42 protein-coding genes (1 of these 42 cut by a window edge) are annotated in these 43,439 nt (G+C 73.5%); 15 read left to right on the forward strand and 27 right to left on the reverse strand.

The window, feature by feature from the left end:
* The 3 genes from CKY47_RS07660 to CKY47_RS07670 all read right to left on the reverse strand — a co-directional run.
* Window positions 1–164, reverse strand: partial view of an aldo/keto reductase gene (locus CKY47_RS07660; protein WP_306744956.1) — the 5' end (the start) only. It extends 757 nt beyond the left edge of the window; 164 of the gene's 921 nt are visible here — the first part of the coding sequence; the start codon lies at window positions 162–164; its stop codon lies beyond the left edge, outside the window.
* Window positions 165–280: 116 nt separating this feature from the next.
* The gene (locus CKY47_RS07665) at window positions 281–1,048 is read right to left on the reverse strand and encodes an ABC transporter permease (RefSeq protein ID WP_306744957.1); all 768 of its coding nucleotides are present in this window, start codon (window positions 1,046–1,048) and stop codon (window positions 281–283) included.
* Complete coding sequence (locus tag CKY47_RS07670; protein ID WP_306744958.1) at window positions 1,045–1,956, reverse strand: ABC transporter ATP-binding protein; 912 nt, start codon at window positions 1,954–1,956, stop codon at window positions 1,045–1,047. Before CKY47_RS07670 ends, CKY47_RS07665 begins: the two co-directional genes overlap by 4 nt.
* Before the next feature lie 112 nt (window positions 1,957–2,068).
* Between CKY47_RS07670 and CKY47_RS07675 the strand changes: the two genes are divergently transcribed.
* Complete coding sequence (locus CKY47_RS07675) at window positions 2,069–3,169, forward strand: sensor histidine kinase (RefSeq protein ID WP_306744959.1); 1,101 nt, start codon at window positions 2,069–2,071, stop codon at window positions 3,167–3,169.
* The gene (locus CKY47_RS07680; RefSeq protein WP_306744960.1) at window positions 3,166–3,810 is read left to right on the forward strand and encodes a response regulator; all 645 of its coding nucleotides are present in this window, start codon (window positions 3,166–3,168) and stop codon (window positions 3,808–3,810) included. The genes CKY47_RS07675 and CKY47_RS07680 overlap by 4 nt, the downstream gene beginning before the upstream one ends.
* Before the next feature lie 81 nt (window positions 3,811–3,891).
* Here the strand turns inward: CKY47_RS07680 and arc are convergent, their stop codons facing one another.
* Entirely contained in the window at window positions 3,892–5,691 is a 1,800-nt protein-coding gene (gene arc, locus CKY47_RS07685) for a proteasome ATPase (RefSeq protein ID WP_306744961.1), read from the reverse strand.
* Window positions 5,692–5,931: 240 nt separating this feature from the next.
* Between arc and CKY47_RS07690 the strand changes: the two genes are divergently transcribed.
* Complete coding sequence (locus CKY47_RS07690) at window positions 5,932–6,771, forward strand: Rv0361 family membrane protein (RefSeq protein ID WP_306744962.1); 840 nt, start codon at window positions 5,932–5,934, stop codon at window positions 6,769–6,771.
* A 57-nt stretch (window positions 6,772–6,828) separates the two neighbouring features.
* Here the strand turns inward: CKY47_RS07690 and CKY47_RS07695 are convergent, their stop codons facing one another.
* Both CKY47_RS07695 and CKY47_RS07700 read right to left on the reverse strand, forming a co-directional pair.
* Complete coding sequence (locus CKY47_RS07695; RefSeq protein ID WP_306744963.1) at window positions 6,829–7,656, reverse strand: tRNA (adenine-N1)-methyltransferase; 828 nt, start codon at window positions 7,654–7,656, stop codon at window positions 6,829–6,831.
* 263 nt (window positions 7,657–7,919) lie between these two features.
* The gene (locus CKY47_RS07700; RefSeq protein ID WP_306744964.1) at window positions 7,920–8,462 is read right to left on the reverse strand and encodes a hypothetical protein; all 543 of its coding nucleotides are present in this window, start codon (window positions 8,460–8,462) and stop codon (window positions 7,920–7,922) included.
* Window positions 8,463–8,569: 107 nt separating this feature from the next.
* Between CKY47_RS07700 and CKY47_RS07705 the strand changes: the two genes are divergently transcribed.
* Together CKY47_RS07705 and CKY47_RS07710 are read left to right on the forward strand one after the other, a co-directional pair.
* Window positions 8,570–9,682 (forward strand): sensor histidine kinase, encoded by a 1,113-nt coding sequence (locus CKY47_RS07705; RefSeq protein WP_306744965.1) that lies wholly within the window; start codon window positions 8,570–8,572, stop codon window positions 9,680–9,682.
* Between the two features lie 50 nt (window positions 9,683–9,732).
* Complete coding sequence (locus tag CKY47_RS07710; RefSeq protein ID WP_371320632.1) at window positions 9,733–10,356, forward strand: LuxR C-terminal-related transcriptional regulator; 624 nt, start codon at window positions 9,733–9,735, stop codon at window positions 10,354–10,356.
* Here CKY47_RS07710 and CKY47_RS07715 read toward each other — a convergent pair.
* Window positions 10,331–11,458: a site-2 protease family protein gene (locus CKY47_RS07715; RefSeq protein WP_306744967.1), complete on the reverse strand. Its 1,128-nt coding sequence runs from the start codon at window positions 11,456–11,458 to the stop codon at window positions 10,331–10,333. The genes CKY47_RS07710 and CKY47_RS07715 overlap by 26 nt on opposite strands.
* Window positions 11,459–11,553: 95 nt before the next feature.
* On the opposite strand from CKY47_RS07715, the gene CKY47_RS07720 reads away from it, so the two are divergent.
* Window positions 11,554–12,417, forward strand: a complete 864-nt coding sequence (locus CKY47_RS07720) for a RecB family exonuclease (protein WP_306744968.1) — start codon at window positions 11,554–11,556, stop codon at window positions 12,415–12,417.
* Window positions 12,417–13,187 carry a thioesterase family protein gene (locus tag CKY47_RS07725; RefSeq protein ID WP_306744969.1) on the forward strand — a complete coding sequence of 257 codons (771 nt, stop codon included), beginning with the start codon at window positions 12,417–12,419 and terminating at the stop codon, window positions 13,185–13,187. Before CKY47_RS07720 ends, CKY47_RS07725 begins: the two co-directional genes overlap by 1 nt.
* On the opposite strand, the gene CKY47_RS07730 is transcribed toward CKY47_RS07725, so the two are convergent.
* From CKY47_RS07730 to CKY47_RS07745, 4 genes are read right to left on the reverse strand one after another with little or no spacing between them, the layout of a single operon-like run.
* Window positions 13,184–13,471: an antibiotic biosynthesis monooxygenase family protein gene (locus tag CKY47_RS07730; RefSeq protein WP_306744970.1), complete on the reverse strand. Its 288-nt coding sequence runs from the start codon at window positions 13,469–13,471 to the stop codon at window positions 13,184–13,186. The genes CKY47_RS07725 and CKY47_RS07730 overlap by 4 nt on opposite strands.
* Window positions 13,468–13,731, reverse strand: a complete 264-nt coding sequence (locus tag CKY47_RS07735) for a phosphoribosyl-ATP diphosphatase (RefSeq protein WP_033434999.1) — start codon at window positions 13,729–13,731, stop codon at window positions 13,468–13,470. Before CKY47_RS07735 ends, CKY47_RS07730 begins: the two co-directional genes overlap by 4 nt.
* Window positions 13,732–13,785: 54 nt before the next feature.
* Entirely contained in the window at window positions 13,786–14,196 is a 411-nt protein-coding gene (locus CKY47_RS07740) for a hypothetical protein (RefSeq protein ID WP_306744971.1), read from the reverse strand.
* Window positions 14,197–14,206: 10 nt separating this feature from the next.
* Window positions 14,207–14,644 carry a GNAT family N-acetyltransferase gene (locus CKY47_RS07745; protein WP_306744972.1) on the reverse strand — a complete coding sequence of 146 codons (438 nt, stop codon included), beginning with the start codon at window positions 14,642–14,644 and terminating at the stop codon, window positions 14,207–14,209.
* Window positions 14,645–14,727: 83 nt separating this feature from the next.
* Between CKY47_RS07745 and CKY47_RS07750 the strand changes: the two genes are divergently transcribed.
* On the forward strand, window positions 14,728–15,915 hold the full coding sequence (locus CKY47_RS07750; protein ID WP_306744973.1) for a GNAT family N-acetyltransferase: 1,188 nt from the start codon (window positions 14,728–14,730) through the stop codon (window positions 15,913–15,915).
* Window positions 15,916–15,918: 3 nt separating this feature from the next.
* Here CKY47_RS07750 and CKY47_RS07755 read toward each other — a convergent pair whose 3' ends face one another.
* Window positions 15,919–16,521 carry a LysE family translocator gene (locus CKY47_RS07755; RefSeq protein ID WP_306744974.1) on the reverse strand — a complete coding sequence of 201 codons (603 nt, stop codon included), beginning with the start codon at window positions 16,519–16,521 and terminating at the stop codon, window positions 15,919–15,921.
* Window positions 16,522–16,540: 19 nt separating this feature from the next.
* On the opposite strand from CKY47_RS07755, the gene CKY47_RS07760 reads away from it, so the two are divergent.
* Complete coding sequence (locus CKY47_RS07760; protein ID WP_306744975.1) at window positions 16,541–17,233, forward strand: (2Fe-2S)-binding protein; 693 nt, start codon at window positions 16,541–16,543, stop codon at window positions 17,231–17,233.
* A 10-nt stretch (window positions 17,234–17,243) separates the two neighbouring features.
* Here the strand turns inward: CKY47_RS07760 and CKY47_RS07765 are convergent, their stop codons facing one another.
* Window positions 17,244–17,903 (reverse strand): HAD family hydrolase, encoded by a 660-nt coding sequence (locus CKY47_RS07765; RefSeq protein WP_306744976.1) that lies wholly within the window; start codon window positions 17,901–17,903, stop codon window positions 17,244–17,246.
* A 211-nt stretch (window positions 17,904–18,114) separates the two neighbouring features.
* On the opposite strand from CKY47_RS07765, the gene CKY47_RS07770 reads away from it, so the two are divergent.
* Window positions 18,115–19,011, forward strand: a complete 897-nt coding sequence (locus CKY47_RS07770) for a PAC2 family protein (protein WP_306744977.1) — start codon at window positions 18,115–18,117, stop codon at window positions 19,009–19,011.
* A gap of 677 nt (window positions 19,012–19,688) precedes the next feature.
* Here the strand turns inward: CKY47_RS07770 and CKY47_RS07775 are convergent.
* From CKY47_RS07775 to CKY47_RS07785, 3 genes are all read right to left on the reverse strand, one after another.
* The gene (locus CKY47_RS07775) at window positions 19,689–20,108 is read right to left on the reverse strand and encodes a TasA family protein (RefSeq protein WP_306744978.1); all 420 of its coding nucleotides are present in this window, start codon (window positions 20,106–20,108) and stop codon (window positions 19,689–19,691) included.
* A gap of 401 nt (window positions 20,109–20,509) precedes the next feature.
* Window positions 20,510–22,159: an ABC transporter permease gene (locus CKY47_RS07780; protein ID WP_306744979.1), complete on the reverse strand. Its 1,650-nt coding sequence runs from the start codon at window positions 22,157–22,159 to the stop codon at window positions 20,510–20,512.
* Entirely contained in the window at window positions 22,156–23,055 is a 900-nt protein-coding gene (locus tag CKY47_RS07785) for an ABC transporter ATP-binding protein (RefSeq protein ID WP_306744980.1), read from the reverse strand. The genes CKY47_RS07780 and CKY47_RS07785 overlap by 4 nt, the downstream gene beginning before the upstream one ends.
* A 93-nt stretch (window positions 23,056–23,148) precedes the next feature.
* Between CKY47_RS07785 and CKY47_RS07790 the strand changes: the two genes are divergently transcribed.
* Window positions 23,149–23,640 (forward strand): GbsR/MarR family transcriptional regulator, encoded by a 492-nt coding sequence (locus CKY47_RS07790; RefSeq protein ID WP_306744981.1) that lies wholly within the window; start codon window positions 23,149–23,151, stop codon window positions 23,638–23,640.
* 179 nt (window positions 23,641–23,819) lie between these two features.
* Window positions 23,820–25,622 (forward strand): S8 family peptidase, encoded by a 1,803-nt coding sequence (locus CKY47_RS07795; protein WP_306744982.1) that lies wholly within the window; start codon window positions 23,820–23,822, stop codon window positions 25,620–25,622.
* Window positions 25,623–25,670: 48 nt separating this feature from the next.
* Here CKY47_RS07795 and mshC read toward each other — a convergent pair whose 3' ends face one another.
* The 3 genes from mshC to CKY47_RS07810 all read right to left on the reverse strand — a co-directional run bounded on the left by mshC (window position 25,671) and on the right by CKY47_RS07810 (window position 30,405).
* Complete coding sequence (mshC, locus tag CKY47_RS07800) at window positions 25,671–26,909, reverse strand: cysteine--1-D-myo-inosityl 2-amino-2-deoxy-alpha-D-glucopyranoside ligase (protein ID WP_306744983.1); 1,239 nt, start codon at window positions 26,907–26,909, stop codon at window positions 25,671–25,673.
* Window positions 26,910–27,088: 179 nt separating this feature from the next.
* Entirely contained in the window at window positions 27,089–29,023 is a 1,935-nt protein-coding gene (locus CKY47_RS07805; RefSeq protein ID WP_306744984.1) for a VWA domain-containing protein, read from the reverse strand.
* Window positions 29,020–30,405 (reverse strand): sigma 54-interacting transcriptional regulator, encoded by a 1,386-nt coding sequence (locus CKY47_RS07810; RefSeq protein ID WP_306744985.1) that lies wholly within the window; start codon window positions 30,403–30,405, stop codon window positions 29,020–29,022. Before CKY47_RS07810 ends, CKY47_RS07805 begins: the two co-directional genes overlap by 4 nt.
* A gap of 186 nt (window positions 30,406–30,591) precedes the next feature.
* Between CKY47_RS07810 and CKY47_RS07815 the strand changes: the two genes are divergently transcribed.
* Window positions 30,592–31,365 carry a hypothetical protein gene (locus tag CKY47_RS07815; protein ID WP_306744986.1) on the forward strand — a complete coding sequence of 258 codons (774 nt, stop codon included), beginning with the start codon at window positions 30,592–30,594 and terminating at the stop codon, window positions 31,363–31,365.
* Here the strand turns inward: CKY47_RS07815 and CKY47_RS07820 are convergent.
* The 7 genes from CKY47_RS07820 to fabG all read right to left on the reverse strand — a co-directional run bounded on the left by CKY47_RS07820 (window position 31,349) and on the right by fabG (window position 38,474).
* Window positions 31,349–32,203, reverse strand: coding sequence for an aminoglycoside phosphotransferase family protein (locus CKY47_RS07820; RefSeq protein ID WP_306744987.1), 855 nt, complete (start codon window positions 32,201–32,203; stop codon window positions 31,349–31,351). The genes CKY47_RS07815 and CKY47_RS07820 overlap by 17 nt on opposite strands.
* Window positions 32,204–32,291: 88 nt before the next feature.
* Window positions 32,292–34,109: a glycoside hydrolase family 6 protein gene (locus CKY47_RS07825; protein WP_306744988.1), complete on the reverse strand. Its 1,818-nt coding sequence runs from the start codon at window positions 34,107–34,109 to the stop codon at window positions 32,292–32,294.
* Between the two features lie 428 nt (window positions 34,110–34,537).
* Window positions 34,538–35,335: an Rv1486c family protein gene (locus tag CKY47_RS07830; protein WP_306745011.1), complete on the reverse strand. Its 798-nt coding sequence runs from the start codon at window positions 35,333–35,335 to the stop codon at window positions 34,538–34,540.
* 41 nt (window positions 35,336–35,376) lie between these two features.
* Window positions 35,377–35,844: a YcxB family protein gene (locus CKY47_RS07835; RefSeq protein ID WP_306744989.1), complete on the reverse strand. Its 468-nt coding sequence runs from the start codon at window positions 35,842–35,844 to the stop codon at window positions 35,377–35,379.
* 20 nt (window positions 35,845–35,864) lie between these two features.
* On the reverse strand, window positions 35,865–36,881 hold the full coding sequence (locus CKY47_RS07840; RefSeq protein ID WP_306744990.1) for a ferrochelatase: 1,017 nt from the start codon (window positions 36,879–36,881) through the stop codon (window positions 35,865–35,867).
* An 85-nt stretch (window positions 36,882–36,966) separates the two neighbouring features.
* Window positions 36,967–37,734 carry an enoyl-ACP reductase FabI gene (gene fabI / locus CKY47_RS07845; protein WP_306744991.1) on the reverse strand — a complete coding sequence of 256 codons (768 nt, stop codon included), beginning with the start codon at window positions 37,732–37,734 and terminating at the stop codon, window positions 36,967–36,969.
* 35 nt (window positions 37,735–37,769) lie between these two features.
* Window positions 37,770–38,474, reverse strand: coding sequence for a beta-ketoacyl-ACP reductase (gene fabG / locus CKY47_RS07850; protein ID WP_306744992.1), 705 nt, complete (start codon window positions 38,472–38,474; stop codon window positions 37,770–37,772).
* A gap of 94 nt (window positions 38,475–38,568) precedes the next feature.
* Here fabG and CKY47_RS07855 point away from each other — a divergent pair, with 94 nt between their 5' ends.
* Together CKY47_RS07855 and CKY47_RS07860 are read left to right on the forward strand one after the other, a co-directional pair.
* The gene (locus CKY47_RS07855) at window positions 38,569–41,211 is read left to right on the forward strand and encodes an FAD-binding and (Fe-S)-binding domain-containing protein (protein ID WP_306744993.1); all 2,643 of its coding nucleotides are present in this window, start codon (window positions 38,569–38,571) and stop codon (window positions 41,209–41,211) included.
* Between the two features lie 102 nt (window positions 41,212–41,313).
* On the forward strand, window positions 41,314–42,861 hold the full coding sequence (locus CKY47_RS07860; protein ID WP_306744994.1) for an alanine/glycine:cation symporter family protein: 1,548 nt from the start codon (window positions 41,314–41,316) through the stop codon (window positions 42,859–42,861).
* 82 nt (window positions 42,862–42,943) lie between these two features.
* On the opposite strand, the gene cutA is transcribed toward CKY47_RS07860, so the two are convergent.
* Window positions 42,944–43,267, reverse strand: coding sequence for a divalent-cation tolerance protein CutA (gene cutA, locus CKY47_RS07865; protein WP_306744995.1), 324 nt, complete (start codon window positions 43,265–43,267; stop codon window positions 42,944–42,946).
* Window positions 43,268–43,439 lie beyond the last annotated feature (172 nt).

Below are 43,439 nucleotides of genomic sequence, written 5' to 3' on the forward strand. Positions count from 1 at the left end.
GCGTCGACCCGCCGCACGCCGGCCTCGTACGCCGCGTCCAGCACCGCGTGGCACTGGGCGCGCATCGCGTCCACGTCGCGGTCGGCCGGGAGCGCGCCCTCCCGGCCGAGGTTGATGTAGGCGGGGCGGCCGAGGGCGGCGAGTCCTAGCGCGAAATCGGGCACGCCGACACGGTAACCGGCGATCCCCGACGACCGCCGGTCACGCGCACCCGCCCCGAGGGCTTGGCACCCCGTCGACCGCCATCGGCGACCGACGGCTCCCCCGTCGTCCCGCTGCCTCAGGCGTCTCTTCGCAGCAGGGCCACCGCGCCCGCGCCCAGGGTCACGACCAGGTAGGCCAGCATCACCAGGGCCGCGCCCGGTGGGGAGAGGGGTGCTTCCGACACCGCACCCGACAGTTGTGGCGCCAGGTTCGGGAGCATCACCGAATAGGCCCGTTCATTCCACGGCGGCGGGAGCATGAGGGTTACCACAGGCAGGACGAACAGGAGGGCGCACAGGGTCACCAGGGCGCCCGCGGTCGAACGGAGCAGGAAGCCCAGGCCCAGGCCGACCAGGGCCAGCAGGACCATCGAGGCCGTGTCGGACAGGAGGGTCGGCAGGGCCTCGCCCACCGAGTCGTAGGCCGAGATGGGCTTCGGGCGGTCCCCGGTGATCAGCTCGCCCGCCGCGTAGGACCCCGCCACCGCGAGGGCCGCCACGACGAGCGAGACCGCGCCGACCACGACGATCTTGGCCAGGAGGAACGTGCCGCGCCTCGGCACCGAGACCAGGGCCGTCCGGATCATGCCGCTGCCGTACTCGGACGTGACGGCCAGCGCGCCGAGCGCACCCAGGCAGAACTGGCCGAACGGGACCACCACCACGCCCGGGTCGGCCCGGTCGAACCGCTGTTGTCGATCGGGCGACGCGACGTCCCAGTCCGCGGTCATCAGGTAGGACACGACGGCACCCGTCAGCAGCATCAGCGCGAGGGCCAGCAGCACGTAGGTCGTCGAGCGGACCGACCTGATCTTCAGCAGCTCCGAGCTCAACACGCCGGTCATCGCGCGCCCTCCTTCGTGCGGAACTCCACGCTGTCCTCGGTGAGCTCGAGGTAGGCGTCCTCCAGCGACGCGCTGCGCGGGGTCAGTTCGTGGACGGGGATCTGCCGCCGGGCGGCGAGGCCGGCGATGTCGGGCGCGTCGAGCCCCTGCACGAGCAGCGCGCCGTCGTGGTCCGCGGTGACCGAGGCGCCCGCCTCGACGAGGACCCGGGACAGGGCGCCCGGTGACGGCGACCGCACCAGGACGTCCTTCTTGAACTTCTCCCGGAGGTCCTCCATGGACGCTTCGAGGATCAGCCTGCCGCGCCCGACCACCACCACCCGGTCGGCGGTCAGCGCCATCTCGCTCATCAGGTGGCTGGACACCAGCACGGTGCGCCCCTCCTTGGCCAGGTCGCGCATGAGGTGCCTGATCCACCGGATGCCCTCCGGGTCGAGGCCGTTGACCGGTTCGTCGAACATCAGCACGCCCGGGTCGCCGAGCAGCGCCGCCGCCACGCCGAGGCGCTGCCTCATGCCCAGCGACAGGGTGCCGACCCGGCGCTTCGCGGCGCCCGCGAGGCCCACCTGCTCCAGGGTCTCGGCGGCCCGGCGGTCCGGGATGCCGTTGCTCCGGGCCAGCACGCGCAGGTGGTCGTAGGCGGTGCGGCCGCCGTGGACCGCCGCCGCGTCGAGCAGCGCGCCCACCTCGTGCGCCGGTCTTCGCAGCGCGGCGTAGGGCCGGCCGTTGACCAGCGTCTCGCCGCCGGTGGGCCGGTCCAGGCCGAGGATCGCCCGCATGGTGGTCGACTTGCCCGCGCCGTTGGGGCCGAGGAACCCGGCGACGTAGCCGGGCTCCACCTCGAAGCTGAGGTCGTCGACGGCCCTCGTGCTGCCGTAGCGCTTGGTCAGGTGCCGGACTTGGATCATGTGGTCGAGCGTGCCGGTGCGGCGGCGTGGACGGATCGGACGAGGGGCCGGAGTTCCGGATCGGACCGTGGTCCGATGCCCCGCACCGCGCACCCCGGTTACGGTTCGCCGCGTGAAGTCCCACGTCCTGCGGCTGCTGCCGACCGCCTACCCGTACGCGCTGGACACGGCCGTCGCGGTGCTCTTCGTCGTGACCTACCTCGGCTTCGCCGAGATGAGCGCCACGCCGCTGTGGCTGGGCTACCCGCTCGCCGTGCTCGTGGGCGCGCCGCTGGCCATGCGGCGCGGCCGGCCGCTGCTCACCCTGGGCGTCGTGCTGGTGGCGCAGACCGCCGCCACGGTCGCCCACATCACGCTGGAGCCGTTCGGGGCGACGGCGTTCGCCGCGTACGCGGTGGCCTCGCTCCGCCCGCACCGGGTCGCGGTGCGGGCCCTGGTCGCCACCCTGGTCGTCATCGCCGCGACCATCGCGGTCGCCGAGCCGTGGCCGGACGACATCGGGCTGGTCCTGTTCGCCGCGCTGTGCGTGGGCACCGCGTGGGCGCTGGGCCGGGTGACGCGCGTCCGGCGGGACTACGAGGCCCGCCGGGCGGCCCAGGCGGCGTCGGCGGCCGTCACCGAGGAGCGCATGCGGATCGCCCGCGAGCTGCACGACGTGGTCGCGCACGGCCTGAGCCTCATCGCGGTCCAGGCGGGCACCGCGGCCCACGTGCGCGACGCGTCGGTGTCCGAGGAGGCGCTGCGGGTCATCGAGACGACCTCGCGCGGCACCCTGGTGGAGATGCGCAGGCTGCTCGGCGTGCTGCGCTCGGAGGACGCGGCGGCGGAGCTGGCGCCCATGCCGAGCATGGCGGACCTGCCGGAGCTGGTGTCGCGGGCCTCGCTGGCCGGGGTGGGCGTCGACCTGTCGGTGACGGGCACCGTGCCCGAGGCGCTGGGCCTCACGGTGTACCGGCTCGTGCAGGAGTCCGTCACGAACGTGGTCAAGCACGCCGCGCCGGCGACCTGCACCGCCGCGATCGAGGTGTCCGGTTCGTCCGTGTCGGTGACGGTGGTCGACGACGGCCCCGGCGAGCGGCTGTCGACCGGCCGGACCGGCGGCCACGGGCTGATCGGGATGCGGGAGCGGGTGGCGGTGTACGGCGGGACGTTCTCGGCGGGGCCGCGGGCGGAGGGCGGGTTCGCGGTGCGGGCGGAGGTGCCCCTGCCGTGATCGACGTGGTGGTCGTGGACGACCAGGCGCTGCTGCGCGGCAGCTTCCGGGTGCTCGTGGACTCCGCCCCCGACCTGCGGGTCGTCGGCGAGGCGGGTGACGGCGCGACGGCCGTGTCGGTGGTGCGGGAGACCTCGCCGGACGTGGTGCTGATGGACATCCGCATGCCGGGCGTCGACGGCATCGCGGCCACCCGCGAGATCGGCGCGTCGACCGGGGCCAGGGTGCTGATCCTGACCACGTTCGACCTGGACGAGTACGTCTACTCGGCGCTGCGGGCCGGCGCGAGCGGCTTCCTGCTCAAGGACACTCCCCCGGCCGAGCTGCTGGCCGCGATCCGGGTGGTGGCGGCGGGCGACTCGCTGCTGTCGCCCTCGGTGACCAGGCGTCTGGTGGCCGAGTTCGCCCGCACCCCGGAGCAGCGCGAGGTCCGGCTGGACGGCGTCACCGAGCGCGAGCGGGAGGTGCTCACCCTCATCGCACGGGGTCGCTCCAACGCCGAGATCACGGCCGAGCTGCACATGGCCCCCGGCACGCTGAAGACCCACATCGGGCGGCTGCTGCACAAGCTCCAGGCCCGTGACCGGGCCCAGCTCGTCATCGCGGCCTACGAGTCGGGACTGGTCACCGCCCGGTCCTAGCCGGTCACCCCGCAATGGCGGGAGCCCGCCCGGCGCGGTGGCTGGGCGGGCTCCTCGTCGGCACTGCCGGCGACGCGGCTGCTACAGGTACTGACCGGTATTGGTGGCGGTGTCGATCGCCCGACCCGACTCCTGGTTCTTGCCGGTCACGAGCGTGCGGATGTAGACGATCCGCTCGCCCTTCTTGCCCGAGATCCGTGCCCAGTCGTCCGGGTTGGTCGTGTTGGGCAGGTCCTCGTTCTCGGCGAACTCGTCGACGATCGCGTCGAGCAGGTGGCGCACCGACAGGCCCGGCTGCTTGGTGTCCAGCAGGCTCTTGATGGCCGCCTTCTTGGCGCGGTCGACGATGTTCTGGATCATGGCGCCGGAGTTGAAGTCCCGGAAGTACAGGACCTCCTTGTCACCGTTGGCGTAGGTGACCTCCAGGAACCGGTTCTCCTCGGACTCCTCGTACATCCGCTCGACGGTGTGCTGCACCATGCCGTCGATGCACGCCGCCGGGTCGCCGCCGAACTCGGCGAGGTCGTCGGCGTGGATCGGCAGGTCGGGCGTGAGGTACTTGTTGAAGATGTCCTTCGCGCCCTCGGCGTCCGGACGCTCGATCTTGATCTTCACGTCGAGCCGGCCGGGACGCAGGATGGCCGGGTCGATCATGTCCTCGCGGTTGGAGGCGCCGATCACGATCACGTTCTCCAGGCCCTCGACGCCGTCGATCTCGCTGAGGAGCTGGGGCACGATCGTGGTCTCGACGTCGGACGACACGCCCGAGCCGCGGGTCCGGAAGATCGAGTCCATCTCGTCGAAGAACACGATCACCGGGGTGCCCTCGGACGCCTTCTCACGGGCCCGCTGGAAGATCAGGCGGATGTGCCGCTCGGTCTCGCCGACGAACTTGTTGAGCAGCTCGGGGCCCTTGATGTTGAGGAAGTAGCTCTTGGCCTCGCGGTGGTCGTCGCCGCGCGCGCGGCTGACCTGCTTGGCCAGGGAGTTCGCCACCGCCTTGGCGATGAGCGTCTTGCCGCACCCGGGAGGGCCGTAGAGCAGCACGCCCTTGGGCGGGCGCAGCTTGTACTCGCGGAAGAGGTCGGCGTGCAGGAAGGGCAGCTCCACGGCGTCGCGGATCTGCTCGATCTGCCGGAACAGGCCGCCGATGTCCTCGTACTTGACGTCCGGCACCTCCTCCAGCACCAGGTCCTCGACCTCGGCCTTGGGGACCCGCTCGTAGGCGAACCCGGCTTTGGAGTCGACCAGCAGCGAGTCGCCCGCCTTGAGCGGCGAGTCCATCAGCGGCTGGGCGAGCCAGACGACCCGCTCCTCGTCGGCGTGGCCCACGACCAGTGCCCGGCCGATCGTGGTGTCGGCCTCCTCGGACTCGAGGACCTCGCGCAGCGTGCAGACCTCGCCGGTCCGCTCGAAGCCGCCGCCCTCGACCACCGTCAGCGCCTCGTTGAGGCGCACCGACTGGCCCAGGACCAGCGACGACGTCTCGACCGCGGGCGACACCGACACCCGCATGCGACGGCCGGAGGTGAACACGTCCACCGTGCCGTCCTCGAACCGCGCCAGGAACACGCCGTAGCCGCTGGGCGGCTGGGCGAGCCGGTCCACTTCCTCGCGCAGCGCGAGGAGCTGGCTCCGTGCTTCTCGAAGGGTGTCGATGAGCTTCGTGTTGCGCTCGGTCAGTTGGCTGACGCGCTCCGTCGCCTCCGCCAACCGCTGCTCCAGCAGGCGGACGTGTCGTGGGGATTCCGTCAACTTGCGGCGCAGCAACGCGATCTCGTCCTCGAGGAACCGGATCTGCGCAGTCAGCTCACCAGAGTTGTTGCCCTTGTTCAGCTCGCCACCCTCATCGGGCTGGCTGCCGGGATGACCGTGCTGCATGTCGGCACCCTCCTCCCGTGTACGTACGACAACGGTACCGGCGATCACCGACAAAAGCCGCCACCCTGCGAGTTTCCGGGCGTCGCGTGATCACGCATACCGCCCGCTCGGAGGGACGAACTGCTCCATACCGGTGTCAACCGGAACCTCCTACCCGCTACCGTGCGTCTCTAACACGAGTCCCACGTGCGTGGTCCGGGCAGTGTCACTGCCACCAGCGGAAAGTTCTAGGAGAACGTGATGTCCGTCCCGCCGCAGCAGCCGGAACCCCACGGGCAGCAGCCGGGCCCGTCCGGCCGGCAACCAGGCCAATTCGGCCAGCAGCCGGGGTACGGGCAGCAGCCCGGCGGGTACCCCCCTCCCCAGGGTTTCCCACAGGGTGGGCAGCAGCCCGCCTACGGAACCCCACCGGGTGGCCGGCCGCAGCCCGACTACGGCCCCCCGCCCGGCGGCTACGGGCCGCCCCAGCAGCCCGGCGGGCCCGGTTACGGCCAGCAGCCGTACGGGCAGCAAGGCCAGTTCAACCAGGCCGGTTACGGCCAACCGGGTGGTTTCGGCGCCCCCTACGGCACGCCGCCCAAGAAGAGCCCGCTGCCGTGGATCCTCGGCGGCGTCGGCGCGCTCGTCGTGATCGGCGTGGTGGTCGCCCTGGTGATGACGCTGGGCGGGGGGAGCAACGGCACGGCCAAGGACGCGGCGGACGGCTTCGCCTCGGCGATCTCGAACCGCGACTACGACAAGCTCCGCTCGCTGACCTGCGCCGAGGACCAGAAGGAGATCGACGACCTCAAGAAGGCGTTCGACCCGGACGCCATGGGCGCCGAGCTCGACAAGCAGCTGGAGGGCCTGCCCGCCGAGGCGAAGGAGCAGGCCCGGAAGATGCAGGAGGCGCTCAAGGACATCAAGGTCGTCGCCTCCGTCGACAAGGTCGAGGAGAAGAGCGACACCCAGGCCGAGGCCACCCTGACCATCAAGCTGGAGGGCGTCCCCAGCGAGATGCGGGAGCTGATGAAGGACACGCAGACCGACACGGTGCCGTTCAAGAAGACCGACGACGGCTGGGTCGCCTGCGAGAAGTGACCCCGGCACGTGCGACGGCCCCGCTCACCGATCGGTGAGCGGGGCCGTTCCACCTGGTCAGCCCTTGGACGGGCGGCGCTGCGGGCGGGGCGGGGTGACGCCGTCGGCGAGCCTGCGGGTGGTCAGCAGGAACGCGGTGTGCGCGATCATCCGGTGCTCCGGCCGCACGGCCAGGCCCACCGAGTGCCACGGCCGCACGAGGGTCTCCCACGACTGGGGCTCGGTCCAGTGCTGCTGCTCCCGGATGGCCTCCGTGACCTTGGACAACTGGGTCGTGGTGGCCACGTACACGACGAGCACGCCGCCCGGGATGAGGCTCTTCGACACGGTCGGCAGCACGTCCCACGGGGCGAGCATGTCGAGGATCACCCGGTCGACCTCGCCCTCGTGCTCGACGAGGTCGCTCACGGTGAGCGACCAGTTGCCGGGTCGCTCGCCGAAGAACTGCTCGACGTTGCGGATGGCGTGGTCGGCGTGGTCCTGGCGCACCTCGTAGGAGATGACGCTGCCCTTCTCGCCGACCGCGCGCAGCAACGAGCAGGTCAGGGCGCCGGAGCCGGCCCCGGCCTCCAGGACCCGCGCGCCGGGGAAGATGTCGCCGTACATGACGATCTGGGCGGCGTCCTTGGGGTAGATCACCTGGGCGCCGCGCGGCATCGACAGCACGTAGTCCGCCAGCAGCGGCCTCAGCGCCAGGAACGACGTGCCGCCGACGGACACGACCACCGACCCCTCGGGCTGCCCGATCAGCTTGTCGTGCGGCAGGGCGCCGCGGTGGGTGTGGTACTCCTTGCCCGGTTCGAGCACGATCGTGTAGTGCCGTCCCTTCGGGTCGGTCAACTGCACCCGGTCTCCGGGTTGGAACGGACCACTGGCGGTGCTCACCGCGGCGAACCTCCTGCTAAGACGCGTGTCAACAGCGCACGATGGTCGCACGGAGCCCCGCGCGCCCCACTGGCGGGACTTCTCCGCCCGCAACCCCGCCCGGAACAGCGCCGCGTCCACGACGGCGGACCCGACGGCCGCCGGCAGGTGGGCAGCAGGTGCGCCACCACGAACCGACTCCTGCTCTCGATCCCCCTGACCAGCGGGCACAGTGGAACCAGCCCCTGCGCCGCGCCGCACGACGATCCCCGGTACCTCGCGCATCACTCCCCCTTGTCCGTGATCGTGTGGTAAACGGGCCAGCCGATCAGCCACACCAGCCCGACCACGGTCATCCCCCGCATCTGGCCGAGCAGGCCCCCGGCGCGCTCCGGTGTCGAGACCACGTGGACGAGCAGCAGGACGATCGCCCCCGCGATGGCCCAGGCGAGCACGAACTTCCCCCACTCGCGCCACTCGTGGCGAACCCTCCCGGGCCCCCGCTTCGGCGGCTTCACCGGCGGCGGACCGCCCGCGAAGCGGTGGTCGAACCGCTGGTCGGCCCACCGCAGCGCGCTGTGCCCGAAGGCCACGCTCACCCCCAGGTAGATCGCGGCCAGCCCGTGCGACGCGTTCGCCTCGCCCCCCGCCCGCAGGTCGACGACCGTCGCCACGAGCAGCACCACGTCCACCAGGGGCGTGCAGACCAGCAGGACCGCGCCGAGCCGGGGCATGCGCAGCACGTACCGGGCGACGAGCCCCGCGCCCAGCACGACCCACAGCCCGACCTCGCACGCCACGATGAGGACCACCAGCGGTTCGACCACGGCTCCAGCGTCGTCGCGGGCGTGCCCGGGCGCGTCGTCGGGCCGACCCACCGGAGGTCATCACTTCGTCGGACGCCCCGCCCGGTGCCCTGTGCTGCAATGGCGCGGTGACGCTCCACCGCAGGTACCGCGCCCCGCTCGTCGCGGCGGCGTCCTTCGCGGGAGGGCTGGTCGTCCACCTGCTGGACGTGGACCTGGTCCTCGGCGGCCGGGACCCGGGCGTCCCGCTGGGCACCCGGCTGGCGATCCTCGCGGTGGCGTGCGCGGGCCAGTGCTTCCGGCACCGGGCGCCGGCGGTCGCGCTGGTCGTGGTGGCCTCCGCGACGGCGGTGGACCTGGCGCTGGGGCCGAGCCTGCCGACGATCGCGGTGCTGATCGACGTGCTGTTCGCGGCCGCGCTGCACGGCTCGCGCCGGCTGCACCAGGTGATCGTCGGCGCGGTGGCCGTGCTGACCGTCGGGGTGACCGCGGTGGTCGCGGTGGTGGGTGACTGGCGGCTGTCGTTCTACGCCGGTTTGCAGGTGTTCTCGCTGCTCGTGGTGCCCGTGTGGTGGGCGACGAACGTGCGGCGGCACCGCGAGGGCGCCGAGCAGGTGGCCCGGATCGCCGAACTGGACCGGCGGGCCGCGGTGGGCGCCGAGCGCAACCGGATGGCCCGCGACCTGCACGACGTGGTGGCCGGGCACCTGTCCGCCATCGCGATCCAGTCCGAGGCGGTGCTGTCGCTGCGCGACGGCGACCCGGAAACCTCGCGCACGGTGCTCAAGTCGGTCCGCGAGAACAGCGTGCGGGCCCTGTCGGAGATGCGCATGATGATCGACGTGCTGCGGGCCGACGGGCCGGCGGACGCGCCGGCCACGGCGCGGTTGTCCGAGGTGGGCGTGCTCGTCGACTCGGCCCGCGCGGCCGGGCTGGACGTGCGGTTCCGGGGCGCGGACGTCGACGACCTGCCGGTCGCGGTGGAGGTCGCGGCCTACCGGATCACGCAGGAGGCGCTGACCAACGCGGTCAGGCACGCGTCCGGCCCGGGCGCGTCGGTGGAGCTGGAGCGGCAGGTCAGGCGGTTGGTGGTGGTCGTGCGCAACGCGGCGGACGGGGCGGCACGGGATTCGGGGACGGGGCTGGTGAGCATGGCGGAACGCGCGCACGCGGTGGGCGGGGAGTTCTCGGCGGGCCGCGCCGGCGGCGAGTGGGTCGTGCGGGCGGAGCTGCCGCTGTGATCCGCGTGCTGGTGGCCGACGACCACGCCGCGATCCGGACGGGCCTGGTGATGATCCTGGGCGGCGCGGACGGCGTCGAGGTGGTCGGCGAGGCGGCCGACGGCGCGGCGGCGGTGCGGATGGCGCTGGCGCTGCGGCCCGACGTGGTGCTGATGGACATCCGGATGCCGGGCGTGGACGGCATCGAGGCGACCCGGCGGATCGGCGACGTGGCCGAGGTTCTGGTGCTGACCACGTTCGACCTGGACGAGTACGTCTCCGGGGCGCTGCGGGCGGGCGCGGCGGGGTTCCTGCTGAAGTCCGTGGAGGCGCCCGCGCTGGTGGAGGCGGTGCGGCGGGTCGCGGCGGGTGACGGGGTGCTGGCGCCCGGCGTGACGCGGCGGGTGATGCGGGAGTTCGCCTCGGTCGCGCCCCGGCCACGCCCGGCGGGGCTCGACTCGCTGACCGACCGCGAGGTGGACGTGCTGCGGTGCCTCGGCGAAGGGCTGTCGAACCACCAGATCGGGCGGAAGCTGCACATCGGCGAGACGACGGTGAAGACGCACGTGTCGCGGGTGCTGACCAAGCTGGACCTGCGCTCGCGGGTACAGGCGGCGATCCTGGCGCAGGACGCCGGGCTGCTGGGCGGCCGAGCCGGCGGCGGGCAGGTCAGCGGCGGTCCAGCGCGGCCTTGAGGTCCTCGCGGCGCAGCACGCCCGCGGGCCTGCCCTCCAGGTCGACGACCAGGTACTCCCAGGCGGCGGTGCCGTGGACCCGCTCGACCACCTCGTCGCCGCTCTCGTTCTCCAGCAGCACGGTCTCCGGCCGGATCGGCACGGCGGCCTGCTCGGCGGGGGCGTGCGGCGAGGTCGAGGCGAGCTGCCGGGCCATCTCCCGGTCGAGCAGGCCGGCCGCGACGCCGTCCGCGCGGACCAGCACCACGCCGCGGCCCGCGGACGCGGTGAGCGCGCCCGACACGGGGCTCTCGGCGGGCAGTTGGAGCACGGGTCGGACCAGCTCGGTGAGCGTGAGGCCGTCGGGCCAGGTCCGCTTGTGCTCGGCGGCCTGCTCGCCGCGCGCGCCGGCCAGCACGAACCACGCCGTGAGCAGGCACACGCCGAACCTGACCCAGCGGTCCTCGGCGCCGTCGACCAGGCCCCACAGCGCCCACGCCACCAGCAGCGCGGCCACCGCGCCACCGCCGACGACGGCGGCCCTGGTGCCCGCGGCGCGACGGCCCGTGGCGGCCCACACCCCGGCGCGCAGGATGCGCCCGCCGTCCAGCGGCAGGCCCGGGAGCAGGTTGAACACCGCCACGGCGGCGTTGGCGAACGCGGTCTGCGCGATCAGCAGCCACACCGCGTCCGGTTGCGGGATCGCGACGGCGGCCAGCGCGAACGCCCCCGCCAGCACGATCGACACCACCGGGCCGGCGGCGGCGATGGCGCCCTCGTGCGCGGGCTTCGCGGGGGTGCGCATCACCTCGGACACCCCGCCCAGCAGGAACAGCCGCAGCCGGCGGACCGGCAGGCCCAGGCGCAGTGCGACGAGGCTGTGGCCCAGCTCGTGGGCGAGCACGGACAAGCCGAGGAAGAGGGCGAACGTGGCGGCGAGCAGCACCCCGGTCAGCCCGTCGGCGCCGGGGACGAGGCGCCCGACCATCGGCGCGTAGAGCACGACGACGGCCGCCGACCCGAGCCACCAGGACGGCGCGAGCAGCACCGGTATCCCGGCCGCGCGGAACAGTGGCAGCCCGCCGTCCCGGCCGACCTGCCGTCGCCAACTCGTCGTCGCCACGTCCGAAGCCTAGGCGCACGGGTGTATCAGCGCTGTGATCCGGACCAGGGCGTTTGGAGACGATCTTGTCAGTGGGTTGGCCTATCGTTCTCGTCATGGCAGTGCCGACAACCGAGCGCCCTGTTCGCAGGCCCGCGCTCTCGCCGTCCCGTGCGGGCGACTTCAAGCAGTGCCCGCTGCTCTACCGGTTCCGCGCCGTCGACCGGCTGCCGGAGAAGCCGACCAGGGCGCAGGTGCGGGGCACGGTGGTGCACGCGGTGCTGGAGGACCTGTTCGGGCTGCCGGCCCGGGAGCGGGTGCCGGAGCGGGCGCGGGAGCTGGTGGGTCCCGCGTGGGAGCGGGTGCGGGCGGAGCGGCCGGAGTTCGCCGAGCTGTTCGAGGCCGACGACCCGGAGCAGGAGGCGTGGCTGGCCTCGGCCGAGGGGCTGCTGGACGGCTACTTCGGGCTGGAGGACCCGCGCCGGTTCGACCCGGACGCCCGGGAGCTGCTGGTGGAGTGGGAGCTGCCGTCCGGCGTGCTGCTGCGCGGCTACGTGGACCGGGTGGACGTGGCGCCGACCGGTGAGATCCGGGTGGTCGACTACAAGACGGGCGCCGCGCCGCGCGAGGTGGGCGAGGCCAAGGCGCTGTTCCAGATGAAGTTCTACGCGCTGGTGCTGTGGCGGCTGCGGGGCGTGGTGCCGCGCCAGCTGCGGCTGATGTACCTGGCGGACCGTCAGGCGCTGGCCTACCAGCCGGACGAGGCGGAGCTGAGCCGGTTCGAGCGCACCCTGGAGGCGATCTGGGACGCCATCCTGCGCGCGGCGCGGACGGGCGACTTCCGGCCGAACCCGGGCAAGCTGTGCGCCTACTGCGACCACAAGGCGCTGTGCCCCGCGTTCGACGGCACCCCGCCGCCCTACCCGGGGTGGCCGGAGCCGGACGCGGGCGTGGAGACGGCGCTGGACCGGGCGGACTAGTGGCGTTCTACGAGCGGCTCGACGAGCACCGGTTCGCCTCGACCGGGCACACCGCGGGCCCCTGGTCGGACGAGAGCCAGCACCTGGGCCCGCCGTCCGCGCTGCTGGTGCGGGCGCTGGAGCGCTGTTCGCCGCGCGGGGACGCCGTGCTGTCCCGCGTCGCGTTCGAGGTGCTGGGCCCGGTGCCGGTGGCGGAGCTGGCGGTCGAGGCGGGCGTGGAGCGGCCGGGCCGGTCGGTGGAGCTGCTGTCGGCGAGCCTCGCGCACGACGGCCGCCCGGTGCTGCGGGCCACCGCGTGGCGGATCGTCACGGGCGACACGACGGCGGTCGCGGCGGGCGGGGGAACCCCGTTGCCGCCGGCCGGGGACTGTCGACCGATGGCGATCCCGGACGCGTGGCGGGGCGGCTACCTGCGGGCGATGGAGTGGCGGTCGGTCGACGGCGGCATCTTCGCGCCGGGCGACGCCACCGTGTGGGCCCGCCCGCGCGTGCCGGTGGTGGCCGGCGAGGAACCGACCGCGCTCCAGCGCCTGTTCACGGTGGCCGACTCGGCCAGCGGCGTGTCGAGCAGGCTGGACATCGCGAAGTGGTACGCGATCAACACCGACCTGACCGTGCACCTGCACCGGGAGCCGGTCGGCGAGTGGTTCGCCCTCGACGCGCGCACCGTGATCGGCCCCGCCGGGGTGGGCGTGGCGACGAGCGAGCTGCACGACGAGCGCGGTCCCGTGGGGCGCGGCGCGCAGTCGCTGTTCGTGCGGGAGCGCTAGAGCTCCCGGAAGTGCTCGACGGCCGGGAACGGGTCGTAGAAGTGGTGCAGCAGCGCCTTCCACCTCGGGTACAGCGGCCCCTGCCGGAAGCCGACCGTGTGGTCCTCCAGCCGTTCCCACCGCACCAGCAGCAGGTAGCGGGACGGGCGCTCGACCGACCGCCGGAGGTCGAGCGAGACGAACCCGGGCGAGGCCGCGACGACCTCGCGGGCCTGCGCGAACGCGAGCTCGAAGTCCGCCTCCAGACCGGGGCGGACGTCGAGCGTCGCCGCTTCCAGGATCACAGGTGCTTGTACACGTCTTCGAGGGTGAGGCCGCGGCCGAGCATGAGCACCTGCACGCGGTAGAGCAGCTGCGAGACCTCCTCGGCGAGCCGCTCGTCGGACTCGTGCTCCGCCGCGATCCAGACCTCGCCGGCCTCCTCCAGCACCTTCTTGCCCTGCGCATGCACCCCGGCCTCCAGAGCCGCGGCGGTGGCGGAGCCCTCAGGGCGGGTGCGTGCGCGTTCGCTCAGCTCGGCGAACAGCTCGTCGAAGGTCTTCACGGGGTGTGATCCTCGCATCCCCCGCACGCCGGCGGGCCGGTGGGGACCCCTGGTTCAGCCGACCGGGAGGCGGGCGCGGGCGCGCAGCCCGACCACCTGCGCCACCACCGACGCCACCGCGAACAGGACGCCCGGCCCGGGACGCGGCGCGACCATCGGGACCGCGACCGGGAAGCCCCCGGCGTCCACCGCGCCCGGCGGCGGCCAGGACGCCTCGTCGTACCCGAACGCCACCAGCGCCGCCGTCGTGAGCACCGCGGTGCCCACGACGAAGCCGGGCACGAACCCGGACCGGGCGGGCAGCAGCGCGCACGCGTGCAGCAGCACCGCGGCGCCGAGGTAGAGCCACCACAGGGGCAACCGCGACAGCTCGACGTCGACCTGCCCGTACCGCGACCACGGCACGAGCGCGGCGAGCGCGGTGAGGCAGACGGCGACGACGGTCCACTTCGCGAGCGGGGTCACCCCGCGAACCCTAGATGCCGTAGCGGGGACTGGTGAACGGCCACTCCTCCGCGATCCACCTGGGCACGAACGCGTCCAGCGCGCGCTCCAGGTCGGTGCCGACCTTGCCGTCCACCACCCACCACGAGATCAGCGCGTCCTCGGCCGGGTCGATGTAGACGCACCCCAGCAGCTCGGTCTCGTCGGCGTCGAACAGGGCGTAGTTGAACGACTCGTGGTCGTCCTGCTCCTGCTCGTGCCGGGCGAGGTCGACGCGGTCCTGCTCGCGGGTCATGGTGGCGGGCGGCCAGCCCCACGCCTCGCCGTAGAGCGACCACAGGCGTTCGCGCGAGCCCATCACCGCCGGGTAGTCGATGTCCACATCGGACTCGCGGATGGGCCGCAGGTGGTGTTCGCCGTCGAGCGGCACGCGGGTCGGGTGGACGAAGTCAGCGGGGAGCCAGGCCATGCGCGGGATTCTGCGCGGGCGCGCGCCGCGACCGCCACCGATAATCCGTTGGCCCTCGGCATGACCGGCCCCACACTGCTGCTGTGACGTCACTCGACAGCGGCCTCGTGCTGCGGACCGCGCGCCCCGGCGACCTCGACCGGATCGGCGCGCTCCTGGCGGACCGGGGCGAACCCGCCGACGCCGTGGACCACCGACTGGTGGTGGAGGACCCGGACGCGGGGTGGGGGGCGTGCGCGGTCGTCGTGGACGGCGACCGGGTGGTGTCCACCGCGACCCTGCTGGACGAGACGCTGGTGCTGGCCGGCGTGGAGATCCCGGCGGGCCAGGTCGAACTGGTCGCGACCGACCGCGCCTACGAGGGCCGCGGCCTGGTCCGGGCGCTGATGGGCTGGGCGCACGAGCGGTCCGCCGCGCGCGGGCAACTGGTGGGCGTCATGATCGGCATCCCGTACTTCTACCGGAAGTTCGGCTACACCTACGCCGTGCCGATCGCGGCGACGCGTCCCGTGCAGGCCCGCCCGGACGCCGGGGCGCACACGATCCGCGAGGCCACCGCCGACGACATCCCGGTGATGGCCCGCCTCCAGGAGGCCGAGCAGGCGCGCGCCGACCTCGTGATGCCGCACTCGCCCGCCCTGTGGCGCTGGCTCGTCGAACGCGACGGCAGCACCCAGTGGGTGGTGGAACGCGACGGCGTGCCGGTCGCGACGGGCCGCACCACCCCGCCCGACGAGGGCCTGCGGCTGGCCGAGGTCGCCGCCGTCGACGAGGCGGCCGGGCGCGCGCTGCTCGCGCTGACCGCCGCGCGGGAGGCCACCGAGCGGCCCGGCACGGTCGCGGGCGACGCCCTGGAGCCGTTCCTGGGTCCCGCCGGCGAGGAGGCCGAGTCCTACTACGTGCGGGTCGCCGACCCGGTCGCGCTGCTGGAGCACCTGCGGCCGGTGTTCGGGGCGCGGCTCGCGGCGTCGGAGGCGTTCGCCGGCCGGGAGGGCGAGGCCGTGGTGTCGTTCTACGAGTCGCACGTGCGGCTGCCGTTCAAGGCCGGCGAGGTCGGCCCTGTCGTGCCGGGCGGCACGATGCAGGGGCCGGGCGCGGAGGGCGGCGCGGGCGTGGCGCCGGACATGCTGGCGTCGCTGCTGTTCGGCCCGCACGGCATCGCGGGCCTCGCCGCGCGCCAGCCCGACGTCTACCCGGGGCCGAACGCAGACCTCATGCGCACCCTGTTCCCGCCGGTGCGCGCCGACGTCCTGACGTTCTACCTGCCCTGAGCGCTACCGGCCGTAGCCCGCGAACTCGACGCCCAGCGCCACGCCGGCCAGCACGAGCAGCACGCCCGCGCAGGTCAGCGCACGCCGGTAGCCGGTGTCGCCGAGCCTGCGCCGACCGCGCGCGACCAGCAGCGCGATCACGACCTTGCCGCCCACCAGGGTCAGGTAGAAGCCGACCAGCAGGGCCACCGCCGCCCCGGACGACGCCCGCCACGTGGTGACGGTCAGCGGGCCCAGCGCGGTCGCCCACGCCACCCACGGGTGCGGGCTCAGCACGTTGACCAGCACCGCGCGCCGGAACGCCAGGGGTTCGCCGCTCGCGCCGAGGGTCGCCGACCGGGCCTCGCGCACGGTCTGCACGCCGCTCCAGACCACGAAGACCGCGCCGACGACGCCGAGCACGCCCAGGGCGCTCGGCGGCAGCCGGTCCAGGAGCAGCAGGGTCGTGGCGACCACGACGGCGTCGGACAGCAGCGGTGCGCACGCCGCCGCCGCGCCCGCGCGCCAGCCCGAGCGCAGCGCCGACGTCACGACCAGCACCAGCAGCGGCCCGGGGCTGATGCTCGCCGCCAGGCCGAGGGTGAGGCCCAGCCCCAGGGAATCCACGCCGGGCAGACTAGGTCACGTGCCCGAGCCCACCCGAGTCCTGGCCACCCTGAGGCAGGTCCGCGACCTGAGCCCTTTCTTCGCCCTCGACGTCGGCGAACCCGACGGGAGCCGGCCTGACGAGGGCCGGTCCGAGGAGAGTTGGCACGACGGGGACGCGCTGCTGTCCGGCCCCGCGCTGCCCGACGCGATCGACCGCATCACGGCCCGCTACCGCACCACCGAGCCGCGGGTGGCGGCGTCGTTGTTCTTCCTCGGCTACACCGCGCGACTGCTCAGCCCGGTGGTCGCGGCGCGGGCCGTCGACGGCGCCGTGCCCGACGTGCGGCCGGGCAACCTGTGGTGGCGCTACGGGCCCGACGGCCTCCGCGTGCGGCTGAGGGAACCGCGGGTCGGGACCGGCATCGCCGAGTCCCTCGCCCCCGTGGTCGACGCGGTCCGGGCGGTCGCGCCCGTCGCGCCGGGGCTGTTGTGGGGCAACGCCGCGTCGTCGGTGGCGGGCGCCCTGCGGATCGTCGCCCGCGCGGGCACGGCGAGCGCCGAGGGCTGCGTGGCGCTGGGGCGCGAGCTGTTCGCCGAACCGCCGCTGCGGGGCACGGGCGAGTTCGTCCCGTTCCCCGGCGAGGTCGTGTTCCGGCGGCGCAGCTGCTGCCTGTACTACCGCCTGGACGGCGGCGGGACGTGCGGGGACTGCCCGCTGCCCGCGCGGTGACCGGCCGGGGTCAGTCGAGCAGGGCGGCGAGCGTGGTCAGGTCCACGCCGGTCAGCGACTCGCGGAACACGCGGCGCTCGCCGGTGTCCACCGGCACCTCGCACGGCACCACCAGGACCGTGCAGCCCGCCGCGACGGCGGCGGCCACGCCGGTCGGCGAGTCCTCGACGGCCACGCAGCGGGCCGGGTCGACGCCCAGCAGGCGGGCGGCCTCCAGGTAGGGCTCGGGCAGCGGCTTGTTGCGCCCGCCCACCTCGTCGCCGCACACCACCACGTCGAACAGGTCGCGCCCCAGCGTGTCCAGGGCGACCTCGGTCAGCGTGCGCTCGGTCGAGGTCACCAGCGCCATCGGCACCCCGGACGCGCGCACCGCGCGCAGCGCGTCCCGCGCCCCCGGTCGCCACGGCAGACCGGCTCGGAACACCTCCTCGGTGCGGCGCGAGATCCAGGCCGCGCCGTCGGCGACGTCCTCGGGCGTGGGCACCAGCCCGGCCTCGCCGAACAGCAGCGCCATGGTCCGGGGCACGCTCGACCCGACCAGCGAGCGGCGGGTCTCGGCGGACAGCGCGCCGCCCAACTTCTCCACGAACTCGGCGAGCGGGATGTCCCACAGCTTCTCCGAGTCCAGCAGCGTGCCGTCCATGTCCCACAGCACAGCCTCGACCGTCATCTCCGCCCTTCCGAAGCGGTCACGGCGCGGATTCGGCACCCCGAACGCCGCGACCTGCGATTTCGCCCGGCCCCGGAGGCGTGGTCGGCAGCCCCCCGCCCGGCGCGGGCACGTCGTCGGCGGGTGTGCCCGGCGACACCGGCGGGACACGACCCGACATGCGCCCAAGCCTACGGCGTCGGGTCCGCGCCGGGGGTCGTAGTCTGACGCCGTGACCGATCCGGACCAGGCCGCCCAGACCCACTCCAACCCCGGCAAACCGCTCACCAACCCGATCTTGGTGGCGGCGTTCGAGGGGTGGAACGACGCCGGTGACGCCGCCAGCACCGCGATCGAGCACCTGCAACTCACGTGGGACGCGACGCCGCTGGCGGAGATCGACCCGGACGACTACTACGACTTCCAGGTGACGCGTCCCACGGTCCGGATGGTGGACGGCGTCACCCGAAGGGTGGAATTCCCGACCACACGGCTGTCCGTGTGCCGCCCTCCCGGCTCGGCCACCGACGTCGTCCTGGTGCACGGCATCGAGCCGAACATGCGGTGGCGCAAGTTCGCCGCCGAACTGCTCGGCCACATCGAGGACCTGGGCGTGACCACGGTGGTCACCCTGGGCGCGTTGCTGATGGACACCCCGCACACCCGTCCGGTACCGGTCACCGGCACGGCCTACGACGCGGCGGCGGCCACCAAGTACGGGCTGGAGCGGTCCCGCTACGAGGGGCCCACCGGCATCGTCGGCGTGTTCCAGGACCTGTGCGTGCAGGCCGGCGTCCCCGCCATCTCGTTCTGGGCCGCCGTGCCGCACTACGTGTCGCAGCCGCCGTCGCCCAAGGCCACGCTCGCGCTGCTGCACCGCGTCGAGGAGGTGCTCGACGTCGAGGTGCCGCTCGGCGCGCTGCCGGAGCAGGCCGAGGAGTGGGAGCGCACGGTCAGCGAGATGGCCGACGAGGACGAGGACGTGCGCAACTACGTGCGGGCGCTGGAGGAGCGCGGCGACGCGGAGATCCAGATGACCGAGGCCAGCGGTGACGACATCGCCGCCGAGTTCGAGCGCTACCTGCGCCGGCGGGGTCGCGGGCCGGGTCGCGGGCCGACCGGGATGTGAGCCGGCCCCGGCTCGCGGCGCTGTAAGCGGGCGGGTTCCTCGGTCCGTTCGGCGGTGCGATGACCTCGTCCGTGCTGCCCGAGGTCGGTGCCGACTTCGGCGTGTCGGCAGGGGCCGCGGCGTCCACGCTGACCGGCTACATGCTGCCGTTCTCGCTGCTCATGCTGGTCTCCGGCACGCTGGGCGGCCGCTGGGGCGCGGTGCGCGCGGTGCGACTGGCCTACGTCGCGTACGCGGTGGCGTCGGTGCTGTGCGCGGTGTCGTGGTCACTGCCGGCGCTGCTGGCCGCGGTCGCGCCCCGCGAGCGGCTGGGGCGGTCGCCGGGGCTGTTCGCGTCGATGCAGGCCGCCGGGCAGGCGTTCGCGCCGCTGCTGGGCGGGGTGGCGGCCGAGGTGTCGTGGCGGTGGGCGTTCGCCGGCGCGACGGCGGTGGCGGCCGCGCTGGCCCTGATCGGGCTGCCCGCCGCGGCGCGGACCGGCCGCCGCTGCGCAGCGCGTGGCGCCCGAGGACGCTGCGGTTGGCCGCCGCCGGCTTCGTGGCGTGGGGCTGCCCGGGCGGGGTCTCGTTCTGGTCGGGCAGCTGCACGGAGACCTGGAGGTTCTGGACCTCGCCCGCAGTCATCGCGGCGGGCAGCAGGGACGTGGCGGCGGTCAGGCCGCTCAGCGGGGTGGCGGCCATCAGCACGGACTTGGTGCCGCCGCACGCGCCGGTGTCGGGCGTCCACGTCCGCCGACGCACGTGGTGATCGTGACCCGCAGGGCCTTGCCGGTGGCGCCGTCGGTGATCAGCGTCGACGAGCCGGTGGCGGCGACCTGCACGGTGAGCCCCTGGGCGTCGAGGCTGCCGCCGTTGGTCAGCGTCACGTAGCGGTTGACCACGTCGCCGGGGGCCATGTCGGTGATGCCCTGGCCGGAGCCGGCGCCGTTGTTGCCCAGGGTCAGCTTGAGCGTGCCGCTGGTGACCTGCTCGGGGGTGACGTTCGCGGCGGTCGCGGTCAGGGTGGCCCAGACGCCGACCCCCATGGCGACGAGGACGGACCCGCCGATGGCGGCGAGGGCGACCGGGCTCCAGACGGGACGACGGCGGTTCTCCTGCATTTCGTGCTCCTCACTCGGTGGTGACACGAGCGTGGAGTCCGGACCTCCGCGGTTCCTCAGCGCTTCCTCAAGCTTCGCCAGGGCCGAGGCGCCGAGGACGGCGAACGCGGCCCCGACGCCTCCAGCCATTCCCGCGGCAGTTCGTGCCGCCGGTCGGGGACCCGCCGCGCGAGCCGGTCGTCCTCGTCGAGGTGGGGGGCCGTCAGCGCGTCCCTCTGGTGCGCACGGCCGGGTCCTCGTCGAACCCGCCGATCCCGAGCCCGACGGAGGTGGCGCGCCAGGGCCGTTCCCCGCGGTCACCGGTGTCGGTGGCCCGTCGGGGCCGGGGAGGTCCGTGCCCCGACGGCACATCCGAAAGACCTCTTCCGAAAGAGTCCCTTCAGACCTGGGGTGTCACCTCGTCACCGGCCGACGTCCCGCCGGCGGAACCCGGCGAACCCGATCCCCACCAGCACCGCGGCGACCAGCGTCAGCCACAGCAGCGGCGCGGCGGTCGGCTCGGCGCCCGGCACCCTCGGGACGTGCGTGAACGGCGACAGGTCCATCACCCACTGGTCGAGCCGCAGCAGCGGTCCGAGCTGGCCCAGCACCAGGCACACCACCAGCACCGCCCAGCTCACCGAGGTCAGCTTGGGGACCAGTGCGAACAGGACCAGCGACAGCCCGGCGACGACCCACACGGCGGGCGCGTGCACCAGCGCGGCGCCCACCAGGCGGACCACCTGCCCGCCGACGTCGCCGACGCGGGCGCCGTGCACGAGGCCCGCGCCGAGCCCGGCTGCGGCCAGCACCGCGGCCGTGCCGACGATCGCGAACACCAGGTGGCCCGCGACCCACGCGTGCCGGCCGACGGCGGTGGCCAGCACCGGCTCGGCGCGGTACCCGGTCTCCTCGGCGCGCAGCCGCAGCAGCGCCTGCACCACGTAGATGGCGCTGAACAGGCCGATGACGCCGAGGATCGTGGCGAGGTAGACGTCGACGACCGCGCCGGTCCCGCCCATCCGGGTGATGATCTGCGCCAGCGCGGGGTTGTCCCCCAGCATCTCCTCGACGCCCCGGGCGACCGCCCCGTACACGCCGCCGAGCACGAGCAGGGCGAGGGCCCAGCCCAGCAGCATGCCCCGCTGCAACCGCCACGCCAGGCCGAACGCGCTGCCCAGCGACGCCGGGGCGCGGGCCGGTCCCAGCCGCGTCGGCACGAGGCCGCCGCCGAGGTCGCGCCTGGTCACCAGCACCGAGGCGACCACCAGCAGCACCGCGCACAGCGCGAGCGGCAGCAGCGGGACCCACCAGCGCTCGTCGGCGAACGGCCTGGTCAGGCTCGCCCACCCGAGCGGTGACGCCCAGGTGAGCCAGGTCGGCCCCTCGTCGCCCGCCGCGTCGCCGACCGCGCGCAGCAGGTACGCCAGGCCCAGCACCGCGCCGGAGATCGCGTTGGCCGTGCGGGCGCTCTCCGACACCTGCGCCGAGACCGCGCCGACGCCCGCGAACGCCCAGCCGACCGCCGTGAACGCCGCGCCGAACGCGAACGACCCGGCCGCCGGTTCGCCCAGGCCGATGAGGCCGAGCGCGGTCAGCAGGCCGATGACGACGTTGGCCAGCAACGCGGTCAGGACGCCGGCCGCCAGCGGCGCGTGCCGCCCGACGACGGCCGAGCCGATCAGCTCCAACCGACCCGACTCCTCCTCCGCCCTGGTGTGCCGGGTGACCAGGAACGTGCTCATCAGGGCCACGAGGAGCGCGCCGAACACGCCCCACCGCCAGGCCAGCACGCCGCCGAGGGTCGAGGCGTCGTGCAGCGGGCCGATCAGGGCCAGGAACGCCGGGTTGGCGCCCGCGGTGGCCTCCAGCTGCCGCCGCGACTCGACCGTGCCGTACAGGTCGCCCATCGCCGAGGTGGTGGCCAGGGTGATGCCGACCAGCCCCAGCACCCAGGCCGCGAGCAGCAGCCGGTCGCGGCGCAGCGCCAGCCCGAGCAGCGGGCGCAGTCCGGTCAGCGGGTTCCGGCCGGTCAGCGGGTTCCGGCCGGTCGACGGGTTCCGGCCGGTCATGACGACACCGCGCGCGAGTCGTCCTCGTAGTGGCGTAGGAACAGCTCCTCCAGCGTGGGTGGTTGGCTGGTGAGCGTCCGCACGCCCGACGCGACGAGGCTGCGCAGCGCGCCATCGAGGTGGTCGGTGTCCACCTCGAACCGCACGCGCCGGCCCCGCACGTCGACGTCGTGCACGCCGGGCAGGTCGGCCAGCCCGTCGGGCACGTCCACGAGTTCGGCGGTCACGCTGGTGCGGGTGAGGTGGCGCAGGTCGGCGAGCGTGCCCGACTCGACCGTGCGGCCGTTGCGGATGATGCTGACCCGGTCGCACAGCGCCTCGACCTCGGCCAGGACGTGGCTGGACAGCAGCACGGTGCGCTCGCCGCGCAGCTCGTTCACGCAGTCCTGGAACACCGCCTCCATCAGCGGGTCCAGGCCGGAGGTCGGCTCGTCGAGGATCAGCAGCTCGACGTCGCTCGCGAGCGCGGCGACCAGGGCGACCTTCTGCCGGTTGCCCTTGGAGTAGGTGTGCCCCTTCTTGCGCGGGTCCAGCTCGAAGCGCTCCAGCAGCTCCGCGCGGCGCTTCTCGTCGAGCCCGCCGCGCAGCCTGCCGAGCAGGTCGATGACCTCGCCGCCGGTCAGGTTCGGCCACAGGTTCACGTCGCCGGGCACGTAGGCCAGGCGCCGGTGCAGCGCGGCGGTGTCGCGCCACGGGTCGCCGCCCAGCAGCGACGCGGAACCCGCGTCGGCGCGCAGCAGCCCCAGCAGGACCCGGATGGCGGTCGACTTGCCCGCCCCGTTGGGGCCGAGGAAGCCGTGCACCTCCCCCTGGCGAACGGTCAGGTCCAGACCGTCCAGTGCACGCGTCGGACCAAAGGCCTTGACCAGGCCCGACACGGATATCGCGGATGTCATGGGCAACAAGCTACAATTCTTTCACAACTTCGTGAAGTTAAGGAAGCGTATAAACTGCCACCCGTTCGGAAGTCCTGAAGGGATGATGCGCCGGTGGCTGACGTGCACGAGCGTGACGACGAGGCCGTGCTGCGCTTCATCGAGCGCTTCGCCGCCGTGTTCAACGAGGCCGGTGTGCCGAGGATGCCCGCGCGCGTGTTCACCGCCCTGCTCGCCTCCGACAGCGGCCGCATGACCTCCGCCGACCTGGCCGACGTGCTCCAGGTGTCCCCCGCCGCGATCTCCGGCGCCGTCCGCTACCTGTCCCAGGTGCGCCTCATCGGGCGCGAGCGCGAGACCGGCACCCGCCGTGACGTCTACACCGTGCTCGACGACGTCTGGTACGAGGCGCTGTTCCGCCGCGACGACATGTTCCGCCGCTGGGAGGTGCCGCTGAAGGAAGGCGTCACCACGCTCGGCGAGGACACCCCGGCCGGCCGGCGCATCGCCGAGATGCGCGCCTTCTTCGGGTTCATCCACGCCGAGCTGCCGACCCTGCTGGAGCGCTGGCGGACCCACCGCGCGGAGAAGTTCGGCCCGAACTGACCCCCGCGGTTCGGAATATTTACGACTAACGGCGCTACTGCCGGGCCGTTTTTGTCCCGATCATGCTTGTGACCAGGTCGCACCACCCGTTCGCGCGAACGTCCCCATCCCTGCACGCTCGCACCGACCGGCACACCCGCCGGCGCGGTCGAGCAGCCCTGCCCGAGGGAGACCCCGTCATGGGAGACGCCCGCACCACCAGAAGACTCGCCGTCCTCGGCTTAGCAGCGGTTTCGGCCGCGGCACTGGCCTTCGCCAACACCGGGGTGGCGGCCGCCGAGGGCACCGTGCTCGGCGCCGAGCGCGCCGACGCCGTCGCCGGTTCCTACATCGTGGCCCTGAACGACTCGGTCTCGGCGCGGTCCGCGTCGGCCTCGACCGCGTCCGCGCTGGTCGGCAAGTACGGCGGCCAGGTCCGCGCGGCCTGGCAGCACGCCCTGAACGGCTTCCACGCATCCCTGTCCGAGTCCCAGGCGCGCCGCCTGGCCGCCGACCCGCGGGTGGCGTTCGTGCAGGCCGACCTGCCGGTGAAGCTGGACGCCCAGCCGAACCCGCCGTCGTGGGGCCTGGACCGCATCGACCAGCGGGACCTGCCGCTGGACAACAACTACGCGGACGGGTCCGCGAGCAACGTGCGGGCGTACATCATCGACACCGGCATCCGGACGACGCACAGCGACTTCGGCGGCCAGGCGTCGTGGGGCGCCAACACCAGCGGTGACGGCAACAACAGCGACTGCAACGGCCACGGCACGCACGTCGCCGGCACGGTCGGCGGCATCGCGCACGGCGTCGCCAAGGGCGTCAAGCTCATCGCCGTGAAGGTGCTGACCTGCGCGGGCTCCGGCACCACGGCGGGCGTCGTCGCGGGCGTGGACTGGGTGACGGCGAACGCGGTCAAGCCGGCCGTGGCGAACATGTCGCTGGGCGGCGGCGCGGACACCGCGCTCGACACGGCGGTGCGCAACTCCATCGCGTCGGGCATCACCTACGCGGTGGCCTCGGGCAACTCCAACGCCAACGCGTGCAACTACTCCCCGGCCCGCGTGGCCGAGGCGCTGAGCGTGAACGCGTCGACCAACACCGACGCGCGGGCCTCGTTCTCGAACTTCGGCACCTGCACGGACATCTTCGCGCCGGGCCAGAACATCACCTCGGCGTGGCACACCAACGACACGGCCACCAACACGATCAGCGGCACGTCGATGGCGTCCCCGCACGTCGCCGGCGCGGCGGCCCGCTACCTGGCCGCCAACCCCACCGCGACCCCGCCGACCGTGAACGCGGCGATCGTCGCCGCCGCCACGTCGGACAAGATCACCAGCCCGGGCACCGGCTCGCCGAACAAGCTGCTCTACACCGGCACCGCCACCCCCGGCACCCCGGCCGTGTCCAACCCGGGCAACCAGTCGACCACCGTCGGCACCGCCGTCAGCCTCCAGCTCACGGCGTCCGGCGGCACCGCGCCGTACTCGTTCTCGGCGACCGGCCTGCCCGCCGGCCTGTCGATCAGCGCGTCCGGCCTGATCTCCGGCACCCCCACGGCCACCGGCACCTCGTCGGTGACCGTCACCGTGACGGATTCGGCCGGGCGGACCGGCACCGCCTCGTTCACCTGGACGGTCACGGCGGTCGGCACCGGGTGCAACCCGGTGACCAACGGCACCGACGTGTCGATCCCCGACAACAGCACGGTGAACAGCCCGATCGCGCTGGCCTGCTCGGGCAACGCGTCGGCGACCACCACGGTGCAGGTCAACATCGTGCACACCTACATCGGTGACCTCGTGGTGGACCTCGTCGCCCCCGACGGCTCGGTCTACAACCTGCACAACCGCAGCGGTGGCAGCACCGACAACATCAACCGCTCGTACACGGTGAACGCCTCGTCCGAGGTGGCGGCGGGCACCTGGCAGCTCCGGGTGCGCGACGCCGCGTTCCTGGACACGGGCTACATCAACAGCTGGACGCTCGACGCGTGACCCGGGCGAGGGGCCGCCACCCGTTGCGGGTGGCGGCCCCGTCCGCTCCTACAGCTCCACGCCCAGCAGCGAGTCGACCGCCGCCCGGAACAGCGTCGGGCCGGTCGCGTCCGAACCACCGGTGGACAACGCCTCGTCCGCCCACGCGTCGAGGGCCGCGAGGGCGGACGGCGTGTCCAGGTCGTTGCCCAGGTGGTCGCGCAGGCGGGCCACCGCGTCCCGCGCGCCCGGGCCCGCGGCCAGGGCCGCGGCACGCCGCCACGTCGCCAGGCGGGCCTCGGCGGACGCCAGCAGCTCCGCGCTCCACGGCCGGTCCGCGCGGTAGTGGCCGGCGAAGAGGGCCAGCCGGATCGCACTCGGGTCGACCTTCTCGGCGCGCAGCTTCGAGACGAACACCAGGTTGCCGCGCGACTTGGACATCTTCTCGCCGTCCAGGCCGATCATGCCCGCGTGCACGTAGTGCCGCGCGAACGGGTGCTCGCCGGTCAGCGCCTCGGCGTGGGCCGCCGAGAACTCGTGGTGCGGGAAGACCAGGTCCGAGCCGCCGCCCTGGACGTCGAACGACGTGCCCAGGCGGTTGAGGGCGATGGCGCTGCACTCGACGTGCCAGCCCGGCCGGCCGGGTCCCAGCTCCGAGGGCCACGAGGGCTCACCGGGGCGCGCGGAGCGCCAGAGCAGGGCGTCGAGGGGGTGGCGCTTGCCCGCGCGGTCGGGGTCGCCGCCGCGTTCGGCGAAGAAGCGGGCCATGGTGTCGGCGTCGTAGTTCGACTCGTAGCCGAAGCGGCCGGTGGCGCCGTGGTCGAAGTAGACGTCCGGGTGTTCCGGGTCGTCGACGCGGTAGGCGGAGCCGTCGGCCAGCATCTTGGCGACGGCCTCGACGACCTCCGGGATCGCCTCGACGGCACCGATGTAGTCGCGGGGCGGCAGGACGCGCAGGGCCACCATGTCCTCGCGGAACAGGGCGGTCTCCCGCATGCCCAGGACGACCCAGTCGTCCTGGTCGCGCTCGGCGCGCTCCAGCAGCGGGTCGTCGACGTCGGTGACGTTCTGCACGTAGTGCACGTCGTGCCCGTTGTCCAGCCATACCCGGTGCACCAGGTCGAACGCCAGGTAGGTCGCCGCGTGACCCAGGTGGGTCGCGTCGTACGGGGTGATGCCGCAGACGTACAGCCTGGCGGTGTCGCCCGGGGCGGTCGGGCGCACCTCTCCGGTGGCGGTGTCGTGCAACCGCAGCGGGCGCGGCTCGCCCGCTACCCGCGGGACTGGGGTGGATGACCAGGTCTGCATGCCCTCGACCCTAACTCGCGGCCCGGACGGGAGGAGAACGTCCACCTGCCGGGAAGCCCCGAACACCCGCCGGAGGTGTGACGCCCCCGCCCGACGACGGAGGACCACGTGCTCCCGATCACACGAGCGGCGCACCCGCCGCGCGCCGGTGCGCGCCCACCTCCCGTCTTCCGCCGTCGTCAGCGGCGCTTGCGGGACCTCAGGTAGTCGCTCACCACCGCCGCCCCGAGCCCGTCCTCGTCCGGCGCGACGACGCGACCGCCCGAGCGGCGGGCCACCGCGTCCACGAACCTGGTCAGGCGGGGGTCGTCGCCCAGCCGGAACACGGTGATCGACGCGCCCAGCCTCGCCAGGGCGTCGACCTCCACCAGGGTCTTGCCCAGCGTGCGGTCCAGCGGCGGGTAGTGGAACTCGGCTTCGCCGGTCGCCTCCAGGTGCGCGGTCGGCTCGCCGTCGGTCACCACCAGGACGACCGGCTGGGCGTCGGGGTGCCGCCGCACGTGCCGCCCGGCCAGCAGCAGCGCGTGGTGCAGGTTGGTGCCCTGCTCCCACACTCCCTCCAGGGCGGTGAGCTGCCCGATGTCCACGGTCTCGGCGTGCCGGCCGAACGTGATCAGCTCCAGCGCGTCCGTGCGGAACCTCGTGCGCACCAGGTGGTGCAGGGCCAGCGCGGTGCGCTTCATCGGCACCCACCGGCCGTCCTGCACCATCGACCACGACGTGTCGACGCACAGCGCGACCGCCGCCCGCGACCGCCGCTCGGTCTCGCTGACCTCGACGTCGACCACGTCCAGCGACACCGGCCCGCCCGCCGAGCGCAGCACGGCGTTGGTGACGGTGCGCGGCACGTTCCACGGCTCGGTGTCGCCGAACGCCCACGGCCGGGTCGAACCGGTCGGCTCGCCGGACGCGCCCGCCGACCGGTTGTCCCGCTGCCCCTGTGCCCGCACGCCGTCGATGACGCCGCGCAGCGCCGTCTCCCCCAGCCGCCGCAGCGCCTTGGGGGTGAGCCGCAGCGAGCCGTCGGGCGCGCGTTCCAGCAGGTTCTGCGACCGCAGCTCGCGCTCCAGCTCGGCGAGCCGGCGCGCGTCCACGCCCGCGTCGCCGTCGAGCTGGCGGACCAGTGCCTCCAGGTCGATGTCCTCCAGGCGGGCGCCCGGGTAGGACTGGGCGAGCTGCTCGGCGAGCGCGTCCAGCTCGGCCAGGTCGGCCATCGCCTGGGCGCCCTCGCCGAGGCCCATCGGGTTGTCGCCGCGGAAGCGCGCCGAGCCGTCCCAGTCCTCGCCGGGCCGCATGCCCTGGAGCAGCGAGTCGAGCTGCGCGAGCTGGGCCCCGATCCCGGAGTCGCCGAACGCCTGCTGCGACAGCGCGGCCAGTTCCCGCCGCTGCTGCTCGGTCATCGAGTTCATCATCCGCTGGGCGGCGGCCGACCGGGCGGCCAGCGCGTCGACCAGCTCGTCGACCGTCCTCGGGTTCTCCGGGAAGAACTCGCCGTGCTCGCGCATGAACCCGTCGAACCGCTCCGCGGTGTCCTCGCCCCTGGCGTGGGCGGCGAGCAGGTCGTTCAGGTCGCGCAGCATGTCCTGGATGCGCCGCACGTCCTCCGGCCGGACGCTCTCCACGGCCTGCTTCATGCCCTGGAAGCGCTGGTCCATCAGCTCCCGGCCGAGCAGGTTCCGGATCTCCTCGTACGACTCGCGCGCCCGCGGCGAGCGCCAGTCGTACTCGGCCAGCTCGCGCACGGCCGCGGCCGTCGACTGCGGCAGCGCGTCGAGCTGCGCCTCGCGGAAGCGGGCGTCGTCGTCCGGGTCGGGGAACAGCGCCGCCCGCTCCGCCCGGACCGCCTCCTGGAGCAACCGCTGGACCTCCTGCAACGTGCCGTCCAGCCGGTGCCGCCGGGTGATCGCGGCCCGCTTGCGCCACAGCCGCGCGGTCAGGTCGTCCAGGCCGCGGGTGCCCGGCAGGCCGCGGCGCAGCAGCTCGCGCAGCGCCGACTCGGGCGAGGAGCCCTCCATGACCTCGCGGCCCAGCTCGTCCATCGCCGCGCGCAGGTCGGTCGGCGGCGCCAGCGGGTCGGGCCCGTCGACGTACCGGCCGTAGCGGTAACTGCTCATCCGTACACCGTTCGGTCGTCGTCGCTGTCCTTGGCCAGCTGACGGGTGAGGTAGAGCGACTCCAGGGCCAGTTCCACGCCCGAGGCGATGCGGCCGGCCGGGTCCTTCGGGCCCGCGCCGACGCGCTGCGCCACCTCGTGCAGCACCGGCAGCTCGGGCAGCGCGCCCAGCAGGTCCCCGGCGGGCACGCGCTCGCCGGTGGCCACCGGGTGGCCCGCGGACACCAGCTCGGCCAGCGGCCGCAGGTTCAGGCCGGCGAACGTCGAGCGCGCGGTGTCCGCCACGGCCCGGCGCAGCAGGTGGGTCAGCACCTCCTGCTCGCGGCCCTCCTCGCCGGCCTCGAACTCCAGCTTGCCGCGCAGCACCTCGGGCACCGAGTCGAGGTCCACGGGGCGTGCCACGGCCGGGTTCTCGCCGATCAGGGCGCTGCGCCGCAGGGCGGCGGCGGCGACCGTCTCGGCCGCCGCGACCGCGAACCGGGCCGACACGCCGGAGCGCTGGTCGATCGCCGACGACTCGCGCAGGTGCCGCACGAACCGGGCGATGACCTCCAGCAGGTGGTCCCCGACCTCGGCGACCAGCCGGGCCTCCTGGCGCACCAGGTCGACCTCGGCGCCGATCTCCAGCGGGTAGTGGGTGCGGATCTCCGCGCCGAACCGGTCCTTGAGCGGGGTGATGATCCGGCCGCGGTTGGTGTAGTCCTCGGGGTTGGCGGTGGCGACGAGCAGCACGTCCAGCGGCAGCCGCAGCGTGTAGCCGCGGATCTGGATGTCGCGCTCCTCCATCACGTTGAGCAGCGACACCTGGATGCGCTCGGCCAGGTCGGGCAGTTCGTTGACGGCGATGACGCCGCGGTGCGACCGGGGCAGCAGGCCGTAGTGGATGGTCTCCGGGTCGCCGAGGCTCCGGCCCTGGGCGACCTTGACCGGGTCGACGTCGCCGACCAGGTCGCCGACGCTCGTGTCGGGCGTGGCCAGCTTCTCGGCGAACCGCTCGTCGCGGTGCTTCCAGACGACCGGGAGGTCTTCGCCCAGCTCGGCGGCGCGGCGCTTGGACTCGGGGGTGACGGGCTCCAGCGGGTGCTCGTTCAGCTCGGCGCCCCCGATCACCGGGGTCCACTCGTCGAGCAGGCCCACGATGGTGCGCAGCAGCCGGGTCTTGCCCTGGCCGCGTTCGCCGAGCAGCACCACGTCGTGCCCGGCCAACAGCGCGCGCTCCAGCTGGGGCAGCACGGTGCGGTCGAAGCCCACGATCCCGGGCCACGGGTCGCGGCCCTCGCGGAGAGCGGCCAGCAGGTTGTCCCGGATCTCGGCCTTCACCCCGCGCGGCAGGTGGCCTGCCGCGCGGAGCGCGCCGGCGGTGGTGGGGTGCTCAGAGGTCACCCGACCGAAGTTACGCCTGCTCCGGGCACCGGTCGACGTGGAGCGACTCCAGCCGGGCGCCGGTGCGGAGGTGTTCCGCCGAGGGCGAACGGCACCCGGGTGACGCTGCCCGGTCACCCCGACGAATGCGGAGACGCGCCGAACCCGCGCTGTTACGCAGGTCCCGGGGTGTGACGGGGAGGTCGGATGACGACGCCCGGGCGGGACGGCGACCGGCAGGTGGACGACGAGCACCGCAGGCAGGAGGAGTACTGGCTCCGGGCGGCCGACGCGGCGGGCTTCCGGGCGCGCACCGGGTTCGGGATAGCCCCGGGCGCGGTGCCGGACGTCGCGGTGCACGGCGTCGCCGACACCGCCATCGGGATCAGGGGTGGTCGCCTGCCCGCCGGTCAGGTCGCCCGCGGGACGGTCCGCGCGCACCGCGCCGGCTGGCTGCCGCTGTGGTTCGCCGGCTCCGGCCGGTACCCGTCGTGGTTCAACCGGGTGCCCTCGGTCGGGTGCAACCGGACCTCGTGGGACGACGTGCCGCGCCGCGGGGCGCTCACCGCGGTCGGGCTGCGCCGCGTGACCGCGCGGCGGTGCGACGTGCACACCTTCGACCGCTGCCCCGCCGGTCGGCGGACCCTGTGCGGCCGGTACCACCCGTACCTGGAGCAGTGGTCCGGCATGAGGGTCGACGACGTGGCCGAACAGGTCCCGGCCCGCGAGGCCGTGCCGCCGGCCCCCGCCCCGGACCGGGTCTACCTGGTCCCGGTGCGCGACCTGGCCCGCTACCGCGAGATGACCGGCGGGCTCGGCGCGTACGAGCCCGCCGGGCCTGCGGGCGCGTCGGGCGTCGCCGAGCGGGCGCACCGGTGGTGCGCGGCGTGCGGCAACCCGCTGCTGTACCTGCGCCCGGGACGCGACCGGTGCGAGCGGTGCAGGTCGGGGACGCGGGAGCCGGTCACCCCGCCAGGTTGAGCAGTTCGGTGCGCGCCCCCTCGTCGTCGAGGTGCGCCAGGGCGATCATCGGCGCCAGCGCGCGGGCCCAGGCGTGCAGGCGCCCGGGGTCGAGGGACGCGGCGTCTGCGACCTCGGCCGCGCGTGCGGTCACGCCCTCGTGGCGCGCGCCGTCGAGGACGTAGTCGACCACGTCGAAGCACGGGTCGCCCACGCACGGGCGCGGGTCGATCGCCACCAGGCCGCGCGGGCCGAGCAGGACGTTGCCCAGGTGCAGGTCGCCGTGCAGCAGCACGCGGGGCTGGGTGTCGAGCAGGGCCCGGCAGCGGGTCCGGGCGCGGTCCCAGCTCTCCGGCGTCACGTGGGCCGCCACGGCCGGGTCGGTCAGGCGGCGGCCGACGCGGGTGAACGCCTCCTCGCAGCGGTCGCGCAGGTCCGGCCAGGCGCCGGCCGGCGCGGGGACGCCGTGCAGGTCCGCCGCCAGGGCGGCCCACTCGTGCGGCGTCGGGGGGACGGGCAGCTCGTCGGCCATCGTGCCCGGCACCACCGCGGCCAGCAGGGCGGCGCCGGGTGCCTCGGCCAGCACGGTGGGCACGCGGCCCGACGGCGCGAGGTGGCGCAGGGCGGCGGTCTGTCCGGCCAGGAAGACGTCGTCCGGGCTGAGCTTCAGCGCGACCGGCAGGCCGTCGCGGGCGCCCGACACGACCACCGACGACGCGCCGGGCGGCATGTCCGGGCCGATCGCCAGGCCCCACTCCCGGGCCAGGGCCTCCACCCGGGACGGGAGGGCGGCGCACCAGTCGGCCACCTCCGGCCCGAAGCGGAGGGACAGTCGTCCGGTGATCTCGTCCACGTCCACGGGTGGACCGTAGGCGAAGACCGCGGGCGGTGTCCCAGGAGGACACCGCCCGCGGTGGTGTTCGGTCGATCAGTCGTTCAGGAGGTCGTCACAGCGCCGGGTAGGCGTTGCGCATGAGCTCCTGGAACTGGGCCGAGAACCAGTGGCCCGACACCGGGGCGTCCGCCAGGGCGCCCGAGGGGTTGTTGCCGTTGCGCGGGTTGCCGCCGTACGTCGGGTCGCACATCCGGTCGAAGCCCTTGCCCTCGTCGTTCGGGATCGCCTTGCTCGAACCGTCGGACTCACCCGGCGGCTTGATCCAGACGTAGGCGTCGATGTTCGGCTTCGGCGCGGCCTTCGGCCGCTCGCCCAGACCGGCACCGGCCTGGTTGCACCAGTTGCCCTTCTGGATGCGGCGGTCGATGCGCGACTGGTTGACGTAGTCGTCCGGGTTCGTCGAGGTCGACTTGCCGGTCGGGCGGTCCGGACCGCCCCAGCCGTTGCGCGAGGTGTCGATCAGCATGCCGATGCCGCTGTCGAAGCCCTGCTTGACCAGCTCGGCGCGCATCGCCGTGGCGAAGCCCAGCTCGCCGTTGAAGTCGTTCCAGTCCACCCACTTGGCCCTTTCCTTGACCGGGGTGCCGCCGACGTTGTCGTCGACCGTCCAGTACGGCTCCTCCAGCGCGGAGTAGTTGGCCGTGTTGGTGATGAAGCCGTGGATCTTGTCCTTGGTGGCGCTGTTCTTGCCCAGGATGGCAGCGAACTGCTTCGCCGAGGCGTAGAAGTTGTCGTACTCGGGAACGGTGTCGCCCCAACCGATCCAGCCGTGGTGGCCGGAGTCGATGTAGTTGTAGACGTTCCCGATGGAGCCGAGCTTGCCGACGGCGTACGAGACGCCCTCGACGTAGTTGCCGTTCGCCTTCATCGTGTCGCAGTTCGGCGTGGCCGTGGCCCGCGGCGACACGTTGGTCACCAGGTTCGGCAGCGAGTCGATCTCGATGACCGCGACGATGCGCAGCTTCGAGTACTTCGCGTTGCCGACGATGCCCGCGATCTTGTCGATGTAGTCGGTCTTGTACTTGCCGATCTCGTCGGCCTTCAGCTCACCGTTCGAGGCCAGCGCGGCGCAGTCGCGGCCGGGCAGGTTGTAGACGACGAACTGGAAGACCAGCTGACCGTCGGAGCGGGCGGCGCGCTGGCGCTCCGCCTCGTCCAGGTGGTCGGCCAGCCCCATCGAGCCGGTCGTCGGCGAGCCGTTGCCGTCGATCGCGCTGATGCGGTCCATCCACACGCCGGTGGGCTGGTTCGAGATGCGGGAACCACCCGGCTCCGCGGCGGCCTGACGCGACCACTGCGGGTTGACGTACACGCCGGCGCCCACGTACGGGTTGTCCACCCGGGTGCCCGGGGTGCCACCGCCGCTCGTCGTGGTCGTCGTCGTGGTGGTGGTCGTGGTGGTGGTGGTCGTCGTGGTCGTGCTCGTCGGGCCGACCGAACCCGTGCAGGTCGTCCCGTTCAGGCGGAACGAGGTCGGCGCGGGGTTCGAGCCGTTCCACGAGCCGTTGAAGCCGGGGGTCACCGACGCGCCGGTGCCCAGGTTCGGGCTCCACTGCGGGTTCTTCACCGACACGCGGGCACCGGACTGCGAGAACACGCCGCCCCAGCCCTGCTGGACGCTCTGACCGGCGGCGAAGTCCCACTCCAGGGTCCAGCCACCGCTGATCGCGTCACCCAGGTTGGTGACCTGGACGTTGGCGCCGAATCCACCGGGCCACTGGTTGGTGATCGAATACGAGACCCGACAACCGGGGGCAGCGTTGGCGGTGGCGGTGCTCGCCACCACCCCGGCTGCGGACAGGGCCGCCACCGAGGTCACCGCCAAGGCGCCGGCCACCTTGCGGGACCGTACGAACGTGCGCAGACTCATGCATCGCCTCCTTGCGAGCAAATCGCCATCTGGGAGCGCTCCCAGGCCATGTCACCGCACCGGGATTCGACGCGAACCGGAAGGGGTGACTGGGAGCGCTCCCAGACGAACGGTAACGCATGACACGCGGTGTTGACGAGGGGTTGACCTGGAGATAATCCCGGCCTATACCCGTGCGCGAAGCCACCAGAAGCGCCGTGACCTGCGGTTTCATTGCTTCCGTCTCAAATGGAATCCGCGAGCCGGGTTCGCCCGGAATCGATTCGGTGGGCAAACGGGCGCGTTCGGCGTCACCTGTTCAGCGCATCGCGCCCATTGTCGGCCGGTACCCGTGTCGTCGAATATCCGATTCGACGACACGCGCCGGGGGTTGCGCAATTTCGACCTTCACCGAAGCATTGTCGAATCCATTCGACGACGCATTCGTCTCAATGACGGCCGGCGCCCTGGTCCGAAAGCACGCGCACGGCCTCGTCGACGGCCGCCAGCCGCGCCCGCCGGACGGCCTCGGACAGCGGTCGCAGCGCCGCGTCCCGGGCCCTGGTCGCGGTCGCCGACACGGCGCCGCCGGGCGCGTCGGACGCGGCCACCTCCAGGATCGCGGCGACCTCGGCGGCCCGCTGGAGCACGCGCAGCGCGCGCGGCGGCATCCCCTCCGGCCACGACAACTTCTGCTGCTCCGCCGACAACGCGGCGATCTCGGCCCGCACGTTCGGCCGGTGCCGGGCCACGTCGAGCGTCACGAGCGCCGTGGCGGCCTCGCGCATCGCCGACGCCAGACCGTGCTCGGCCTCCCCCAGCGGCACGTGCTCACCGGGCGAGGACGACGGCAGGTCGAACACCGTCCACCGCAGCACGCCGTCGGCCACCAGCGCGGGCACCAGGCCGACACCGACGTCCGGCAGCACCGCCGCCTCCCGCGCCCGCAGGGCGCACTTGACCAGGGGCCCCTGGCCGCCCAGCCCGCGCACGTCGCCCGGCACGGGCAGCACCAGCCGCGCGGCGCCGGCCGAGGAACGCCGCAGCGACGCCAGCAGCAGGGCCGGCCCCACCGGGACCTCGTCGGGGCCCGGCAGGTCGAGCGCCGTGGCGGTGCCGTCGTCGTCGGCGGCCACCTCGTGCAGACCGGCCCAGAACCCCAGGGCGTCCAGGACGTCGTCCGCCGCGGCCGCACCGTGCAGCCAGGCGGACGTCCAGACGACCAGCGTCGCACTCGCACTCGACACGCTTGACACGCCTGCCGAGGGTACGCGTCGGGCGGGCCGGTTCAGGCGGCCGGCCCGACGTGTTCCACCAGCAGGGAACGGAACTTCGCCACGTCCTCGGCCCCGGCGAACGCCCGGTGCGGCACCGCGTACACCGCGGTCGTCGCGGTCCTGAGCACGAACCCGCGCCCGGTCTCCGCCCAACCCGGCAGTTCGTCCCAGCTCAGCTCGCTGCGGGCGGACTCGCCGACCGCCATGCGCAGCGAGTGGCCGTCCGCCGTGCCGGTGACCGTCCTGGCCGCGAGCGGGTGGTTGTGGAAGTTCACCGCCGTGCCCACGGGCACCAGTGCGACGATGATCACAGCCAGTGCGAGGGCGAACACACCCGCCCACGTCATGCCCATCACCAGGACGACGACGCCCAGCACGGCGAGCACCGCGGCGAACCACGGCGCCCACCGGTACAGCGGCACGGCGATCCGCAGCGCGTCGCGCCAGTCCGCCGGTCTCGGGGACCAGCTGAAGTCCACGCCCACCCCGCGCGCCCCGCTCACTTCGCCGGGCGCCGCGCGGGCTCGCAGCACAGCACGGCGCACGGCGCGCCGTCGACCGTGCAGCCGGCGAGCGGGAACCCCGACAGCTTGCGGACCGGCGCGCCGGCGAGGTGCTCGGCGACCAGTTCGGCGACGAGCCGGGCGAACCGGGGGTCGTCGTTCGGCGTCGCGGCGCGGGCGAAGCCCATGCCCAGCTCCACCGCCCGGTCACGGGCCTCGGTATCGAGGTCCCACACCACTTCCAGGTGATCGCTGACGAACCCGATCGGGCACACCACGACGTTGGCCACGCCCTTGGCGTGCAGGGCCTCGACGTGGTCCACGATGTCCGGTTCGAGCCACGGGACCTGGGGCGGCCCGGACCGCGACTGCCACACCACGTCGTAGTCGGCCACGCCCAGCGCGGTCGCGACCAGCCGGGACGCCTCCGCGATCTGCCGCGAGTAGCGGTGGCCGCCCTCCTCGGGCGGCCCGGACGCCTCGTCCGCCGACAGCGGCACCGAGTGCGCGGTGAACACCAGGCGGTAGTCGTCGAAACCGGCCGCGGCGGTGCGCACGGCGTCCTCGAAGGACTCGATGAAGAGCGGGTGGTCGAAGAACTGGCGCAGCTTCACCAGTTCGGGCGCGTCCGGCACGGCCGCGCGGGCGCGCCGGATGTCCTCGTCGTACTGGCGGCACGCCGAGTAGCCGCCGTAGGCGCTGGTCGGGAACACCAGCGCGCGCCTGACGCCCGCGGCCTTCATCTCGGCCAGGGTGTCCTCGACCATCGGGTGCCAGTTGCGGTTGCCGAAGTAGACCGGCAGCTCCACCAGCCCGCGCACCGCGTCGATGGCGCGGCGGTTGAGCGCGTTGATCGGCGACACGCCGCCGAAGTGCTGGTAGTGCTGCTCGACCTCGTCCAACCGCTCGGGCGGGACACCGCGACCGCGGGTCACGTTCTCCAGGAAGGGGCGGACGTCCTCGGGACCTTCCGGACCGCCGAAGGACAACCAGAGCAGCGCGTCGTAACTCACCCCGACATCCTCGCGCCGACACCTCCGGGGCGCACAACCGGGTCGGCGTGACCACCGGCACGCCGACCCGGACCGCGGTCGGACCTCAGAGACCCAGGAAGTGCACGCCGCCGTCGACGAACACCATGGAGCCGGTGGTGGCCGGGAACCAGTCCGACAGCAGCCCGCACACCGAGCGGGCGACCGGCGTGGCGTCGTCCACGTCCCAGCCGAGCGGGGCCTTCTCGCCCCACATGGCCTCCAGGTCGGCGAAGCCGGGGATCGACTTCGCGGCCATCGTGCGCACCGGGCCGGCCGAGACCAGGTTCACCCGGATGCCCTGCGGGCCGAGGTCGCGGGCCAGGTAGCGGTTGATCGACTCGAACGCGGCCTTGGCCGGGCCCATCCAGTTGTAGGCGGGCCACACCTGGCGGGCGTCGAAGTCCAGGCCGACGATCGACGCGCCGCGGCCCAGCAGCGGCAGGGCGGCCTTCGTCAGCGCCTTGTACGAGTACGCGGAGACGTGCACCGCGGTGGCCACGTCCTCCCACGGCGCGTCCATGAACGGCGCGCCCAGGCACGTCGGCGGCGCGTAGCCGATGGCGTGCACGACGCCGTCGAGGCCGTCCACGTGCTCGCGGAGCCGGTCGGCCAGCGTGTCCAGGTGCTCCTGGTTCTGCACGTCCAGCTCGACCACGGGGGCGGCCTGCGGCAGGCGCTTGGCGATCCGCTCCACGAGGCTCATCCGGCCGAAGCCGGTCAGCACGACCTGGGCGCCCTGCTCCTGGGCGACCCTGGCCACGTGGAAGGCGATCGACGCGTCGGTGATCACGCCGGTGATCAGCAGTCGCTTGCCCTCGAGCAGTCCCGTCACGGGTTGTTCCTCCGAAAGTGTTGTGCGTAGGGGTTTCAGTGGCCCATGCCGAGACCGCCGTCGACCGGCAGCACCGCGCCGGTGACGTAGGCGGCGGCGTCGGAGGCCAGGAACGTGACGGCGGCGGCGATCTCGTCGGTCGTGCCGTAGCGGCCGGCCGGGACCTGGGCGAGGATCTGCTTCCTGCGCTCCTCGGGCAGGGCGTCGGTCATGTCGGTGGTGATGAAGCCGGGCGCGACGACGTTCGCGGTGATGTTGCGGGAACCCAGCTCGCGGGCGATGGAGCGGGCCACGCCGACCAGGCCCGCCTTGCTCGCCGCGTAGTTGACCTGCCCCGCGCCGCCCATGTGGCCGACCACGGAGGAGATGAACACGATCCGGCCGTAGCGCTTCTTCAGCATCCCCCGCGAGGCGCGCTGGGCGACCCGGAACGCGCCGGTGAGGTTGGCGTCGAGGACCCGGCCGAACTGCTCGTCGGTCATCCGCAGCAGCAGGGTGTCGTCGGTCATGCCGGCGTTGGCCACGACCACCTCGACCGGCCCGTGCACGGCCTCGACCTCGGCGAACGCCGCGTCCACCTCGGACGAACTGGTCACGTCGCACTTGACGCCGAGCAGCCCCTCGGGCGCGCCGGACCCGCGGTGGGTCACCGCGACCTTGTCGCCCTGCGCGGCGAACGCCAGGGCGATCGCCAGGCCGATACCCCGGTTGCCGCCGGTGACCAGTACGGACCTCGACACGCTTGCTCCCATCGCTGCTGGTTGATGCGGTGCGAGGCTATCGGCTACCCCCAAGTACCCCACCATCGGCCGGGCGTGGATCACAATTGCGCGGGTGACCGGTTTCGTGGGACGACTCCGCGCCGCGGTGGACGGCGACGTGCTCGACGACCGCGCGAGCCGGGCGGTGTACTCGGTCGACGCGTCGAACTACCGCCACGTGCCGCGGGTCGTGGTGCGGCCGCGGTCGGTGGACGGCGTGCTCGCGGCGGTGGCGGTGGCGGTGGAGCACGGCGTGCCGATCACCAACCGGGGCGCGGGGACGTCGGTCGCGGGCAACTCGGCGGGCGCCGGGATGGTCCTCGACTTCTCCCGGTACCTCGACCGGGTGATCTCGGTGGACCCTGACGAGAAGCTGGCGGTGGTGCAGCCGGGCGTGGTGCTGGACCGGCTGAACGACGCGGCCCGGCCGCACGGGCTGGTGTTCGGACCGGACCCGTCGACGCACTCGCGGTGCACGCTCGGCGGGATGATCGGCAACGACGCGTGCGGCGCGCACTCGATCGCGTGGGGCAAGACCAGCGACAACGTGCGGGCGCTCGACGTGCTGCTGCCCGACGGGCGGCGGTTCGACACGCGCACCCCGCCGGAGTTGGAGCTGCCGCGGGCGGACCCGGCGTGGTTCCCCGCCCTGGACCGGCGGGTCTCGGGGTACCGGCTGGACGCGCTGCCGGACCTGACCCGCGCGCTGGTCGGGACGGAGGGCACGTGCGCGACCGTGCTGGGCGCGACGGTGGAGCTGGTCGAGTCGCCGCCGCGCCGGGTGCTGGCGGTGCTCGGCTTCGACGGCCCGTACGACGCCGCCGACCTGGCGCCCGAGCTGCGCGGCCCGGGGGTGCTGACGGTCGAGGGCCTGAACGCCGAGCTGGCGCGGCACGCGGGCGACTCGCGCTCGCTGCTGCCGCCCGGGCGGAGCTGGCTGTTCGTGGAGGCCGTCGAGGACGCGGTGGCGCGCCGGGCGGCGGCGCTCGCGCCGCACTCGGTGGTCGTGTCCGACCCGGCGCGGCAGCGTGCGCTGTGGCGGGTCCGGGAGGACGGCGCGGGCCTGGCGACGCGGATGTCGGACGGCGGCGAGGCGTGGCCGGGGTGGGAGGACGCGGCCGTGCCGCCCGAGCGGCTCGGCGCCTACCTGCGGGAGTTCGACGCGCTGCTGGCCGGGCACGGCAGGCGGGGCGTCACCTACGGGCACTACGGCGAGGGCTGCCTGCACGTGCGGGTCGACTTCGACCTCGCGCGGGGGCTGCGGTCGTTCCTCCGGGACGCGGCGGACCTGGTGGTGGCGCACGGCGGGTCGCTGTCCGGGGAGCACGGCGACGGGCAGGCGCGCTCGGAGCTGCTGCCGCGCATGTACCCGCCTGCGGCGATCACCGCGTTCGGCCGGTTCAAGGCGGCGTTCGACCCTGCGAACCTGATGAACCCCGGCCGCGTCGTGGCGCCGCTGAAGCTGGACGACGACCTGCGGGTGCTGGTCGCTCCCCCGGTGATCCCGACGCGCGCCGCGCTGGCCCTGCGCGCCGACGGCGGCGACCTGGCGGCGGCGTCGCGGCGGTGCGTGGGCGTGGGCAAGTGCCTGAACGCGCGCGGCGGCGTGATGTGCCCGAGCTACCGGGTGACGCGGGAGGAGAAGCACTCCACGCGCGGCCGGGCGCGGCTGCTGTTCGAGATGCTCGGCGGTCGGGTGGTGCGCGACGGGTGGCGCTCGGAGGAGGTGCGCGAGGCGCTGGACCTGTGCCTGGGCTGCAAGGGGTGCAAGCGGGACTGCCCGGTGGACGTGGACATGGCCACCTACAAGGCGGAGTTCCTGCACCACCACTACGCGGGGCGGCGGCGGCCGGCCGCGCACTACTCGATGGGGTGGTTGCCGCTGTGGCTGCGGCTGCGCCTGGTGAACCGGGTGAGCGCGAGGTTCGCCCGGTTCGGCGGGGTGGACCCGGCGCGCCCGCTGCCGGTGCCGGTGCGGTCGTTCCAGTCGCGGTTCGCGGCGGGCACGGGCGGCGGGGACCGGGTGCTGCTGTTCCCGGACACGTTCACCAACCACTTCGAACCGGGCATCGGCCTGGACGCGGCGGCGGTGCTCGGTCACGCGGGGCAGGGGGTGGAGGTGCCGCGGTCGGCGGTGTGCTGCGGGCTGACGTGGTTCTCGACCGGGCAGCTGGACGTGGCGCGGCGGGTGGTCCGGCGGACCGCGCGGGTGCTGCGGCCGTGGACGCGCGAGGGCGTGCCGGTGGTCGGGTTGGAGCCCAGCTGCACGGCGTTCCTGCGGGGTGACGCGCTGGAGGTCGCGGGCGACGACCCGGACGTGGCGCGGCTGGCCGGCTCGGTGCGGACGTTCGCCGAGCACGTCTCGCCGCTGCTGGAGCCGTGCGCGCCGGGCGGTGGGGCGGTCGTGCAGCCGCACTGCCACCAGTACGCGGAGGGCGGTCTGGACGCGGACCGGGAACTGCTGGTCAAAGCCGGGGTGACCGCGTCGCTGCTGGAGGGCTGCTGCGGGCTGGCGGGCAACTTCGGGTTCGAGAAGGGGCACCACGAGGTGTCGATGGCGGTGGGCGAGCTGGCGCTGTTCCCGGCCGTGCGGGCGGCGGCGGAGGGCACGGCGGTGGTGGCCGACGGGTTCAGCTGCCGCACCCAGGTGCGGCACGGCACGGACGCCGAACCCGTGCACACGGCGACGCTGCTGAGGCGTCGGCTGGGGCTGTAGGCCCCCTGGTCGTGGGAGGCGAGCTTGCGATCGGGTGACGAACCTCAAGAAACGCTTAACAGGCCTTTGCAAGAGCTTCACGATTCGATCCACTGACCGGTCATGACCACGAGTCCACCACCCGTCACCCTCGCGGCCGAGGGCGGAGCGCTGTCCTCCGTCGAGGAAGCGATCAACAACGTCTTCACCCCTGTCTCGGATGCCGTGGCAGGCTTCGTCTTCGCCGAGATCACCGTCTTCGGCGTGACGTTCCCCTGGATCGTCGGCTGGCTCGTCCTCGCAGCGGCGATCTTCACCGCCTACTTCGGCGTCATCCAGGTGCGGGGCTTCGCCACCGCGCTGCGCATCGTCCGGGGCAGGCACAGCAGCCCCGACGACCCCGGCGAGATCACCCACTTCCAGGCGCTCAGCTCGGCCGTGTCGGGCACCGTCGGCCTCGGCAACATCGCCGGTGTCGGCGTGGCGGTGACCATCGGCGGCGCGGGCGCGACGTTCTGGATGATCCTCGCCGGCCTGCTCGGCATGTGCACGAAGTTCGTCGAGTGCACCCTGGGCGTCAAGTACCGCGACGTCCACCCGGACGGGACGGTGTCCGGCGGCCCGATGCACTACCTGCGCAAGGGCCTGGCCGAGCGGTTCCCGGGTGGGGCGGGCAAGGCCGTCGGCAAGGTGCTCGCCGCGGGCGCGGCGGCCATGATCCTGTTCTTCGGGATCGCCGGCGGCAACATGTTCCAGGCCAACCAGACGTTCGCCCAGCTCCGCAACGTGACCGGCGGCGAGGAGGGCTTCCTCGGCACCGACGGCGCCGCGCTGGTGTTCGGCATCGTCCTCGCGCTCGTGGTCGGCGCCGTGATCATCGGCGGCATCAAGTCCATCGGCCGGGTCACCGGCAAGCTGGTGCCCGCGATGGCGATCCTCTACGTCCTGGGGTGCCTCACCGTCATCCTGTTCAACGTCACCGCCGTCCCGGACGCCATCGGCCAGATCTTCACGGGCGCGTTCAACGCCGACAGCGTCGCGGGAGGCGCTATCGGCGCGTTGATCGTCGGCTTCCAGCGCGCCGCGTTCTCCAACGAGGCGGGCCTCGGGTCCGCGTCGATCGCGCACTCGGCGGTGAAGACCCGCCGACCGGTCACGGAGGGGTACGTCGCGCTGCTGGAGCCGTTCATCGACACCGTGGTCATCTGCACCATGACCGCCCTGACCATCGTCGTGGCGCAGACGCAGTTCTGGAAGGACGCCCAGGCCACCGTGTTCGCCGGCGGCCCGAGGCCGGACGGCGTCACGGTCACCTCCGAGTCCTTCGCCACCGTGCTGCCGTGGTTCCCGTACGTGCTGACGCTGGCCGTGGTGCTGTTCGCCGTGTCCACCATCATCACGTGGAGCTACTACGGCGAGAAGGCGTGGACGTACCTGTTCGGCAAGAGCAAGCGCAGCGAGGCCGTCTACCGCGTCATCTTCTGCCTGTTCACCGTGGTGGGATCGGTGCTGACGCTGGGCAGCGTGCTGGACTTCGCCGACGCGGTGCTGTTCCTGCTGGCGCTGTTCAACATCGTCGGCCTGTACCTGCTGGCCCCCGTGGTGAAGCGGGAGCTGAAGGAGTTCAAGGAGTACCTCAGGACGAAGCGCGAGGACGCCGAGGTCGGCTGACGGCCCGCCGGAGCGGAGACCAGACCGGAGCGGCGGTCCGCGGGGGCGCGGGCCGCCGCTCCGGCTCGTGGTGCGGACGCCGCTACGCGCGGGTCTGCTCGGTGATCCAGGCGAGGTAGTCGGTGTTGCCGCCGAGCACCGGCAGGGCCAGCACCTCGGGCACGTCGTAGCCGTGGCGCGCCTTGACGAACTCGGTCAGCTCGTCGACCCGGTCGTAAGCGGTCTTGATCCAGAGTTGCCACTCCCGGTCGTCCTGGACCGCACCGTCCCACCGGTAGACGCTCCGGATGGGACCGCTCACCTGCACGCACGCCGCCAGGCGTGCCTCCACGACGGCCCTCGCCAGGGTGCCCGCCGCGTCCTCGCTGTCGGTGGTGGTGATGACCACGACGTGGTTGTCGCTCATCTGCCGGAGCGTAGCCGGCCGTCACTCCGTGGCCATTTCGTTCTGACCATTCGAGTGATGAAATGGGAACTGGTGTTCGAATAGCCTGGATTCATGGACGTGTCGCCCGCGCTGCTCTCCGACGATGGTGTGTTCGCCGCCGTCGTCGAGACCGAGGCATCGCTGCGGGCGT

Origin of the sequence: Saccharothrix longispora, from assembly GCF_030852425.1 — a bacterium.
GTDB lineage: Bacteria > Actinomycetota > Actinomycetes > Mycobacteriales > Pseudonocardiaceae > Actinosynnema > Actinosynnema longispora.

Bases quoted from the DNA above. Each gene is read 5' to 3' on its own strand.
- CKY47_RS07860 (WP_306744994.1), top strand. From the start codon at position 41,314: ATGACCACGAGTCCACCACCCGTCACCCTCGCGGCCGAGGGCGGAGCG.
- CKY47_RS07815 (WP_306744986.1), top strand. From the start codon at position 30,592: ATGACGACGCCCGGGCGGGACGGCGACCGGCAGGTGGACGACGAGCAC.
- arc (WP_306744961.1), bottom strand. From the start codon at position 5,691: ATGCAGCACGGTCATCCCGGCAGCCAGCCCGATGAGGGTGGCGAGCTG.
- CKY47_RS07745 (WP_306744972.1), bottom strand. From the start codon at position 14,644: ATGGCCTGGCTCCCCGCTGACTTCGTCCACCCGACCCGCGTGCCGCTC.
- cutA (WP_306744995.1), bottom strand. From the start codon at position 43,267: ATGAGCGACAACCACGTCGTGGTCATCACCACCACCGACAGCGAGGAC.
- CKY47_RS07795 (WP_306744982.1), top strand. From the start codon at position 23,820: ATGGGAGACGCCCGCACCACCAGAAGACTCGCCGTCCTCGGCTTAGCA.
- CKY47_RS07665 (WP_306744957.1), bottom strand. From the start codon at position 1,048: ATGACCGGCGTGTTGAGCTCGGAGCTGCTGAAGATCAGGTCGGTCCGC.
- CKY47_RS07720 (WP_306744968.1), top strand. From the start codon at position 11,554: ATGGCAGTGCCGACAACCGAGCGCCCTGTTCGCAGGCCCGCGCTCTCG.
- CKY47_RS07710 (WP_371320632.1), top strand. From the start codon at position 9,733: ATGATCCTGGGCGGCGCGGACGGCGTCGAGGTGGTCGGCGAGGCGGCC.
- CKY47_RS07805 (WP_306744984.1), bottom strand. From the start codon at position 29,023: ATGAGCAGTTACCGCTACGGCCGGTACGTCGACGGGCCCGACCCGCTG.
- CKY47_RS07825 (WP_306744988.1), bottom strand. From the start codon at position 34,109: ATGAGTCTGCGCACGTTCGTACGGTCCCGCAAGGTGGCCGGCGCCTTG.
- CKY47_RS07775 (WP_306744978.1), bottom strand. From the start codon at position 20,108: ATGCAGGAGAACCGCCGTCGTCCCGTCTGGAGCCCGGTCGCCCTCGCC.
- mshC (WP_306744983.1), bottom strand. From the start codon at position 26,909: ATGCAGACCTGGTCATCCACCCCAGTCCCGCGGGTAGCGGGCGAGCCG.
- CKY47_RS07690 (WP_306744962.1), top strand. From the start codon at position 5,932: ATGTCCGTCCCGCCGCAGCAGCCGGAACCCCACGGGCAGCAGCCGGGC.
- CKY47_RS07785 (WP_306744980.1), bottom strand. From the start codon at position 23,055: ATGACATCCGCGATATCCGTGTCGGGCCTGGTCAAGGCCTTTGGTCCG.
- CKY47_RS07765 (WP_306744976.1), bottom strand. From the start codon at position 17,903: ATGACGGTCGAGGCTGTGCTGTGGGACATGGACGGCACGCTGCTGGAC.
- CKY47_RS07670 (WP_306744958.1), bottom strand. From the start codon at position 1,956: ATGATCCAAGTCCGGCACCTGACCAAGCGCTACGGCAGCACGAGGGCC.
- CKY47_RS07780 (WP_306744979.1), bottom strand. From the start codon at position 22,159: ATGACCGGCCGGAACCCGTCGACCGGCCGGAACCCGCTGACCGGCCGG.